The 57,671-nt window shown below is 35.2% G+C and carries 54 protein-coding genes and 1 tRNA gene (1 of these 55 running past the window's edge); 34 read left to right on the top strand and 21 right to left on the bottom strand.

The features are described 5' to 3' along the window. Positions 1 to 161: phage tail-collar fiber domain-containing protein (locus tag KDE13_RS09845; RefSeq protein ID WP_420838381.1), on the bottom strand; the 161-nt coding region annotated here is incomplete at its 3' end. A gap of 151 nt (positions 162 to 312) precedes the next feature. Here KDE13_RS09845 and KDE13_RS07920 point away from each other — a divergent pair. The 6 genes from KDE13_RS07920 to KDE13_RS07945 all read left to right on the top strand — a co-directional run bounded on the left by KDE13_RS07920 (position 313) and on the right by KDE13_RS07945 (position 4,046). After that, a complete protein-coding gene (locus KDE13_RS07920) occupies positions 313 to 672 on the top strand; it encodes a diacylglycerol kinase (RefSeq protein WP_212142388.1) in 360 nt (119 codons plus the stop codon). Next, on the top strand, positions 669 to 914 hold the full coding sequence (locus KDE13_RS07925) for a replication/maintenance protein RepL (protein WP_229204118.1): 246 nt from the start codon (positions 669 to 671) through the stop codon (positions 912 to 914). The genes KDE13_RS07920 and KDE13_RS07925 overlap by 4 nt, the downstream gene beginning before the upstream one ends. Next, positions 911 to 1,312: a tetratricopeptide repeat protein gene (locus KDE13_RS07930; RefSeq protein WP_212142386.1), complete on the top strand. Its 402-nt coding sequence runs from the start codon at positions 911 to 913 to the stop codon at positions 1,310 to 1,312. Before KDE13_RS07925 ends, KDE13_RS07930 begins: the two co-directional genes overlap by 4 nt. 349 nt (positions 1,313 to 1,661) lie before the next feature. After that, positions 1,662 to 2,684 (top strand): ribonucleotide-diphosphate reductase subunit beta, encoded by a 1,023-nt coding sequence (locus KDE13_RS07935; protein WP_212139618.1) that lies wholly within the window; start codon positions 1,662 to 1,664, stop codon positions 2,682 to 2,684. Continuing rightward, a complete protein-coding gene (locus KDE13_RS07940) occupies positions 2,671 to 3,408 on the top strand; it encodes a carbon-nitrogen hydrolase family protein (RefSeq protein WP_212139619.1) in 738 nt (245 codons plus the stop codon). The genes KDE13_RS07935 and KDE13_RS07940 overlap by 14 nt, the downstream gene beginning before the upstream one ends. Before the next feature lie 5 nt (positions 3,409 to 3,413). Continuing rightward, a complete protein-coding gene (locus KDE13_RS07945) occupies positions 3,414 to 4,046 on the top strand; it encodes a protein-L-isoaspartate(D-aspartate) O-methyltransferase (protein ID WP_212139620.1) in 633 nt (210 codons plus the stop codon). A gap of 240 nt (positions 4,047 to 4,286) precedes the next feature. Here the strand turns inward: KDE13_RS07945 and recJ are convergent, their stop codons facing one another. Further along, on the bottom strand, positions 4,287 to 5,864 hold the full coding sequence (gene recJ / locus KDE13_RS07950) for a single-stranded-DNA-specific exonuclease RecJ (protein WP_212142385.1): 1,578 nt from the start codon (positions 5,862 to 5,864) through the stop codon (positions 4,287 to 4,289). Beyond that, positions 5,854 to 7,485 (bottom strand): CTP synthase, encoded by a 1,632-nt coding sequence (locus KDE13_RS07955; RefSeq protein ID WP_212143434.1) that lies wholly within the window; start codon positions 7,483 to 7,485, stop codon positions 5,854 to 5,856. Before KDE13_RS07955 ends, recJ begins: the two co-directional genes overlap by 11 nt. Before the next feature lie 117 nt (positions 7,486 to 7,602). On the opposite strand from KDE13_RS07955, the gene KDE13_RS07960 reads away from it, so the two are divergent. From KDE13_RS07960 to KDE13_RS07975, 4 genes are read left to right on the top strand one after another with little or no spacing between them, the layout of a single operon-like run. Beyond that, positions 7,603 to 7,818: a DUF4492 domain-containing protein gene (locus tag KDE13_RS07960; RefSeq protein ID WP_212139623.1), complete on the top strand. Its 216-nt coding sequence runs from the start codon at positions 7,603 to 7,605 to the stop codon at positions 7,816 to 7,818. A 1-nt stretch (position 7,819) separates the two neighbouring features. Further along, complete coding sequence (locus KDE13_RS07965) at positions 7,820 to 9,337, top strand: cytochrome ubiquinol oxidase subunit I (protein ID WP_212143436.1); 1,518 nt, start codon at positions 7,820 to 7,822, stop codon at positions 9,335 to 9,337. A 3-nt stretch (positions 9,338 to 9,340) separates the two neighbouring features. Then, entirely contained in the window at positions 9,341 to 10,459 is a 1,119-nt protein-coding gene (locus KDE13_RS07970) for a cytochrome d ubiquinol oxidase subunit II (protein WP_212143438.1), read from the top strand. Between the two features lie 9 nt (positions 10,460 to 10,468). Next, on the top strand, positions 10,469 to 10,624 hold the full coding sequence (locus tag KDE13_RS07975) for a hypothetical protein (protein WP_212139626.1): 156 nt from the start codon (positions 10,469 to 10,471) through the stop codon (positions 10,622 to 10,624). Positions 10,625 to 10,867: 243 nt separating this feature from the next. Here KDE13_RS07975 and KDE13_RS07980 read toward each other — a convergent pair whose 3' ends face one another. Beyond that, entirely contained in the window at positions 10,868 to 12,358 is a 1,491-nt protein-coding gene (locus KDE13_RS07980) for a DNA recombination protein RmuC (protein ID WP_229204406.1), read from the bottom strand. 605 nt (positions 12,359 to 12,963) lie between these two features. Next, the gene (ilvD, locus tag KDE13_RS07985) at positions 12,964 to 14,637 is read right to left on the bottom strand and encodes a dihydroxy-acid dehydratase (RefSeq protein ID WP_212143440.1); all 1,674 of its coding nucleotides are present in this window, start codon (positions 14,635 to 14,637) and stop codon (positions 12,964 to 12,966) included. Between the two features lie 143 nt (positions 14,638 to 14,780). On the opposite strand from ilvD, the gene KDE13_RS07990 reads away from it, so the two are divergent. Beyond that, entirely contained in the window at positions 14,781 to 16,151 is a 1,371-nt protein-coding gene (locus KDE13_RS07990; protein WP_212142381.1) for a Na+/H+ antiporter family protein, read from the top strand. 1,133 nt (positions 16,152 to 17,284) lie between these two features. Here the strand turns inward: KDE13_RS07990 and KDE13_RS07995 are convergent. From KDE13_RS07995 to KDE13_RS08015, 5 genes are read right to left on the bottom strand one after another with little or no spacing between them, the layout of a single operon-like run. Then, positions 17,285 to 19,015: an ATP-binding protein gene (locus tag KDE13_RS07995; protein WP_212143442.1), complete on the bottom strand. Its 1,731-nt coding sequence runs from the start codon at positions 19,013 to 19,015 to the stop codon at positions 17,285 to 17,287. After that, entirely contained in the window at positions 19,015 to 20,682 is a 1,668-nt protein-coding gene (locus KDE13_RS08000) for a fatty acid--CoA ligase (protein WP_212139631.1), read from the bottom strand. The genes KDE13_RS07995 and KDE13_RS08000 overlap by 1 nt, the downstream gene beginning before the upstream one ends. An 8-nt stretch (positions 20,683 to 20,690) precedes the next feature. Then, a complete protein-coding gene (locus KDE13_RS08005) occupies positions 20,691 to 21,938 on the bottom strand; it encodes an OmpP1/FadL family transporter (protein ID WP_212139632.1) in 1,248 nt (415 codons plus the stop codon). Continuing rightward, complete coding sequence (gene nfo, locus KDE13_RS08010; RefSeq protein ID WP_212143444.1) at positions 21,935 to 22,783, bottom strand: deoxyribonuclease IV; 849 nt, start codon at positions 22,781 to 22,783, stop codon at positions 21,935 to 21,937. Before nfo ends, KDE13_RS08005 begins: the two co-directional genes overlap by 4 nt. Continuing rightward, on the bottom strand, positions 22,780 to 23,262 hold the full coding sequence (locus KDE13_RS08015) for a hypothetical protein (protein ID WP_229203745.1): 483 nt from the start codon (positions 23,260 to 23,262) through the stop codon (positions 22,780 to 22,782). The genes nfo and KDE13_RS08015 overlap by 4 nt, the downstream gene beginning before the upstream one ends. A 71-nt stretch (positions 23,263 to 23,333) precedes the next feature. Between KDE13_RS08015 and KDE13_RS08020 the strand changes: the two genes are divergently transcribed. Then, positions 23,334 to 23,408, top strand: a tRNA-Glu gene (locus KDE13_RS08020). A gap of 4 nt (positions 23,409 to 23,412) precedes the next feature. Here the strand turns inward: KDE13_RS08020 and KDE13_RS08025 are convergent. The 4 genes from KDE13_RS08025 to KDE13_RS08040 all read right to left on the bottom strand — a co-directional run bounded on the left by KDE13_RS08025 (position 23,413) and on the right by KDE13_RS08040 (position 28,280). Then, positions 23,413 to 25,836 (bottom strand): EAL domain-containing protein, encoded by a 2,424-nt coding sequence (locus KDE13_RS08025; protein ID WP_212143446.1) that lies wholly within the window; start codon positions 25,834 to 25,836, stop codon positions 23,413 to 23,415. Then, the gene (locus tag KDE13_RS08030; RefSeq protein WP_212139635.1) at positions 25,817 to 26,719 is read right to left on the bottom strand and encodes a cytochrome-c peroxidase; all 903 of its coding nucleotides are present in this window, start codon (positions 26,717 to 26,719) and stop codon (positions 25,817 to 25,819) included. The genes KDE13_RS08025 and KDE13_RS08030 overlap by 20 nt, the downstream gene beginning before the upstream one ends. A 33-nt stretch (positions 26,720 to 26,752) precedes the next feature. Further along, positions 26,753 to 27,493, bottom strand: a complete 741-nt coding sequence (locus KDE13_RS08035) for a class I SAM-dependent methyltransferase (protein ID WP_212143448.1) — start codon at positions 27,491 to 27,493, stop codon at positions 26,753 to 26,755. A gap of 427 nt (positions 27,494 to 27,920) precedes the next feature. Next, positions 27,921 to 28,280 carry a Fur family transcriptional regulator gene (locus KDE13_RS08040; protein WP_212139637.1) on the bottom strand — a complete coding sequence of 120 codons (360 nt, stop codon included), beginning with the start codon at positions 28,278 to 28,280 and terminating at the stop codon, positions 27,921 to 27,923. 156 nt (positions 28,281 to 28,436) lie between these two features. Between KDE13_RS08040 and KDE13_RS08045 the strand changes: the two genes are divergently transcribed. The 4 genes from KDE13_RS08045 to KDE13_RS08060 are packed head-to-tail and all read left to right on the top strand — an operon-like array spanning position 28,437 to position 32,535. Further along, positions 28,437 to 29,342, top strand: coding sequence for a metal ABC transporter solute-binding protein, Zn/Mn family (locus tag KDE13_RS08045; protein WP_212143450.1), 906 nt, complete (start codon positions 28,437 to 28,439; stop codon positions 29,340 to 29,342). A gap of 3 nt (positions 29,343 to 29,345) precedes the next feature. Next, positions 29,346 to 30,896 (top strand): HoxN/HupN/NixA family nickel/cobalt transporter, encoded by a 1,551-nt coding sequence (locus KDE13_RS08050; RefSeq protein WP_212143451.1) that lies wholly within the window; start codon positions 29,346 to 29,348, stop codon positions 30,894 to 30,896. Next, positions 30,893 to 31,744 carry a metal ABC transporter ATP-binding protein gene (locus KDE13_RS08055; RefSeq protein WP_212143453.1) on the top strand — a complete coding sequence of 284 codons (852 nt, stop codon included), beginning with the start codon at positions 30,893 to 30,895 and terminating at the stop codon, positions 31,742 to 31,744. Before KDE13_RS08050 ends, KDE13_RS08055 begins: the two co-directional genes overlap by 4 nt. Further along, entirely contained in the window at positions 31,729 to 32,535 is an 807-nt protein-coding gene (locus KDE13_RS08060; RefSeq protein WP_212143455.1) for a metal ABC transporter permease, read from the top strand. The genes KDE13_RS08055 and KDE13_RS08060 overlap by 16 nt, the downstream gene beginning before the upstream one ends. Here KDE13_RS08060 and KDE13_RS08065 read toward each other — a convergent pair. The 4 genes from KDE13_RS08065 to KDE13_RS08080 all read right to left on the bottom strand — a co-directional run bounded on the left by KDE13_RS08065 (position 32,532) and on the right by KDE13_RS08080 (position 35,818). Continuing rightward, positions 32,532 to 33,029 (bottom strand): type II secretion system protein, encoded by a 498-nt coding sequence (locus KDE13_RS08065; RefSeq protein ID WP_212142369.1) that lies wholly within the window; start codon positions 33,027 to 33,029, stop codon positions 32,532 to 32,534. The genes KDE13_RS08060 and KDE13_RS08065 overlap by 4 nt on opposite strands. Before the next feature lie 211 nt (positions 33,030 to 33,240). Continuing rightward, positions 33,241 to 34,119, bottom strand: coding sequence for a DMT family transporter (locus KDE13_RS08070; RefSeq protein WP_212143457.1), 879 nt, complete (start codon positions 34,117 to 34,119; stop codon positions 33,241 to 33,243). A gap of 52 nt (positions 34,120 to 34,171) precedes the next feature. Next, positions 34,172 to 35,056 (bottom strand): DMT family transporter, encoded by an 885-nt coding sequence (locus KDE13_RS08075; RefSeq protein ID WP_212143459.1) that lies wholly within the window; start codon positions 35,054 to 35,056, stop codon positions 34,172 to 34,174. A 9-nt stretch (positions 35,057 to 35,065) separates the two neighbouring features. Beyond that, entirely contained in the window at positions 35,066 to 35,818 is a 753-nt protein-coding gene (locus KDE13_RS08080; protein WP_212143461.1) for a DUF4197 domain-containing protein, read from the bottom strand. 78 nt (positions 35,819 to 35,896) lie between these two features. On the opposite strand from KDE13_RS08080, the gene KDE13_RS08085 reads away from it, so the two are divergent. From KDE13_RS08085 to KDE13_RS08160, 16 genes are all read left to right on the top strand, one after another. Beyond that, positions 35,897 to 36,445, top strand: a complete 549-nt coding sequence (locus KDE13_RS08085; protein ID WP_212139646.1) for a manganese efflux pump MntP — start codon at positions 35,897 to 35,899, stop codon at positions 36,443 to 36,445. Between the two features lie 158 nt (positions 36,446 to 36,603). Further along, positions 36,604 to 37,743 (top strand): GGDEF domain-containing protein, encoded by a 1,140-nt coding sequence (locus tag KDE13_RS08090; RefSeq protein WP_212139647.1) that lies wholly within the window; start codon positions 36,604 to 36,606, stop codon positions 37,741 to 37,743. 657 nt (positions 37,744 to 38,400) lie between these two features. After that, a complete protein-coding gene (locus KDE13_RS08095; protein ID WP_212139648.1) occupies positions 38,401 to 39,096 on the top strand; it encodes a response regulator transcription factor in 696 nt (231 codons plus the stop codon). Beyond that, positions 39,086 to 40,507, top strand: coding sequence for a c-type heme family protein (locus tag KDE13_RS08100; RefSeq protein ID WP_212143463.1), 1,422 nt, complete (start codon positions 39,086 to 39,088; stop codon positions 40,505 to 40,507). The genes KDE13_RS08095 and KDE13_RS08100 overlap by 11 nt, the downstream gene beginning before the upstream one ends. 104 nt (positions 40,508 to 40,611) lie before the next feature. Beyond that, a complete protein-coding gene (locus KDE13_RS08105) occupies positions 40,612 to 42,690 on the top strand; it encodes a cytochrome C (protein WP_212139650.1) in 2,079 nt (692 codons plus the stop codon). 47 nt (positions 42,691 to 42,737) lie between these two features. After that, entirely contained in the window at positions 42,738 to 43,502 is a 765-nt protein-coding gene (locus KDE13_RS08110) for an FKBP-type peptidyl-prolyl cis-trans isomerase N-terminal domain-containing protein (protein WP_212142363.1), read from the top strand. Between the two features lie 29 nt (positions 43,503 to 43,531). After that, entirely contained in the window at positions 43,532 to 44,215 is a 684-nt protein-coding gene (locus tag KDE13_RS08115) for a 4Fe-4S dicluster domain-containing protein (protein ID WP_212143465.1), read from the top strand. Position 44,216: 1 nt separating this feature from the next. After that, positions 44,217 to 45,173 carry an NrfD/PsrC family molybdoenzyme membrane anchor subunit gene (gene nrfD / locus KDE13_RS08120; protein ID WP_212139653.1) on the top strand — a complete coding sequence of 319 codons (957 nt, stop codon included), beginning with the start codon at positions 44,217 to 44,219 and terminating at the stop codon, positions 45,171 to 45,173. Between the two features lie 15 nt (positions 45,174 to 45,188). Next, on the top strand, positions 45,189 to 47,870 hold the full coding sequence (locus KDE13_RS08125) for a cytochrome c biogenesis protein (RefSeq protein WP_212143467.1): 2,682 nt from the start codon (positions 45,189 to 45,191) through the stop codon (positions 47,868 to 47,870). Between the two features lie 17 nt (positions 47,871 to 47,887). Then, a complete protein-coding gene (locus KDE13_RS08130) occupies positions 47,888 to 48,721 on the top strand; it encodes a tetratricopeptide repeat protein (protein WP_212143469.1) in 834 nt (277 codons plus the stop codon). A gap of 8 nt (positions 48,722 to 48,729) precedes the next feature. Then, complete coding sequence (locus tag KDE13_RS08135) at positions 48,730 to 49,770, top strand: nitrous oxide reductase accessory protein NosL (RefSeq protein ID WP_212143471.1); 1,041 nt, start codon at positions 48,730 to 48,732, stop codon at positions 49,768 to 49,770. Then, positions 49,767 to 49,955 (top strand): hypothetical protein, encoded by a 189-nt coding sequence (locus KDE13_RS08140; RefSeq protein WP_212143473.1) that lies wholly within the window; start codon positions 49,767 to 49,769, stop codon positions 49,953 to 49,955. Before KDE13_RS08135 ends, KDE13_RS08140 begins: the two co-directional genes overlap by 4 nt. Next, positions 49,945 to 51,054, top strand: a complete 1,110-nt coding sequence (locus KDE13_RS08145; protein WP_212142359.1) for an ABC transporter permease — start codon at positions 49,945 to 49,947, stop codon at positions 51,052 to 51,054. Before KDE13_RS08140 ends, KDE13_RS08145 begins: the two co-directional genes overlap by 11 nt. Further along, positions 51,051 to 51,719 (top strand): ABC transporter ATP-binding protein, encoded by a 669-nt coding sequence (locus KDE13_RS08150; RefSeq protein WP_212139658.1) that lies wholly within the window; start codon positions 51,051 to 51,053, stop codon positions 51,717 to 51,719. Before KDE13_RS08145 ends, KDE13_RS08150 begins: the two co-directional genes overlap by 4 nt. Further along, the gene (locus KDE13_RS08155; RefSeq protein WP_212139659.1) at positions 51,716 to 52,669 is read left to right on the top strand and encodes a hypothetical protein; all 954 of its coding nucleotides are present in this window, start codon (positions 51,716 to 51,718) and stop codon (positions 52,667 to 52,669) included. The genes KDE13_RS08150 and KDE13_RS08155 overlap by 4 nt, the downstream gene beginning before the upstream one ends. Then, positions 52,666 to 53,181, top strand: a complete 516-nt coding sequence (locus KDE13_RS08160) for a hypothetical protein (protein WP_212139660.1) — start codon at positions 52,666 to 52,668, stop codon at positions 53,179 to 53,181. Before KDE13_RS08155 ends, KDE13_RS08160 begins: the two co-directional genes overlap by 4 nt. 1,263 nt (positions 53,182 to 54,444) lie before the next feature. On the opposite strand, the gene KDE13_RS08165 is transcribed toward KDE13_RS08160, so the two are convergent. After that, entirely contained in the window at positions 54,445 to 54,585 is a 141-nt protein-coding gene (locus KDE13_RS08165; RefSeq protein WP_212143475.1) for a hypothetical protein, read from the bottom strand. Positions 54,586 to 54,857: 272 nt separating this feature from the next. Between KDE13_RS08165 and panD the strand changes: the two genes are divergently transcribed. Beyond that, positions 54,858 to 55,202 (top strand): aspartate 1-decarboxylase, encoded by a 345-nt coding sequence (gene panD, locus KDE13_RS08170; RefSeq protein WP_212139662.1) that lies wholly within the window; start codon positions 54,858 to 54,860, stop codon positions 55,200 to 55,202. A gap of 283 nt (positions 55,203 to 55,485) precedes the next feature. Here the strand turns inward: panD and dsbI are convergent, their stop codons facing one another. Both dsbI and dba read right to left on the bottom strand, forming a co-directional pair. Further along, positions 55,486 to 57,000, bottom strand: coding sequence for a disulfide bond formation protein DsbI (gene dsbI / locus KDE13_RS08175; protein ID WP_212143477.1), 1,515 nt, complete (start codon positions 56,998 to 57,000; stop codon positions 55,486 to 55,488). Between the two features lie 9 nt (positions 57,001 to 57,009). Beyond that, positions 57,010 to 57,177, bottom strand: a complete 168-nt coding sequence (gene dba / locus KDE13_RS08180; protein WP_212143479.1) for a disulfide bond formation protein Dba — start codon at positions 57,175 to 57,177, stop codon at positions 57,010 to 57,012. Between the two features lie 194 nt (positions 57,178 to 57,371). Here dba and KDE13_RS08185 point away from each other — a divergent pair, with 194 nt between their 5' ends. Further along, positions 57,372 to 57,671, top strand: partial view of a YbaB/EbfC family nucleoid-associated protein gene (locus KDE13_RS08185; RefSeq protein ID WP_212139666.1) — the 5' portion only. The gene runs 12 nt beyond the window's last position; only the first 300 of its 312 coding nucleotides appear in the window; it begins with the start codon at positions 57,372 to 57,374; its stop codon lies off the right edge, out of view.

Raw genomic sequence — 57,671 nt, forward strand, 5'->3', positions numbered from 1 at the left:
TTATCAACTTTTAGTGTGATATTTGAGCTATTGCTAACTTGCATTATAAATTTAATAACCAAATCTTTAGCACTACCTTGTGTTAAAAGTGGTTTGTATGTCTTTGGTAGCTTTGCGATAGCAAAAAGGTCATTATTGTCCAAATTTCTTGAACACGCCACGCATAGAATCTACTTTAAAAAGATCGTTTGTTTGGCTAATATACTCATATTTTTATAAAAATAAATTAAATATAAAATATAAACTTAAATTAAAGTATGCTTTTTAAGCATTTAAATGCTATATTTTATGCAAAAATTTAATGGATAAAATATGCGAAATCAACCAAAATATAACTTTTTCAAAAATACTCGCTACGCACTTGAAGGACTTGCTGAAATTTATAAAAACGAAAATGCATTTAAGATAGAGCTTTGTTTAATAGTCATGCTTATAGCAGTGTCATTTGCATTGCCGTTTGAAGCGTTTATGCGACTTAGTACGATTGTATCGCTATTATTTGTGCTATTTGCCGAGTGCATAAATTCTGCTATCGAGCGTGTAGTTGATCTGGTAACAAGTGAGATTTGCCCACTCGCAAAAGTAGCAAAGGATGCTGGAAGTGCAGCGGTGTTTATTAGTATAAGTATAGCCGTTTTAACTTGGCTTTTTGCAATATGGAGCATATTTTGAACGAGCAAGAGACGGCGATACTTGGTGCGATTTTAGGTGAGAAAAAGCTTGACGTTATCACGTTACTTATTAAGCGAGCAAACTCGGATGGGTTTGTAAATTTAAGTGTGTGTGAGATATGTGAGATATTAAATGTCAGCAAACCGACCGCTATCAGTACTATAAAATTGCTAAAGAGTGCAAAAGCCATAAAAAAGATCAAAAATGGCGTTTATAAATTAAATTTTAAGGAGAAAGAGTGAGAAAAATTTTAACTTTTCTAGCCGTTTGTATGGCAGTATTTGGCTCATCAAATGACGATATGCGTGGCTGTATAACTAAAGGTGAAGCAGCATCGTGTGAGAAATTTTTAACAAATTTACAAAAAGAGTGCAACAAAGGCGACCTATTAAAGTGCTATTATTTGGGTGATTATTACGCCAAAGGCTATGACGGATATAAAGATCTTATCAAGGCTTTCGAAGTATTTAACGCCACTTGTGATAAAGGAAGTGCTGAGAGCTGCTACGAAGCGTCGGTATTTTATCTAAAAGGTGAAGGAGCCGAGTTTAGCTTTGAAAAATCTGCTGAAAGACTAAATAAGGCTTGCAAATTTGGCAGCAAACGTGCTTGCAATGTGTTAGAATATGTACCAAGATAGTAAAATAAGGTGCTTAGCATAGTAGATATAATCACTAGTTAAAAGTGCGACAAAAACGCTTATAAAAATAATCACAAACTCAACGAAGCTACTTGCACTGTACTCTTGTCAGCTTGTGTAACTATAAATGAATTTGTCAGTCTGACCGGAAATTCTAAAAACTACTCTATGAAAATCGGTCAAATAGCTTAAATATATCAAAATTTAAGACCCACTCACTTTTTACTTAATTATTTAAATTTACTTTAGGATAATCCTACAAAATCCTTGCTTAATTCTATAAATTTAAATTTAAATTCTTTCTAACAAAACATTAGCTAAAATATTCTAAATTTATAAAGGTAAAAATATGAATAGAAAACGAATTTACAACCCAAGCTCAAACGAGACACTTACCGATAGGCGTGTATTTGGTGGCAATCCACACGGGATTTTAAACTTCACTAAAGCAAAATACCAATGGGCGTTAAAGCTATGGGATCTAATGGAGGCAAACACTTGGTTTCCAAAAGAGGTAGATACCACAGATGATGTCAGAGATTATGCATATAACTTAACAGAGGCTGAAAAACGTATGTATGACCTTGTTTGGTCTCAACTCATCTCAATGGATAGTTTTCAGACGAATAACCTAGCTGATAACATCAATCCATACATAACGGCACCTGAGATAAACGCCTGTTTAGCACGTCAAGCCTACGAAGAGGCAAACCACTCAAAGTCTTACGCTGTTATGGTTGAAGCGATATGTGATAATACTGATCTCATATACGAGATGGAAAAACACGACGAGGTGTTGCGTGAGAAAAACGACTACATCTCAAGTGTATATGAAGAGTTAGCAGGCGAGGTAACAGATGAGAAGCTACTTCTTGCAATGGTAGCAAATCAAATTTTAGAAGGGATTTATTTTTACAGTGGATTTACGGCGATTTATGCCTTAGCAAGGGCTGGGAAAATGCTAGGTTCAGCTCAGATGATACGCTTTATCCAGCGTGATGAAATAACCCACCTTTTGCTTTTTCAAAATATGATAAACTCTGTTCGCAATGAGCGTCCAGACCTTTTTACTCAAGCGACAGAGGCAAAAATTTATGAGATGTTTCAAAAGGCTGGTGCTTTGGAGATAAAATGGGGGCAATATATCACACAAAACCAAATTATGGGTTTTACCGATGACATAATAGAGCAATACATCCACTATCTAATAGACCAACGCCTTGTGGCTATTGGCTTAAAACGTCGCTACAACGTGGCTCATCCTATAAAATGGGTAGATGACTTTGCGAAATTTAACGACCAAAAGTCAAATTTCTTTGAGGCAAAAGTTACAAACTACTCAAAGGGTAGCATAAGCTTTGACGACTTCTGATCTATTTTTATATCCTATCATCGTCAGTGGCAAAAACGCAACGAAGCGACAAGAAAATTTACTCTCCCAAATCGTCGCGGCTCCTGCAAACTCGCTAATATTAGCCAGTGAACTTTGCATTAGTGGATATGACTTTGATAGCGCTTTCACTGGAGTAAATGCCACCATGATGGACGATGCACTCTATAGATTTGATGCGATTTTATTAGAGCAGATAGCAAACACGCTTGAAAGAGATAAATTTTTAGCATTTACACATTTAAATAGCGTAAAAGATGAAAAGAGCTTAACAAAAATGTATAACGAATTTATCCTTATAAGTAAAGCTGGCGTGCTATATTCACAAAGAAAATCAAAGCTATTTTTGCCAAATAAAGAGCAAGAAAAATTTAGTGTAGGCGAAGAAAATAAGATTAATTTTTTTGAGTTTAAGGGCTTAAAACTTGGTGTTTTAATCTGCTTTGAGCTTAGATTTACTGAGCTTTGGGCAAGACTTAAAGGTTGCGATGTCGTGCTTGTCCCTGCTATGTGGGGGCGAGAAAGGGCGGATGCGTATCACTCGCTTTGTAAAGCATTGGCGATCGCAAATAACTGCTACGTGGCATTTTCAAGCTCACTTGATCTAGAAGTTTCGGGTGTTTTTCTACCAAATGGGAAATTAACGCAAAATACAAAATTTGATAGCAAGATGATAAATTTAGTAAAACAGGACTTAGGATTATAAAGTATATGACAGCACTTGAGAGAGAAAAATGTACAAAAATGGCAGATGAGATAGCTGATGTAGTGCAACTTACACCTGCTTTATATAGAGCGTTTTGTGAGACACCACGTGAGATTTATACACCTATTGGAGCTCACGCATATCGTCTAGACGCTCAACCAATCGGTGGCAATCAATGGATAAGCTCACCTTTGACAGTTGCAAAGATGACTTTAGCCTTAGATATTGAAGGTTGCGATAATGCGTTAGAAATCGGCTGTGGTAGTGGATATCAAGCAGCGATTTTAGCAAATTTAGTAAGGCGAGTTTTTAGCGTTGAACGTATAGAAAAACTTGCAATAGAGGCTAAAAAACGCTTTGAAAGCCTTAAAATTCGAAATATTCACGTGAGATTTGACGATGGCAATAACGGATGGAGAAGCTACGCCCCATTTGAACGTATACTACTCTCAGCGGCGGCGGATAGCACACCTGTACATCTTTTTTCTCAGCTTAAAAATGGAGGAGTCTTAGTCGCTCCGATAAAGCAAAACGATAAACAATATATCATTAAATTTAACAAAGATGAAAACGGCAATATAAGCGAAACAAGGCTTGATGAGTGTTTGTTTGTACCACTTTTAAGTGGTCGTGAATAAAAGCAAAAACTAAGTATTGATTAAAAGCTATAACGGCAAAAAATGTAAAGCTAGTAAATTTCTCAAAGAAGCATTAGCCAAATGCAATCTTAAAACGCGACAAATCGCAGAGTTAGAAAAATGGCACATAGCTATAAATTTAAAGTATCTTACAGATACAAAAACTTAATCAAGTTAAATTTGGGGTGAGCTACCCCAAATTTATTGCGTAATTTTATCAAATTTAACCTTCCACTCTGACTATTTAATTATCTCTTTTATCAAAAGTTGTGGCGTTACAAGCCCACGAAATGAGTTTTTAGATACAGAAACTATGATGTCTATATTCTCTCCTATGTGTGGCTGATGCGTGAAGTTAAAAAACAGAGCTTCAAGGCACTTCTCATCCTTTTGCAGTATGAGTTTTAGGTGGTTTTGTTCTCTACCGATAAGCTTTTTGTTTTTGACATTTAAAGCGTTTATGCGAAAAAGTGGACGTGGATTTTTCTGTCCATAAGGCTCAAAATGCTCTAAAATTTCAAGCAATTCGTAATCTATCTCACGTGCTGATATATCGCCCAAAAATTCATCAGAACTAGCAAATTTATGCAGATCCATCAAAAAGCAACTGCGATTTATCTCATCTTTAAATTTTTGCAGATTTTCAGGGTCTATTACAAGTCCAGCCGCACCCTTATGTCCGCCGTAGCTACTTAGTAAGCTCTCATGCTCAGCGATAAGCGAAAGTATATCTAGCTTACCAATGCTTCTAGCACTGCCCTTTGCACGACCTCTATCTATACTAAAGACAATGGCAGGCTTTTTAAAGTGCTTTGCAAGACGGCTTGCTACTATACCGATGACACCCTCGTGCCACTGCTCGCCCCAAGTAACGATAATCTCATCATCATCTTTAACATCTTTTAATGAACACTCAAATAACGCTCTCTCTTCTTCTTTACGTGAGTTATTAAATTCTATTATCATATCAAGGTATTCGTATGCATTGTCTATCGTTTTGGAGCGTAAAAAGTAAAATGAGTTCATCGCATCATCCATACGCCCAGCTGAGTTTATCAGCGGAGCTATTAAAAAGCTGATATCATCGCACTCAAATTTATCCTTGCCATAAAACTCCTTTATCACACGAAATGCCGCCCTGCGTGAGCTATTTAGTTTAGATACACCAAGCTTTACAAGCATTCTATTCATATCACGTAGCTCCATCATATCAGCAATTATCGCTATAGCAAGAAGCTCTAAAAATTTACTCATATCATACTTTAAGCCACACACATCTTTTATGGCACCAACTAGATACCAAGCGACCTCAGCACCGCAAATTTCAATATTTGGGAAGGGACAATCACACTGCTTTGGATTAATAATAGCAAACGCATCGGGCAATATAGCTGGTGGCATATGATGATCTGTGATGATAAGATCTATGCCACGCTCACGACAAAGTCGTGCTGCTTCATTCGCACTTATACCATTATCGACGGTAATTATAAGGCTTACATCACTATCAAGCTCATCAATTATGTCAGGATTTAATCCGTACCCATCCTTAAATCGATTTGGTATTCGTACCTGATAGTTTGACACGCCTAAATCATCAAAAAATTCAGCCAAAATGACACTAGAGACAACCCCATCAACATCATAATCCCCAACGATGACTATATGTTCGTCTTTCTCTATCGCCTCTTTTATTCTAATCGCACCCTTAAAAGTGTCTTTAAGAGCGTTAGGCGTAGGAATTTCAGAAAGCTTTTTATGTATGTCTTTACTAAATCTAAGCTCTAATAAATTCCTAACATTAGCCTTACTTAGCATTTGCTAAACTAGCACGGACAAAACCTAGTATCGTTGGATTTGGCTTTGTCAAGCGTGATGTAAATTCAGGGTGAAACTGCACTCCTATGAAAAATTTATGAGCCTTTAGCTCAACCGCTTCTATCAGTCCATCACTCTCGCCACTTACGATAAGACCATTTTTTTCAAATTCAGCTCGGTATTTTGGATTTGCCTCATATCTATGCCTATGCCGCTCTTTTACACTCTTTGCACCGCCATAAATTTCAGATAATAATGAGCCTTTTTTGATGTCGCACTCATAAGCACCTAGTCTCATAGTCCCACCAAGTGGGCTTTTGTGTGTTCGAATTTGCCTTTTTCCACTTGCGTCAATAAAACTATCTATTAGATAGATTATAGGGTTTTGACAATCCTCTTTAAACTCAACGGAATTTGCGTCAGATAAATTTAAAACATTACGTGCAAACTCAATAAGAGCTAGTTGCATACCAAGACAGATACCAAGATATGGGATATCATTTTCACGAGCGTATTTGATAGCTAAAATTTTACCATTCACACCACGCTCGCCAAAACCACCAGCGACTAATATACCATCAACATCTTTAAGCAACTCCTCTACATTTGTGCTTTCTATCTTTTCGCTATCACACCATTTTAAATTTATTTTAGCATCAAGATTTGCTCCCGCATGGATAATGCTCTCTGTTAGGCTTTTGTAGCTCTCTTTTAGATCTACGTATTTGCCAACAAATGCGATAGTTGTCTCCTTAGTCGGAGCGATTATACGCTTAACTAGACTATCCCATTTTGACATATCTAGTTTTAGCTCACCAAGCTCTAAATTTTCAGCAATCGGCGTTAATATATCTTGCTTTAAAAATGATAGCGGAATTTGATAGATACTCGCACTATCAGCACTTTCAATAACACAGTTTTTCTCCACACCACAACTTAGAGCGATCTTGTCTTTTAGTTCACGGTTTAGTGGTTGTTCGCTTCTGCATATTATCATATCTGGACTTATGCCGATACGACGAAGCTCTCCTACGCTATGCTGGGTAGGCTTAGTTTTAAGCTCTCCTGCGACTTTTATATAAGGTACAAGAGTTAGATGTATAAACATCGCATTTTTCTTGCCAACCTCAGTTCGTAATGCTCTAATGGCTTCTAAAAATGGTAAACCCTCTATATCGCCGACCGTTCCTCCGATCTCAACGATAAGGATATCTTTGCTATCTCCTGCTTTTTTGATGCGATCAACTATCTCGCCCACGATATGCGGTATCACTTGTATCGTTTTACCTAGATAATCTCCCCTTCGCTCTTTTTCTATAACTGCACTATATACTCGTCCTGTCGTGAAGTTATTATCCTGAGATAATCTCTCATCTAAAAAACGCTCATAATGCCCCAGATCAAGGTCGGTCTCAGCACCGTCATCAGTAACAAAGACCTCTCCGTGTTCTAGCGGACTCATCGTGCCAGGATCTACATTTATATATGGATCCGCCTTTAGCATACTGACTTTTAGTCCTACATTTTTAAGCAGTGTAGCGATAGAAGCAGCAGCAATACCCTTGCCAAGAGAGCTTAAAACACCTCCAGTTATGAATATATACTTCGTCTGTTTGGCCATTGACTTTTCCTTTATTTTATATTTTTAATGATACGATTATACAATTAAAATATTTAGTAAGGAATTAAAATTTATGAAATTGAGTTTTAAGTTTCTTTATTATAGACTTATAAAATTATGTTACAAAAATACTTAAAAAATGCATTAATTTTATACATCGACGGCTTTAGAAATATGAATCTAGGCAAAAAACTATGGCTCGTCATAACCATAAAACTTCTAATAATATTTGGTGTGCTTAAAATTTTTCTCTTTGATGAGACGCTAAATACAAAATTTAGTACCGACGAAGAGAAAAGTGAGTTTGTGATAAAAAATTTAATAAAGGAATAAAATGTCAGAATTATCCTCAGTGGATTGGTCTAGGGCTCAGTTTGCATTAACCGCACTATATCACTTTTTATTTGTTCCGCTAACACTCGGGCTTAGCTTTATTATTGCGATAATGGAGAGCATTTATGTTAAAACAGGCTCGCAACAGTGGCTAAGGATAACGAAATTTTGGCTAAAACTATTTGGTATAAATTTTGCTATCGGTGTAGCAACTGGTATTATTATGGAGTTTGAGTTTGGCACAAACTGGGCAAATTATAGCTGGTTTGTGGGCGATATATTCGGTGCCCCACTTGCCATAGAAGGATTACTTGCATTTTTCCTAGAGAGTACATTTTTTGCTATTATGTTCTTTGGCTGGGATAAGGTTAGTAAGAAATTTCACTTATTTTCAACTTGGCTTGTAGCGATAGGCTCAAATTTATCCGCTCTTTGGATACTTATCGCAAACGGCTGGATGCAATATCCAATAGGTATGAAATTTAACCCGGATACCGCTAGAATGGAAATGGAAAATTTCTTTGAAGTTGCTCTTAGTCCAGTTGGAATTATTAAATTTTTACACACCGTTACGAGTGGCTATGTCATCTCAGCATTATTTGTTATAGGAATTTCTGCTTGGTTTATGCTAAAAGGACGTCATCTCATAATGGCAAAGAAAAGCATGATTGTTGCAGCTAGTTTTGGATTGGTTACATCGTTATTTTTATTATTTAGTGGCGATGAGAGTGCATATCAGACTACAAGAGTGCAGCCGATGAAGCTTGCAGTAATGGAGGGACTTTATGAGGGTGATACTAGACAAGGGCTTATCGCTATAGGATTACTTGATCCAAATAAACAACCAGGAGATGGTAAAGATCAATTTTTAATAGATTTTGAGGTGCCATATATGCTCTCATTACTTGGTAAACGCGATATAAACGGCTTTATCGCAGGCATTGATGATCTTTTATATGGTAATGAAAAGCACGGAATAGAGAGCATAGAGAGCAAGATGATAAAGGGTAAAATCGCCATCAATGCACTCAAAGAGTATAAAAATGCACAAAAAATTGGTGATACAGATACAATGGATAAAAATCGCCAACTCATTAATGAAAATATAAATTTTTTAGGTTATGGTCATATCAAAAAGCCTACCGATGCTGTGCCACCGGTAGCTTTAACGTTTTATAGTTTTCACATTATGGTTGCACTCGGCAGCTATTTTATAGTACTATTTTTTATTGTTATCTATCTTTGTATGGCAAATGATATTGAAAATTTCAAAAAGCTACTTTGGGTATGCGTATTTACTATACCGCTTGGCTACATTGCTGCTGAGACTGGCTGGATAGTCGCAGAAGTAGGACGGCAACCGTGGGCTATACAAGATCTTATGACAGTTGGTATGGGTGCTACAAATTTAGCCGATACAAATATTAAAATTTCATTTGCACTATTTGCGATACTTTTTACTACACTTTTAATAGCAGAAGTAAAGATAATGCTAAAACAGATAAAGATAGGATTTTAAGCTATGTTTTTACTTGAGACTTTACAAATTTATTGGTGGATGATTGTTAGTTTACTAGGTGGACTACTTGTATTTATGATGTTCGTTCAAGGCGGTCAGACGCTGTTATTTTCACTAGCTAAAACTGAGTTAGAAAAAGATATGATCATAAATTCTATGGGGCGAAAGTGGGAGCTGACATTTACCACGCTTGTGATGTTTGGTGGTGCGTGTTTCGCGGCATTTCCACTATTTTATGCGACTAGCTTTGGAGGGGCATATTGGGTGTGGTTCGCGATACTTTTTTGCTTTATCGTCCAAGCCGTGAGCTATGAATACCGCAAGAAACCGGATAACTTTTTGGGTTCAAAAACCTATGAAATTTTTCTTTTTATCAACGGCTCATTTGGTGTCATTTTAATCGGTATGGCGGTTAGCACATTTTTTACAGGAAGCAACTTTATATTAAATGATCACAACTTCGTTCAGTGGCAAACTCCTTGGCGTGGGCTTGAAGCATTAGCAAATCCATTCGTCTACCCGCTTGGTATAGCACTATTTTTCTTATCACGTATCGGCGGGGCTTTGTATCTTATAAATAATATACAAGATGATAGTATAAGAGCTAAAGCTAGAAAAGCTGTCCTAAAAAATACAATATACTTTTTACCATTTTTTCTGATATTTTTGAGCTGGATATTTACAAAAGATGGCTTTGGATACGATGAAAACGGCATTGTGAGTATTGTTGAGTATAAGTATTTTATAAATTTAGTCAAAATGCCTATAATTGGACTGATGATTATAGCTGGGTTAGTAGTCATTGTCTATGGTATCGTGCGTGGTGCATTTAGTAAGAGTATATACGGTGTTGTTCCTTATGGGCTTGGCGTGGTACTTGTTGTTACATCGTTATTTTTACTAGCGGGACTAAATAATACAGCTTTTTACCCATCTTTTAGCAACTTACAAAGCTCGCTCACAATAAAAAATGCAAGTTCAAGTCAATATACACTAAACGTTATGGCATATGTTAGCCTTCTTGTGCCAGTAGTTTTAAGCTATATTTTCGTGGTTTGGAGAGCAATTGATAGCAAAAAGATTACGCAAGATGAGATACGTAACGATCATCACTCATACTAAGGAGCAACCATGACATCAGCTATATTTTTCTTCTCACTTTGGATCATCGCTCTTTATGGTGCGTATAAATTTGTACATCTAAATATCAAGCACGTTGAAAAACACGAGCAAAGATACTTTGAAAATTTAAATGAAACAGATGAGACAGAAAAAGTGCAACATTAAATTAAGAATAGTGAAAGCCAACTTAGTCGATTTTTGACTTATAAATTTATAAGCTTTACTTAACTTCTTAAAGAGTGCGATACGCAATAGAATTTGTGTGATTTTTATAAATAATCGCTAAATAGATTACGTTTGCTTTATTGCTATTTTAGTTACAAGTGTAGCTAAGTAAAATCAGTATAATGGCATTTTGCTTAGCTTTATTTGTAGTTACAAGCAAGAGCTTTTAAATTTATCAAACTTTTAAAGCCGTTTATCGCCTAAAGATTTATCATCTGTATTTTTTTCTATTAAATTTTCTAGTTTTTCAGTCTCGAAATGGGTATTTATCTCATTTAATTCAGGCATATTTTGAATAGCTTTATTTGAAATCTGCCGAAATTTCTCCACCCTGCCAACAAGCCCCTGTCGACCAACAAGCGATGTTATGACTTGATTGTAATGATTACTCGCTGTATTTAGTGTGCCGCCTAGTTTTAAAAGAGCTTCGCCAACGGCTATAACTTTGTTATATATATCTGCTGCACGAGTAGCGATCTCTAAGGCTTTGGCATTACCTTGCTCTATCCGCCATAAATTTGCTATCGTTCGTAAAATTGGCATAAGAGTTGTGTGCGAGACCAAAACGACTCTACGTTCGTATCCGTAGTTAAAAAGCGTAGCATCAAATTTCATCGCCTCTATAAAAGCTGGCTCTATTGGCATAAACATCAACACAAAGTCAGGACTTCTACCATCCATAATAGAAGCATAATCCTTGCGTGAAAGCCCATCAATGTGAGCTTTGATTGAATTTATATGCGACTTCATCGCACCTTGTAAGAGAGCTTCACTACCAACATTTGCCGCCTCTATCACCTCGCTATACGCCACAAGTGATACCTTGCTATCTATAATGACGCACTTGTTATCTGGCATAGCTACGACAAAATCAGGCACGAGATACAAACCATTATCGTCCTTAAACCTTTGCTGCGTGAAGTAATGCTCATCTTTTATTAGGCCAGCTGCTTGAAGTGTACGTTCTAGCTGTGCCTCGCCCCAGTTTCCAGCGATCTTGTTGCTACCTTTAAGTGCGGTCGTGAGATTTTTGGCTTCATTTGACATGCTTAACCCCACATTTAAGACGTTTTTTATCTGCTCACTTAGACTAGCACCACTTTTTAAACTTTCACTATGCACCTCATTTACGCGATTTTGAAAGCTAATTATCTGCTCACGAAGTGGCTTTAAAAGGAGTTCTATTGAATTTTGGTTAAATTTATTAAACGCACTCGTTTTCTCATCAAAAATTTTATTTGCCAAATTTTCAAACTGAATGCTTAGGCTTTTTTGTGTTTCAGTAAAGTTTCGCTCTCTTTCTATTTCACTCTTTTGTCTTTCATTCAGTGTGCTTTTTAGTGCCGAAAGCTCTTGCAAAAGTGCGTTTTTATCCGAGTTTAAAGCCCTTATCTCGCTCTCACGTTCATTCAAACTCTCACGCCAAAACTCCCCTTGCTGTGCATATCCTTTAGCTCTTTCATTAGCCACACCAATCTCTTGTCGTAGCTCGCTTATCTCATGTTCTAGCTCACTCTCACGCTTTTTTAAACTTATTAATTCGCCACTTGTTTGTATAAGATCTTTTTGCAACTCAAATTTATCACGCTTGTAAGCAAATATCATAAAAGTTAAAACTATCAAAATCACTACTAAAATGACAACAACAATATAAAACACTATAATCTTATCCAAGATAATCCTTTAAATTTCAAGTAATATTGTTACTAGCACAAAGATAAGAGTTTAAGCCGTAACAATAAGCGATATCGCCTAACATAAACGATACTAAAAGATATTTAAATTTTAAACAAATTCCAGCACATGGTTATGATTAGCGGATTTTGTGTAATCTCTTTTATCGTTTGATATAACAAAATTTATTGCCTAGTAGACACTCACACAAAAATATTTATAAAGATAGCAAGAAATGCCATCAATACAGCCACTATAGCAATACTGCTATCGACTTAGTATAAAATGAGATAAATTTGTGTGGTTCAAATTTAAAAAATATGTTTATCACAATTGACCATTGTACTAAACATTATAAAAATGGCTTTGTTATAGTGCACTTTAAGCCTGGCACTAGCTATCTAAAAAGTCGCATTGATGGCATAAAATGCAATAAACCAACCAGTTAAACTTCTCCTAAAACTCCTCGCTTTTACAAAATATCGGCAAGATAACTACTAAAAGCGTCTGCATAAGCAACTCTTAAATCAACTATATTTTTAATTTTATCACATATAGTGAGTAAATTTAATATTAAATTTATTATAACGCCAAATTTATAAGCTTTACGCCTCTAATATCGCTCCATTACTTGCGTTTGTTACAAGGCGACGATATTGACGTAGCCATCTGCTATTTAGCTCCTTTTCAATCGGCTTAAAATTTGCACGGCGAGATGCAATCTCGTCACTGCTTAAACGCACGTTTATCTCGTATCTATCCACGTCTATATCAATTATATCGCCATCTTGCAAAAGCCCTATCATTCCACCCTCAGCTGCCTCTGGGCTGATATGTCCGATACTTAGTCCACGTGTTGCACCACTAAAACGTCCATCTGTAATTAGTGCCACATCAGCACCAAGTCCACGTCCCATGATAAGACTAGTCGGGCTTAACATCTCTTGCATGCCAGGACCACCCTTTGGTCCCTCGTAACGTATAACAACCACATCACCCTTGCTAACTTTACCAGCAGAAATCCCCTCTATCGCTTCATCTTGACTGTTAAAACAAACCGCTTTACCGCTAAATTTACGCTCTCCTACGATACCGGCTGTCTTTATAACACAACCTTGCTCGGCTAAGTTGCCAAATAAAATCGCTAAACCACCAACTTTTGAATAAGCATTTTCTACTTTGTGTATTATCTTTTCATCTTCTATATCACTCGCACAAACACGCTCACTAAGTGTTTCCCCTGAAACTGTTAAATTTTCTAAGCTTAGCATTCCATTATCATGGCGTGAGATCTCTTTTATAACTGCATTCATGCCACCTGCACGACCGATGTCTTCCATATGCACATTTGGTAGACTTGGGCTGATCTTGGCGATGTGAGCGATGTTTTGACTTATTTTATTTAGCTCACCTACTTCTAGGCTAACCCCAGCTTCACGTGCGATGGCCAGCATATGTAGCACGGTGTTTGAGCTACCGCCCATTGCCATATCCACCACAAGGGCATTTCTTACAGCTTTTTCGTTTAAGATATTGCGGATTTTATACCGATCGTCAAGAGCTATCTCACATATCCTTCTCCCTGCTTTACGCACTAGCTCCTCACGCTCAGGCGTAAGTGCTAGTATCGTGCCGTTGCCACTAAGTGCGATACCCATGGCTTCGCAAAGTGTATTCATAGAGTTTGCGGTAAACATGCCAGAGCAGCTACCGCCACTTGGACAGGCATTACACTCTATATCTTTTAACTCTACTTCATCTATCTCTTTTGTTTCAAATTTACCCACTGCCTCAAATGCAGTCGCCAGATCTATAGGTACACCACTTTTTGTGTAGCCTTTTTTCATTGGGCCACCACTGACAAATACAGTCGGGACATTCACACGTAACGCTCCCATAACCATACCTGGCACGATCTTATCACAGTTTGGCATACACACAAGTGCGTCAAGTGCATGTGCGTTCATCACACTTTCAATAGAATTTGCAATGATCTCACGGCTTGGTAGAGAATAAAGCATACCGCCATGCCCCATTGCTATGCCATCATCAACGCCGATAGTGTTAAACTCAAATGGCACACAGCCATTTTTGCGTATCTCATCTTTTAAAATTTCAGCATACTTGTTTAAGAAAAAGTGCCCTGGGATTATCTCTATAAAGCTATTTGCAATGCCGATAAATGGCTTATTAAAGTCCTCATCTCTTAGTCCGGTTGCTCTTAGTAGCGAGCGGTGCGGTGTGCGTGTGTAGCCCTTTTTAATTATATTGCTTCTCATATTTTGCCCTTTTAAAATTTTAATTTCATAATTGTATCAAATTTTCACTAAACAAAAATTTCTTATCTCATTAAATTTAATATTTTCTAAATTTAAGATAGCAAAATGTATAATAGCACTTTATAAATTTATAAGGAAATGCTATGCTTTTAACTAACCCTGTTGTATTTAGCATACTCGTTATGACTGTGCTTTGTCTTCTTCGCTTTAACATACTTTTATCTATCCTAATCTCCGCACTTGTCGCCGGTATAATGTATAAGCACGGATTTGCAGGGTTTGAATACGGACTTGGTGCTGGACTTACCGGCTTTTTAAAAGCTCTATCAGAGACTACCTCCACCCTCATCACAGGTATGAAAGGGAATCTTGAAACATCACTTAGCTACATATTGCTTGGTGCCTTAGCCACAGCTATCGCACATACAAATTTAACTGCGATTTTGATAAACGCCATCAGTAAAACTCTAAGCTCAAACCGCATAATTTTTATCCTTAGCATAGCTTTCATAGCGTGTTTATCACAAAATCTAATCCCAGTTCATATCGCATTTATCCCTATCCTTATACCGCCACTTTTGGTGCTAATGAATAAAATAGGTATTGACCGTAGGGCAGTTGCGTGTGCCTTGACATTTGGACTAAAAGCCCCTTATGTATCGCTATCTGTTGGCTTTGGCTTGATATTCCACAGCATACTTAAAAAAGAGCTAGAGAACAATGGCATAAATGTAAATATCAGCGATATCGGCAATGTTATGTGGATAGGTGGATTTTCTATGCTTATTGGTTTATTACTTGCTGTTTTTGTATTTTATGCTAAAAAACGTGTCTATAAAGATACTGCTTACGAAGTACAAGAGTTAGATGAGCTAAAACACGTTGCAAATTTAAAGATGACACGTAAGGAATGGGCTGTGCTAGGCGGTGCTATAGTGGCATTTTCAGTTCAAATTTTAACAAGTTCTATGCCGCTTGGTGCTTTACTGGGGCTTGTTGTGATGATAGCTCTTGGTGGCATTGAATATAAAAAGGTAGATAAAATGATGGATGGTGGTCTAGCTATGATGGGCTTTATCGCTTTTATAATGCTTGTGGCAGCTGGATTTGGCTCGGTACTTCGTGAAAGTGGCGGCATAAATGAGCTAGTAACTGCAGCTAGTGCCTTAGCTGGTGGTAAGTTAGGCGGTGCTTTACTTATGTTATTTATCGGACTGCTTATAACAATAGGTATAGGTACGAGCTTTGGGACAATACCTATCATCGCTTCTATCTATGTACCACTATCTGTAAATCTAGGGTTCTCTCCTGCGGCGATCATTCTTTTAGTAGGCATAGCAGCAGCACTCGGTGATGCAGGTAGTCCAGCCAGTGATAGCACACTTGGACCAACATCTGGGCTAAACGCAGACGGACAACACGATCATATCTATGATACTTGTGTGCCGACTTTTGTGTTTTTTAATATACCACTGATAATAGGTGGAGCAATAGGGGCGATACTACTATCATAATAGTTCACTCAACAAACACTTTAACACTTTAAATTAGCTTAACAATTTTAGTGTAGCCTAGTGTAAAGCTTTATAAAAAATCAAACTAACAAATTTACATTACTTTACAAAAGCTTTACACTTTTTCCACTATCTTTTACAACCTTTTAAAAGCCATTTAAACCAAGTCCTTTTCATATGTATAATTAATAATAACTCACTATACTTCATACTATAGCCTTTGATATTTATGATGAATAAGCGTTGTCATACTTAGCCCACTCACTTCCAGATAAAATTTAAAACTCTATCCAATTAATACTCCTACTAGGATTTATAAGCATGAGTGCAAGGCTGTGGGAAATTTATAGGACTGATTAGGGATGTGAAGTTGATTTAAAAAAGATGGTTAGAAAGTGGTTAAAATGAGAGTAAAAAAATGATAAAGTTTTAATCGCTATCATTTTAAATGCAAGATACTCTCATTTTTGATGTGTGGATACAAATAATATAAAAAGATAAATTTTACGTTAGAAATCAAAGCGAAAAACATAGTTTTTTAACTCACTTTGATTAAGCATAAAATGACTCTGATCTCAAAAGTGGTTTGACAGATTTGGGTTAAAAATGAGAAATTTTTTACAAAAAATGCAAGAAAGATTAGTTGGCAAGCACCTGAAATAGCATCGACCGCACTTAACTCAATGTATAATACTTTAATAAATTTAGATAGTCAAGAGGAAAAATTTCATAAAACTTTAAATAAAATGGAGCTAGATGTGCGGTATTTAAAAATAGCACTGAAAAGCTATCGATAAAAGCTAAGTGTGAATGTTATGCTAAATATGCTAATATTTAACTAATAAAAACAAGTTCTGTGCCAAATTATAAGACTTTAAATATCCATATCTCCGGCCAAAGCTTACATCACAAGTTAAGATAACACCCATTACGTGTTTAAGGTTTTGCTTTCTGTGGTCGTGATTACTAATAGCTACCTTGCAAAAAGCTCAAAAAACTAGAATGTTAAATTAAGCGTAAAAAGATAAGCAAGATATCGTGAGATAAATTTGGATATTTTGCAAAATTTTAATATTCTGCCATAAATTTAAATTTTTAAAATCATTCAAAGATACCCACTAGACAAGCCATTTTTATAAAAGCCCTACTTTCTTATCTTCGCCAAATGCCGAACTCAGCTCACGCTCGATCGTCGTTTTAAAATCATCATAAGTAAATATCGCATCATCTCTCACAGCAACTTTTAAAGCTGTGTTTTTAAGAGCTAAGACAATCTGTGCACCACTTAGGTTAAACTCCGCAAGTCTCTCAATACTGAAATTTTCATCAAAACTTGCACTCTCAGGCAAAATTTTACGCCATATAGCAAGGCGTTGTCTAAAGTCGGGTTTTTTAAACTCTATCTTATAATCAAATCTTCGAGAGAACGCACTATCAAGGCTTTGTAAAAAATTTGTAGTCGCTATCAAAACGCCCTCAAACCGCTCAATCTGTTCTAAAAAGATATTTTGCATCTGGTTATGCATCTTATCAGACCCACTGCTGCTTTCAACTCTTGTGCTTAAAAACTGATCGGCTTCATTTAGTAATAGCACTGGCTCACTCTTGCTTTTAGTGCAAATTTCTTTATATGTATCAAAAATTTTGCGAACATTTTGCTCACTCTCACCGACATATTTACTTAAAATTTTAGAGCAGTCAAAGCTTAATATCTGCTTTTTAAGGCTCTTTGCAAGACCCATCGCACTCATAGTTTTGCCAGTCCCGGCCTCACCGTAAAATATGATCTTAGCGTCTATTCCGCGACGAGACTTGATTCCCCAGCTACTTAAGCGAGATAAAACTTTTTTATCAACCTGTTTTAAAATTTGATCTAAAAGCTCCTTTGTATTATCGCTTAAAACAACGTCCTCAAGACTTGCGCTTGGCTCAATCAGCTCAAAAATTTCCTGCTCTTTAACAAGGCTTTCAAGCTTGATTTTTTTGCTCTCCTTTTCACTTTTTGGGTGCATTATGCTTTGCAAAATTTCCTCATTTATGAAAAAATTTCGGCTCACGTTTCCAAATGCATTTAGCACCTCATCGTAATCAATTAAGTTATTTTCAACAAGTCTCGCACCCTCTTCAAGCAGTGAGCGATTTTTAATACGCTCTATCTCATTATCACTAATAAGACTCATAAGGGCGTTTAGGTCTCTACCGCTCTCAAAGTCTCCTGCGTATTCCTCTTTTAAAAGGGCAAGAAATATTAGTTGCTCTTTATCATCTAGCGAGTTATCTTTAAAAATTTGTTCTATTTTTATGGTAATTTTGCTTAAATTCAGACGCTCTTTTATAAAACCTTCAAGCTCATTTATCTGCATTTTTAGACGTTTTTTAGCATCGTTGTTATCTCCTACAAACATAGAAAGCTTCGCGTAAAGCTCAATACGTAAAAACTGATCTTTTAGATACTGCAAGTGATCTTCGTATGGCGTTGGCTCATCAAGTTCAATACGTAAATTACCATCTTCTAAAATTTTAAGAAAAGATGATGAAAGTGCGATCTCTGCGTGAAGAAGTGAAAGTAGATTTATCTGATTTGACTTGCCACTATTGTCGCTACTCTTAAAAAGTCCATAACTTTGTGTAATCCAACCATAATCAAGCAAGGACTTCACATCTTTTAAATGCATCAGATATGCTCTATCTTTTGTACCAAATACTCCACAAAGTAGCTCATATGCACTTACACTTACTACTCCATCAACGTAAATCACACTTAGATGACGTAGGATTTTAGCCTCATCTTCACTACACTTTATAAGCTTATAAATTTTACTATTTTTGACATCGGCACTTAAAAAATCAAGTAAAAACTGCACTACAACGCACCCTTAACCTGCTCTTTAAGCACACGTTTTAGCACCTTACCAGTAGCATTTCGTGGTAATTCTTCGGCAAAATATATACTCTTTGGTAGCTTAAAATTTGCAAGATGCTGCTTTAGATAGCTACGCACATGCTTTTCATCTAAACTCATACCATCTTTAAGCTGGATAAACGCCACTACCTCTTCATCTGCGTGTTCATCTTTTACTCCTATGACTGCAGCAGCTTCTATCTCTTCTAGTCTATAAAGCACCTCTTCTATCTCACGTGGATAGACATTTATGCCTTTTGATATGATGAGGTCTTTTTTGCGATCCACGATATAGATAAATCCCTCGCTATCTACTCTGCCAAGATCGCCTGTTTTTAACCAGCCATTTATAATGGTCTCATCAGTTATACTTTTTAACCCCAAATACCCCTGCATAACGCAATCACCTTTGACAATAATCTCACCAATCTCGCCTAGTGGTAGCTCTATCATTTCATCATCTACTATCTTTACTTCATAGTCTTCAAACGGCTTACCAACGCTTAAAATTTTCTGCTTTTCAAATAAATTTGCCGATACGATCGGAGAGCATTCACTTAACCCATAGCCTTCAACTAGTTTTGCACGTGGAAATTTAACTCTAAAATCATCAATAGTTTGCTGGGCTAAAGGTGCCGCACCGCTGATAAATAGCCGAATACAGTTAAACCAGCGAAAATACCAAGGAATTTTAGCCTTGCCAATAGCAATGTAAATGGCTGGGATTCCTAAAAATATCGTAACTCGCTTTAAAAGTGTCTGTTTTAAGACATTTGAAAATGGAAAGACTGACTTTACGAGCACCATAGATGCACCAACAAACATCGGTAAAAGCACCATCGCCACAAGTGTGAAGCTATGAAACATCGGTAAAAATACGATGAATCTATCCTTTTGTCTAACGTGAAATCTATCATTTGCACCTTGCAAATTTGAAAATATATTTTTATAGCTTATCATCGCACCCTTTGGTTTGCCAGTTGTGCCTGATGTGTAGATAATATGCACTAAATCGTTTATGGTTGGCTGTTTATCGATATTTAATGGATAGTTGTGAGAAAGCATATCTGTAAAATTTATATTTCTATCATCAACGCCATTTAGATCAAAATATCTATTTTCCATTCCGTCTAAATATCCATCACCCAAATAGACACTCTCGCCACCATTATATTGTGAAATTTCATCTTTAGCACCAGTATTTTTTGGACGCAAACTCTGCGGTATTTTGCCTATCCAAATGAGCTTTTTAAGATCCTTAAGCCTATTTAAATCTAAAAGCTCCTTTGCGAGCGAACTTGAAGCGATGAGAACCTGAGCTTTGCTATCGTTTATGATATACTCAATCTCCTCTGATTTTAAAAAAGTATTCATCGGCACAGCGACCGCACCGATAGCGGTTATAGCTAGATATGCAGTTATAAATTCTTGAGAATTTGCCACACACATACCAACGCGATCGCCAAATTTCACGCCAATAGCTTGCAGATATGCAGCGGCTTTATCTACATCGTGCTTTAGCTTGGAATAACGTATCTTATCTTTATCATAAAAGATGGCGACGCTACTTGAATATTTTTGAGATATTTGAGTTAAGAGTTCATAAAGATTTTGGTATGTGTATTGCATTTTCTGACCTAAAATTTATATTTTATGCTTGTTGCTACGATCTGTATCGATGCACGATCAAATTCACCATTCATAGTCTGCACAGACCTAGCATATCCACTTGGCACAGAGGTTGCACGTTTAGCATCTCTTCTTTGATACAAATAACCAAGTGCTATCTCTAAATTTGGTGAAATTTGATAGTTTAAACCAGTAGAATACGCACGTGATTTGGTGTTTGGCAGATCAAGACTAGTGTTATATGAATCGTATGAAGCATCTTCATCGTATGTAAACCCTAGCATCAAGCGAAGTTTATCAGTCACTTCATATGCCAAACCAACACGGTAAGTGCTAGTATCTTGATATTTACGATTCGTTGCTTTATCCATAAATCCTACAAATAAAGGGTTAGTTAATTGAGCATTTGTAGCGTTTGGATAGTCAAAGTCATATCCTTTAAATTTAGACCAGTAAGTTCGCTCATATGCCAAAAGTAGCGTTAAGTCATTAAATTTATAACCCGCAGCAAGGACAAGTTGAGCCGGTAATGGTATCTCTACATTTGCTGCACCACTGTAGTTTGCCCTTGGATCTATAAACGTCCCAGTCGCGTCACCTTTTATACTCAGATCAACTTTTGAACGATAAGTTGCAGCTAGACTTAAATTTTCTATCGGTCGATATGTTAAAGCGACGTTATATCCGTAGTCTATGCTATCACCTTCAAGTTCACGTTTGCCAACTATACCATAGTCATTTGCAACTCTACCTTTACTATAAACAGCTCTTGCACCAGCGGCAATGGCGAAGTTATCGCTTACGCGGTATGCAATAGTCGGGTTTAGCTCTATAACTTTTAGCTTAAATCTATGAGCACTAAATGCTGCTTCTTTATCGTCCCAGCCTATACCAACACCAGCGGGAACAGCAAGAGCGAGACCAAATCGCCAATTTTCATAATACTCTGGAGAGACAAAGCTAAAAGTCGAAGCCAGAGTGTCAAAGTTGTTTGAATTATAGACACTCCCATCATCTTTTTTATACCCAACACTATCTATATGAAACCAACCCAAAGTCCCCTCAACATAGTGCCCACTATGGTCTAAAAACATCATATTAGCTGGGTTGTAATACGCAGCATCTGCCCCAAAACTCATCGCCACATTGCTAGCTAGAAGTGCAACAGAGTCAGCACTTTGTTCAGGCACCTTATATCCACTCGCATTTAGTAGCGAACATACTGTCGCTAAGCCGAGAATAACTTTTTTATTCACCATACTCCTTTTGAAAAATTTCTTAAAATTTCTATCTCGTCTTTCCATATACTCTCATCTATCGTCTCAAGCACAAGGGGTATATCATTTATACGTTCATCTCTCATAATGCACTCAAACGCTCCAAGTCCTAGATACCCCTTGCCAAGGCTCTCATGGCGATCTTTTTTGCAACCGATATCAAATTTACTGTCGTTTAGATGCATAGCACTCAAAAACTCATACCCAACTATCCTATCAAACTCACTCATCGTCTTTTTATACGCATCAGGTCGCAAGTCATATCCTGCGGCAAATGCATGGCAAGTATCGATACAAACGCCAACACGATTCTTATCGCTCACTCGCTCTATCAGATAAGCTAAATGCTCAAATTTATAGCCCAAATTTGAGCCTTGTCCTGCAGTATTTTCTATCACAAGTTTCACACCATTTGTACATTTGATAGCTTCATTCATACACTGAGCTATCAAATCTAGACACTCTTTTTCGCTTATCTCATTTAGATGTGAGCCTGGATGAAAATTTAAAAGTTCAAGACCAAGCTGACTAACGCGTTTTATCTCATCGACAAATGCGTTAAAACTCTGCTCTCTTTTTACATCATCAAAATGCCCTAAATTTATAAGATAACTATCGTGCGGCAAGATATATTTTGGCTCGATACCGACGGCTTTACAGTTTTTCTTAAAGTCTTGTATATTTTTAGCTTCAAGCGGTTTTGCACTCCATTGACGCTGGTTTTTAACAAAAAGTGCAAATGCGTTTGCACCGATATTTGCAGCATTTAACGGAGCGTTCTCCACACCACCACTTGCACTTACGTGTGCACCTATAAATTTCATTTTAGCTCTTTGATTATGATTTTTATATTTTTTGTGGTATCGATAAATTTAATATTATTTCCACAAACTTCGTATTTTATAAAATTTTTACTTATATTTTGCGTAAAACCACAATCACTTTTTGTAAAATTTACTCCATTATAAATTTTGTTACGTGTTAAAATATCTTCAAAAAATGCGTCATAATGCTCGTTTAGAAAGAACTTTTTATTAAATTCTATTTTCTCAAAACAAGCACGATTTATACAAATTTGATCATCGATTTTGATATTTGCGGTATTGATTGCAGAACTATAAATTTGTAAATTTATATTATTTTTATAGTGATGTATAAAGCCAACATCATTTATCTTTATCATTGGAGATATGATAGTAATAGCAAAAGTTTGCGATGAAATCGGTGGTTGCTTTTCAAAACAGCCACTAAAAATAATTGTAAAAATAGTAAATAACAAAAAATTTATAATTTTTTTTATCAAAAATATCCTTTTTTATATTTTTTTAAGTAAATCAAAGGTATAATCCAGAACTTCTTTAATTTAAACAAAGTGGCCCATTCGTCTAGCGGTTAGGACATCGCCCTTTCACGGCGGTAACACGAGTTCGAGTCTCGTATGGGTCACCAAATACTATTTTAAATTCATCGCCTTAGGCTTACCTAGTAAAAATCCTTGTGCAAACTGAATATCAAATTTTCTAATCTGTTCTAAAATTTCATCTGAACTAACAAATTCCGCGACAATCTTATAACCTTGCTTTTTAGCAAAATTTACTATTGTTTCGACTAAAACGCGTGTGTTTTGATCGTATGGTAGCTTTTTGATGATTGAGCCATCGATCTTGATATTATCTATATCAAGCTCTAAAATTCGGTAATAGTTTGAATATCCTGAACCAAAATCATCAATAGAGATTTTACATCCATAGCCTTTTACATATTTGATAAAGGAATTTATAATCTCATAATTACTCATCTCTTCACTCTCAAGCATCTCAAAACATATATGTTCTGGCTTAGAGCAAAGCGTTAGTTTCTCTTCTAAAAGCTTACGCACTGAGATGTCTGCAATGTCTGAGCTAGATAAATTTATAGAAAATGTATAGTCTGGATAACGCTCGACCAAGTTAAATGCGTGAGATATAACCTTTTTAGTTATCTGTACGTAAAGCTGCGTTCTCATAGCAACATCGAGAAATTCCCCAGGATAATGTATCTTACCGCTTTGATCGATGATACGCACCAAAATTTCATAAAATTTAGCCTCTTTTTCACGACTAGCCATATCAAATATTCCTTGACATTCGACTACAACGCGATCATTTTCTAAGGCATATTCAATGAGCTGAGTTATCATCTGGTTTTTGTGATACTGCATTTCAATGGCATCGTTTTCTTGATAGTAATAAATTTCTTTATTGCTATCATAAGCTTGCTGATTTGCCAAAACTGATTGCATTAATCTATTTGTCTGTATCGTATCATTAGGTAAAGAAACCCCTATGACGATCTTTGGTGCAGGCAAACTCTCGACCTTATCATCGACATATATTTCTATCTCGTTGAAATTAAAATACTCCTTTATATATACTATATCACGCACGATATTATCTCCGTGATACCATATGTAAAATGCATCATCTTGAAATCTAAAAAGCTCAGCATTGATCTCTGATGTATCTACGCAAAGTTTTAAAGTATTTGAAAATGACTTTATCATCGCATCAATAATCTTTGTCTTATAAAAAAATCTTAATGTGCGGAAGTTTTTAATACTTATACAAATAAGCATTCCGTCTTTGTGCTGCTCAAGCCTCTCTGTCAAAGCAAAGTAGTTACCAAAGCCGGTTAGTTTATCTATAAGCGATTGTGCTTTTATCTGATCGTTTTTTATAGCTAGTTCGTTTAGCATATTTGTCTCAAGCGTCCTATCAAGCTTTGTCGAAACAAATCCTTGTAGCTTATCTCCATAAAAAAATGGTAAAAATTTTACTTTTTCGTGGATATAACTGCCGTCCTTTGCTCTGCTAATTAGATTATCGCACTCCCAGCTTGTTTCGTTTGCTATTGCATTTCGTATGCCGTTATAAAAATCTTCTGAATGAATATATGATTTTAAAATATGCGGATTTTTACCTACGATCTCATAAAATTTATATCCAGATATTCGCTCAAAAGTTTTATTTACGTAAGTTATCCTGTTTTTTGCATTTGATATTACGATAGAGCTATGATCGTTATCTATAACGGTCTTAAACATATTTACATCACGCAATAACGCTACGCCTTTTTTGGTCTGATAAAATATAAATGCTATAAGCATACAAAGCAATACAAATGACAATACTTGCATAAGCTTAAATCTAATTAACACATCTTGGTATTGCTTAAAATACACATGCTTAATATCATCGATAACTTTCCCAGCGTTTAAAGCATTATTTTGCTGATATATGTTGTTAAGTGCTATTAAAGAATTAGTCGCATAGCTTACTTTTTTAAGTATATTTATCTCATTGGTGCCACTTATATTAGCTGATAAATTTTGTATATCGTACTCGATATCGTTTATAATATCTATATTAAAAGATCTAATATTTTTTAATTTTAACAAAATCACTTGAAATTTTTTCAGCTTTGGGTCAGTTTTTAGCTCATATTCGCTTGATAATATAAATGAAGATATCCCAGCATTGATAGAGTTTGACATATCAACAAGATTACGTTTTTGATCATAAATTTTAGCCAAAGCATTTATCTTATCGGCATTTCCATATAGATTATCTATCGAGCCATCTTTGTCCATTATGGAAAGTTTTGTTAAATTTTTATCAAAATTTGCTAAATCATAATTTAAAATATCATAATTTGACGTCATAATACTATTTTGCATATTAAAATTTATAGTGTCGTTTAGCAGTCTTAGATCAACGATAGTGTTAACTATATCATTATTTATATCAACAACCCTGTTTATCTTATAAATAAAAAACGCACAGATAGTAAAAGCCACAGATAGTATAAATGATAAAAATTTAATCTTTTTGAGATCCATTGATTATCCTTGGCGGTTCACCATTTAAAGAGCCTAAAAAGTTATAAAGCAACTCAATCTCCTTATCGCTTAGCTTATGCATAAGCTGACTTTCAGATATATCAAGCAAAGCATCTTTTAATGAAGCCACACTACCGTCGTTTAAGTATGGGGCAGTTCTTAAAATATTTCTAAGAGATTGAGCACGACGAAGTTTGCTTTTGTTAAAATATCCTTCGCTATCAATGCCCGATAAAATGTCTTTTGAAAAAGTTAGAGTTTGCATTAGATTAGCACCCAAATTTTTACCATTATGACAAGCGATGCAACCAAGCTCATTAAATAGCTCATATCCAGCTTTTTGATCACTATCAAGGGCATTTTCATCACCGAGTAAATACCTATCAAATGGCGAATTTACGGTAGCTATTGCCTTTTCAAACTGCACAAATGCATCAACGATATTTTTATAGCTTACTCCATCATCGTAAGCTTTTTTAAATAAAATTTTATACTCTTCTATGCTACTAATTATAGCGACGATTTTGGACTCATCTGAGTTTAGCTCTTTTTGCGATCTTATCGACTCTTCTACTTGATCGTAAATATCTCTTATGTGTCCATCTGAATAAAATATGTAATTTAAAGCCGCATTAAGCACACTTGGCGGATTTAAAGTGTTGGTGCTGTTAAGTTTTTTATTTGTTCCGCTAAAATCCCAGTAAAGACTATGACAAGTTTCACACGAATAATTCGCATTTTTACTTAATCGTTTATCAAAAAATAACTTCTTGCCTATAAGTGCTCTTTGCTCATTATATTCAACTGCCACAACTGGCGTAAATGACGAATTTACAGCAAAAGTAGCAATAGCAAAAATAGTTAAAAACACAAGTGCTCTCATACGCTCTCCATAATTTCAAACTCTTATTATACCTTAAAATACCAAAAGGCTCATTAAAGAGTTAATTTTCTCATCTACAAAGCCGTCTTTACAAAGTGGTTTTAGCATATTAGCAATCTCTTTTTTGTCAAATTTTAAGCCATTTATCTCTAAATGCCAACAGATATTTTCTAGTGCTTCATCGTAGCTACGTCTGGCTTTACGTATTTCACTCATATATTTTAGCTCAAATTTCACACCCCTTTTTTCCAGCCACATTTGCAAACTATCCGATACCATAAAATCACCCGCACGTCTGCCAAATTTAATAAAAAATGGCTCAAGCAGATCACTCGTGCGTGGCTCTCTCCATCCAAGATAAATTTTAACTTTTGCCAAAGTATCAAATCGCTCAAAATCTGCTACACTCTGTATCGCTGGGCTCATCGTAGTTATGGCTATATCATAAGTTTGTGTCTGTCTAAACTCACTCCAGGCAGCGTTTTGTATAGTATAGTTTTTAATACTAAATTTATTCGCATCTTTACATAAAATTTCAAGCATACCGATTGAGCTATCCACTCCTGTGATATGGTTGCATTTTTGAGCGATATTTAGTGTATAAACACCTGTTCCACAGCCTATATCTATGACATTTTTACCATTAAAATCTACACCAAATTCATCTAAACTTTTAAAAAAATCTCGTTGAAATCTGCTCGTTGTGCCATCAAATCTCTGATACTTATCTGCCTTTTTATCCCAGATATTTTGCTTACTTTTATGCCACTGCACACTTGCTCCTTAAGTTTTAGCATAATTTTAGCAAAAAAGAATATAAATTTGAAAGATTTTAGTTACAAAACCAAAGCCTCACCTCAAGCTATCGATACACACGGACATATGAATAACATATATTATTTTATATTTATGTAAGAGCCCCATTTTAAACACTTAGCTAGTGTCGATAATATTTTAGATAAAAGTTTAAACACAATGAAAGTTGGTTAATATGCACCAATGAAGTCCGCTATATCAACCCTATAAAGTTTGGTTATGAGATAGAAATTTATACCTATATAGGCTGAAAGCAAGACAATATCGCTTAAATTTTTTGAGATTGAAAAGATAATAAAATTTTTGCTCGTGATAGTACAAATTTTATATATTTTGATCCGATTTCACAATGTTTCAAAGCGATACTTGATTAGATTTTAGCTCTTTATGAGTGATCGCACTCTTCACAAATTCCCTTTATCACGGCACTTTTGACGATCTTTGCTTGTGGTAATATCGGCACTTCGATATTTGTTATCTTATGGCACACATCACAGATAAAATATGCTTTAGCTCCATCGGCAAACTCATAATAGCTTTTATGATTATTTTCTGTTCTTACGATCAATCCTTGCTCTTCTAGTAGCTCCATCGTGCGATATATCGTAGTTTTGTTAGCCTTTAAGCTTTGTAAAATTTCATCGTAGCTAAGTGGGATTTGGCTTTCATTTAGAGCCTTTACTATCTGGACTCTAAGCGTCGTAGGCCTGATATTGTGCTCACTTAAGAAATTTTGTATATCCACATTTTGCTCCTTTGATTTTTGCTATATTACGCTAAAAATTTTAAAAATAATTTAAAATTTTGAAATTTTTTGATACAATTTAAAAATTTATCAGCCTTTAAGTTGCAACTTAGTTGCTTTTTGCTAAACTTTGCGGATTATCTACAAGGAGTAAAAATGAGAAAGATTTTCACTTTGTTAGTTTTAGGTACAGCATTAGCATTTGCTAAACCTATCGTAACCGCAAGTATTTTGCCTACAAAATATTTCATCGAACAAATCGCTGGTAACACACTCGAAGTTAATGTAATGGTTGGTACCGGTGCAGATCCGCACACATACGAGCCAAAGCCAAAACAGATGAAAGATCTGGAGGTTAGTAAGCTTTATTTTGCCGTTGGTATCGAATTTGAAGATACTTGGTTAGAGCGTTTTAGTAAAGCTTATAAAAATTTAAAGATTATCAAAACTGATGACGGTATCGAAAAGATCGCAATGAGCGATGAGCATGATCACGAGCACCACGATCATAAAGGCGATATACACCACGACCACGATGAAGAAGGGCACGATCACGGACATCATCACCATCATCACGGCGGGCTTGATCCACATATCTGGCTTGATCCTATACTAGTTAAAACTCAAGCACAAAATATCGCAAATGCACTTATAGCCGAGTTTCCTCAAAATGCTAAAATTTACGAGCAAAATTTAGTTAAATTTAATGCAAAGCTTGATGAGCTAGATAAATTTATAGCCGATAAACTAGCAAATGTGAAAAGTCGTGAATTTATCGTATATCACCCATCTTGGGGCTACTTCTCAAAACGATATAACTTAGAACAAATCGCCATCGAAGTAGAGGGTAAAGAGCCTAAACCAGCTCAAATCGCCGAACTCATCGAAGAGGCAAAAGAGCATAACGTAAAAGTTATCTTTGTAGCTCCGCAATTCTCACAAAAATCCGCTAAACTTATCGCAGCTCAAGCTGGAGCAAAAGTTAGTGAGCTTGATCAGTTGCCACTTGATTGGTATAACGAGATGAAAAAAACGGCTGAGATATTAGCCCAAAGTCTTTAATATATGCCTATGCGTGTCCTTTTGTTCTTGGCTTTTTCGCTTAGTGCATTTGGATGCGCTCTTTGTAGCCTTTATAGCCCAACTGCACACGTAAATACCGAGTTTATCACTCAAAATGACAAGATCAAAACGATAAAGTTTACTTGGAGTTTTTCTGAAAATTTCTCAAATTTAATGAGACAAAATTTTGACATAAACTCCGATGGTTCAATGGAAAAAAATGAGCTTCGCGAGATTAGGTTAAATCTACTTAACTATCTTGTTCCACGCCACTATCTAACGCAAATCGAGCACTTTTACAAAGATGAGAATACGACTAAAATTGAGCTAAATCTCGATCATTATAAGCTCTATTTTGATAACGAAAGGCTAAAATTTGATGTAGCATTTGATGCAGATATAGCCGTGCGAGATGGCGAAGTGATATCGATTGAAATATATGATGAGGGGCAATATTTTCATTTTAAGTTTGAAAACGAAAAGGCTTTAAAGCTAAATGATAAAATTTATGCCGTACCAAATGTAAATTCAAATATTATTTTTTACACGATGGCAGATACAAAAACCGCAAAAGAATACGACAAAAAGCCACGTCTTAGCGACATTGCTAAACAAGATAGACAAACACAATCGTCGCATGAATATTCAGAGATAGACCGCATAGATGAGATGAAATTTGACTCTATTTCAAATGCAAGTGCTTTGTCTTTATATCGTTTAAAAGAAATTTTAAAGCAAAACTTGGCTGAATTTGACGGTGTTTCGTTTGTATTTTTGCTTATCATCTCTTTTATCTACGGCTTTTTACACGCAGCTGGAGCCGGACATGGTAAGGCTTTAACAGCCGCATATTTTGCATCTACTGGTGGTAGCTACACAAAGGCTGCGTTTTTTTCACTTAAGATTGGTTTTATGCATGTTATAGGTGCATTTTTGTTTGTTTGTATTATGTTTTTTACACTCTCGCAAGTAAGTGCAAATTTTACCAAAAATGCTACACAAATAACAACTACAATATCAGCTTTTATCATTATCATCATTTGCATTTATCTAACTTACAATAAATTTAAACTCTATCATAAACTTGCAAAATCGTCGCAAAAATCACATATGAATTTAAATAGTTTAAAATTTCAAGTAGCTTTGCAAAACACTCACAAAAGCGTTATTTTTGCCACTAACCATCATATCAAAGATTGCACTTGCTCTGCTTGTGTGGCTATAGAAAATTTAAGCAAACCTAAAAAAAGCTACGCCGAGTGGCTCATCGCAGCCTGCGTAGCACTCATCCCCTGTCCTGGCACGATACTAATTTTCGTTCTAGCTCACGAGGTTGGAAGCTATTTTGCTGGATTTTTAAGTGGAATTTTTATGGCATTTGGTATGAGTGCGGTGATATTTATCGCAGCAATATTTGGTGCAAAGATTAATCAAAATGGTTTTTCGAGACTAAATAAATTTAAAATTTATGCTGAATTTATGGCATTGTTTGTTATGTTTATAGTTGGCATTTTTATGATATATATTAGCACGACGCAGGTGAGTGTATTTTGAAACATACGATAGAAATAACCGATGTCAACTTTGGTTATGACAAACAGTTGGCATTAGAAAATATAAATTTGACATATGATAGCAAAGACTTTTTAGCCATCATCGGTCCAAATGGCGGTGGTAAAAGCACACTTTTAAAGCTCATGCTTGGACTTTTAACACCGCAAAGTGGCGATATAAGGTTATTTGGCAAAAAACCACAAGATGTGAGTAAATTTATCGGTTACGTGCCACAAAACTGCTTGGCAAATCAAAGCTTTCCTATGCGTGTTATCGAAGTCGTTTTAATGGGACTAATAGATAAAAAAATGTTTGGCTTTTACTCAAAGGCCGAGTGTGAGATCGCGATGAGATCGCTTGAAAAGGTCGGTATGGCTCATCTTAGCAATCAGCGTATCGGTGAGCTAAGTGGCGGCCAAAGACAACGCGTATATATCGCTAGAGCTCTTTGTGCGAATGCAAAAATTTTAATGCTCGATGAACCAACTGCAAGTATAGACGCAAGAGGTCAGGCTGAAATTTATACCATACTAAAACAGATAAATGCCCAAGGTATCGGCATAGTGCTAATAAGTCACGATATAAATATAGCGTTAAATTTTGCGACAAAAGTAGCTTATGTAAGTAAAAATTTGCACTTTCACGATATATCGCCACAGACAACAAAGCAAGATTTTATAATGCATTTAGCACATAGACATAGCCATTTTTGTGATGTTGAGATAGCACTTGGTGAGTGTGAGTGCAACAACAAAAATGTGGAACAAGCACAAGCAGATAGGCTTTTAACGATATATGGCACAAAAGATAAAAGAGATTTAAAAGAGACTATATGGTGGAGATCTTAAACTTAAATTTTATGCAAAATGCCCTTCTTGCTGGGCTATTAGTTAGTATCGTATGCGGACTTATCGGTTCGCTAGTGGTGATAAATCGCATGACATTTATCGCTGGCGGTATAGCACACGGAGCATATGGTGGCATCGGACTTGCCTTTTTTCTTTCCCTTGACCCACTTTTGGGAGCTGGGCTATTTTCACTATTTTTAGCTATTCTCATCGCGACAATCACACTAAATGACAAGACAAAGATCGATTCTGTTATAGGTGCCATTTGGGCTTTTGGTATGGCGATCGGTATCATATTTATCGACCTTACGCCCGGATATAGAGCGGATCTTATGAGCTATCTTTTTGGTTCGATTTTAGCCGTTAGTGATGCAGATCTTGTTTTTATTGGTATTATAGATGTAATATTTTTGCTTATAATATCTCTATTTTATCGTCAGTTTGTAGCGATTAGCTTTGACAGTGAATTTGCAAAGCTTAGAAGTGTCAATACTACTCTTTTTTACTACATTTTAGTCTGTATGATGGCACTTTGTGTGGTTGCGACGATCCGCGTCGTAGGGCTTATACTTGTTATTGCTTTGCTGACGATACCGCCATATATAGCACAAATCTTTGCAAAAAGACTAGGCTCGATGATGGCTATATCAACGATATTTTCAGTTATTTTTTGTATCGCTGGTCTGACACTTAGTTTTTGTTTCAATCTAACAAGCGGTGCGAGTATCATACTCATCGCATCGCTTTGTTTTTTTGGATTTTGTTTTAAATTTAAGAGTTTAAGAAGTTAAAATTTAACCGATATGCCACCGATAGCGATCTCGCCTTCGCCACTTTCACCACTGCTACCACTAGCATTTGTGTATTGGAATTTTGACTTTATTATACGATCTACGCTACTAGTGGAAAGGACTTTTACGCATATAGTATCACCGCTATTATCTCCGCCACTGACCTTTAAAAATGCTGGTTTATTTGTCGAAACATCAAAGTCTTTTAGCTCAATCTTTATGCATTTTTTACCGGCTGAAGCTATTACGCCTGACTTACCATCACTTGAACTATCGACTAGCTGAACATTTGTCATCTGCTCAAGTTTGCCAAGCTGCCCCTGAGATGTATAATAAACTCCGACATCGCCAATGAGTGTTGTTAAATTTGTAGCTGCTTTTGCCACTTCTGCATCATCTCTAGTTGCGGCTAACCGAGGTATAGCAACAGTTGCTAATATACCTAATATAACAATCACAAAAATAAGCTCTATCATCGTAAAGCCTTTTCTCATACAAACTCCTTGGGTTAATTTTTAGGCGATTATAATAAATATGAAATAAATTTAAGATTATTTTATGTTTGCTCGATCTTAATTTAATAATTTATTTTTATTAAAAGTTACAATCTTACTCATAAATATGCTTACTATATTAAAAGTATAATGTTAAATTTACACCTTAACTATCTTGGTTTTGTTTAGTATTTGAGCTAAAACATCGAGACTATATTTTATTGTGTAAATACGACCCTATCTCACTGACCAAAACTCCTGCCATTATCGCCACTGCACCAAAAATTTGAAGTCCGCTTAGATGCTCTCCACCTACAAAATACCCAAGTATACCAGCACTAACTGGCTCAAGCGTAAAGATCAAGGCTGCCTTTATCGGAGTAGTGTGATAAAGCATCAAATGTTGCATAATAAAACCAAAAAGTGTAGCAAAAACTACCGATACAACCATCGCTTTATAAAACGCAAAGTCTAAATTTGGTACAATACCGCCATCAAAAATATAGGCAAAAGATAGTGAAAGGACACTCATTACGGCAAACTGCGTTGTTATGAGCATAAAAATCTCACACCTTTTTACAAAGCGATTTGTAAAAATAATATGCATAGCCCACGCAAAAGCACATATAACGCTAAGACTCTCACCAAGTCCCACGCCAAGCTGGGCATTTGAGAGAAGATAAAGTCCCACAACACCCAGCAAAATTCCTATAAATGCACTCGTATAAAGCCTTTGGGCAAAAAATATATACATCAAAAATGGCACGACAACGACATTTAGTCCGGATATAAACGCCACGCTTGAACTAAATGTAAATTTAAAAGCAAACGTTTGAACGCTAAAACCGCAAAATAAAATAAGTCCTAAAATAAAACCATACTTAATAGAGTTAAAATCTATATCTTTAAATTTTAAAACAAATACAAACATAAGCAAAAAAGAGATAAAAAATCGCCAAAAAAGTATCGTAAATACACCATTTGTGGCAGTTGCACCAGCCATAGGAAGAAATGTAGCACCCCAAACTAAAGCGACAAAGATCAGTGGTATATCAGCATGAAATTCTTTTATCTTTCTTATTTTTAACATAAAAACTCCAATAAAAATAAGATTAAATTATAGCTTTTAAATATAATTTAATCTAAATTTGACATCTCTTTATGATATACGAGCCAATCTCGCTTATCAAAATACCGATTATAATGATACCAGCTCCACCAAGCTGAAGTGAGCTAAATCGCTCTCCACCCACAAAATACCCAAGAACTCCAGCACTAATAGGCTCAAATGTAAGGATAAGAGCTGTTTTAACCGGCGTTGTGTAGCGTTGCATTAAATTTTGAACGAAGAAGCAAAAGACGCTCGCAAAGATTGATGTAACAATGATCGCAAAGTAAAAATCGTAATTTAAATTTGGCACAATACCGCCCTCAAAAATATATGCAAACACGAGTGAGAACACCGCGGTAGTAGCAAATTCTGCACACATAAATATAAAAATTTCACAACGATTTACAAAACGTGCAGCATAGATGATCTCTAGTGCGTAAGCGATCGCACATATCAAGCTTAGCTTCTCACCAAGCCCAAAGCCAAGCTCACCAGATGTTAAAAAATAAAGTCCAATCGCACTTAAAATCGCACCAACAATAGCATAAATACTAACTCTAGCTTTAAACAAGATAAAGCTTATAAATGGGACAAAAACAACCACAAGTCCAGTGATAAAAGCAACCGATGAACTTAATGCATATTTAAGCGCAAATGTCTGAAAGGCAAACCCAGAAAATAAAAATACGCCCACGATACTGCCGTATTTAATGGAATTACGATCGATGCTATCTATAAATTTAAAACTTATTATAGTCATTAGCATAAATGCTATCAAAAACCTCCAAAAAAGTATCGTAAATACACCATTTGTATGCAATGCTTTTGACATCGGCAAAAATGTAATACCCCATACAATCGCGACTATAAATATCGCAAAATCGGCACCAAATTCTCTAAATTTTTTAGCTACCAAAGTCTAATCCTACTTTAAAACTTTATTTAATATACCATTTCCTTTGCCGACTATGCCACTTTTTAATCCACTCTCCTTTTCACTCATAACGTTAAAAAGCCCATCTAAAGTTTTACGTGTGATGTAGTCGTTTAAATCCTCGCCACTGTCTGGGACATACTCGCTCATACCTAAATTTGAAGCTAGGTTTTTAACCGATTTTATCGTATCACTACTTGTTACTGAACTATTTGCGATAAATGAATTTAGTCCGTTGTATGCAGTGGCAAATTTATTATCACTCATCATATTTTTAATAATCGGTTTAAAAACTTTTTGTAGTTTATCGCCTGATCTATCTTGTAAAAATTTAGTAAAGCTATCTTTACCACCGCTCATTACAGACTTGATCTCATCGTTATTCATATTTTTAATCGTATCGCTAAATATGCTCGCAGCCTCTGGTACAGCGGTGCTAGCGGCGTTATTTATTGATATTATAAGCTCATTTGCCCACTTCTCTCCACCTACCTTTTTAGCTAAATTTGCAGCCCCTTGCAGTCCATTTGGAAGTGGGATCTTAGCTACTGCACTATTTAAATATCCACTATTTGATAGCTCTTTAACGGCTAAATTTAAAGCGTTTGAAACTATGGCTTTATAATCCTTACTAACACTTAAGCTACTAGCTACCTTTAAGCCTGAGCTTATCGCATCACTCAAATTTGCATTTGTATCAATCGCCAAGCAACAAAGTAGTAAAAATGTTACAAATTTTCTCATTTTTATCCTTTTTTAGTTTTATTATATATAAATATCTTTTAAGCTACAATTATCATTTTAAAAATTTAAAGGATATTTATGCAGATTTTACTCATCGCCTTTGCCTTAGCTATGGATAGCGTTGCTCTTGCGATGGCAAATGGTGCAAAGTGTCAAAATATCAATATAAAACAAATTTTAAAACTTGCATTTACATTTGGTGCATTTCAAGCTATTATGCCATTTTTAGGTTATATTTTAGGGCTTAGCTTTATAAGTTTTATAGCCTCTATCGATCACTTCATTGCATTTTTTATACTAATTTTTCTAGGAATTAAAATGATACACGAGGCCTATGAGAGCAAAGATGATAATTGTGTATTAAATCTTTCAAACAAAGAGCTCATCCTTGGTGCGATCGCTACAAGTATCGATGCACTCGCTGTTGGTATAACTTTTGGCTTTGCTGATATTAAAATAGTTAACGCTTGTGTAATCATAGGCGTGACCTGTTTTATACTCTGTTTTATCGCCTGTTATATCGGTAAAATCGTAGGCGAAATTTTAGAGCACAAAGCTCTTGTTTTAGGCGGTTTAATACTTGTTTTTATTGGATTTAAAATTTTAATAGAACACTTAAATGCATAATATTTTAATTATATATTTATATAATTAAAATATTCTTGTAAAAAAATATTACATTTTTTTATTTAAAATATTATCATAAAATTTGTGCTAAATTTAGCTTACTTAAAATTTACAATAAGCTATTATACAAGATAAATTTAACTTTTTGGAGTATAAGATTGCTATTAAAACAAGTATTTGTATGGAATAAAGACTTCGAAACAACATACGAAAGTATCGATACTGAACATAAATATCTAGTTGATTTACTAAATTCTCTAGGTGATAAAATATCTGATAAATCAACAAAAATACAAGATTTAAAGCATATATTTGATGAGCTTATTGACTATACAGGTTATCATTTTAACAACGAAGAACAACTATCAAAGATGATTGGTGTAGATACGCGACACCGCAATGAACACGTTGCAGCACATAAGAGATTTGTTAAGCGTGTTTTAGAACTTAGAAATAACGTAGAAAGTAGTGTTGATTTTAGAGTGGAAGGTAAAGAAACTCTTGACTTTTTAGTTAGTTGGCTTACATTTCATATACTTGGTATGGATAAGCTTTTAACTCTACAAATGCGGATGATAGAGCAAGGCAAAAGTCCAGCTGATGCATATGAAATCGTCATCAACTCAGGCGATAATAGACAAATAAATGCTCTTGTAAATTCGTTTAATAGCGTGTTTGGCTCCCTTGTGAAATACAATGAAGAGCTTTTGGCTATGAAAAGAGCTCTTGAGTCGGAAGTGTCAAAACGTACAATAGAACTAGAGATAGCAAATAAAAAATTGCAATTTATCGCGATGTCTGACCATCTGACTGGACTTTCAAATCGACGAATGGCAATTAGTACAATACAAGAGTGCATAACCACGCTACAAACAAAGGGTAAAATTTTTTCTGTTATTATGTTAGATCTTGACCGTTTTAAGTCCATAAATGACAAATATGGACACGACGCTGGGGATAGGGTACTTTGTGAGTTTTCAAAGGTGTTAAAATTTGAAAGTCGCACTGATGATGTAGTGTGCCGTCTCGGTGGCGATGAGTTTTTGATCATATGTCCTGATACTAATACTAATGGTGTTATAAATTTAGCACTAAAACTACTAAAAGCAATAAATAAAATTTGTATCAAATTTGATGACGGTGGTGAATGGTCCGGCTCTTCAAGCATTGGTATAGCTACAGCAAATAGCGAGACAAAAACAACAGAACATATCATCAAATCCGCAGATATAGCAGTCTATAAAGCAAAAGAATTAGGCAGAAACTGCGTCTGCAACGCCTATGGTAAAATAAGCTAAATTTATAAACTCCTTGGCTATATCTTTAAATTTTTGCCAAATTTGGATTAAATTTAAACTAACAAAACTGATAAATTTAAAGAGTATTATGCAAAACTACAAAATGATACTACGCAATGAATGCTCGTAAAAGTATTTTAATTTCAAAGCTATAACGTTAAAAATGTTCTAGAGCTAGTAGAGCAAAACTCGTGCTAGTTAATTTATGAGATATTATGTCTTTATAGGCTTAAGCAAGATAGCGACAAGAGTGATAAAAAATAGCTTTAAAGCTTGGCTATTTCACAATATAATCACAATAGTGACAACTACCCTAAATATCTTCTAAGAAATACTAAAGCACAAATAGATAAGCAAAATGGACATTTTGAGTTGAGTAAAGGCAGGAAATTGACATACTAAAGATTAAAAACTATGACGAATACAGTGGTTTTAAGGGCTGATAGCGGAGTGTCTGTTGTAGTTTGTACTGTAGCAAATATAAAACCTGAGTTAGTATAGAAAATGCGTGATTGGTTATTAAATTTATATCAATGTGAGTTGGATTAGCCCATTTATGCCTATTTTGTGAAATATATTTATTAAAATTTAAATTAAATCAAATTTTTAAGCTTATATATGCTAATATAATTAAATATTATAATCAAAAGAGGCTTTATGAGCGAGATTAATTATAGTGTATTGGATATTTTGTCAAACAAGAAAGCTCTTTGCCTTGAAGATGAGCCTAAAATTTTAAAAAATTTAACTGAGTCTTTAGAGCTTTTCTTTAGTGATGTTGTTGGAGTGAGAGATGGTAAAGAAGCTCTTGATGAAGCCTTAAGCGGACTTTATGATGTATTAATTTTAGATATCAGCGTCCCACATATAGATGGCATAGAGATCGCAAGGTGTGTGCGTGAAAAAAATCACAAAATCCCGATAATAATCATAACAAGCCACACCGAACAAGAGTATCTTTGGCGTGTAGTAGAGCTTAAAATAACAAGATATATACCAAAGCCATTCGATAAAGAAACTATCATAACCGCTTTAAAAGATGTCGCACTAGATTTGACAGATCATCAGCCAATCATAAAGCTAAAAGATGGCGTTAGATATGATCCAGCCAAAAAAATCATCTACACAAATAATGAAATTTTTCACATTTCAAAGAGTGAAAGTCGACTGTTAGAGTATTTTTTAAGACACAAAAATAAAAATATTACTTATGAAGAGCTGTTTGATTATCTGTGGGAGTTTGACCAGCCAAGCAAAGAGGCGATAAAAACTATTGTCAAAGAGCTACGCAAAAAGATAGGCAAAGATGTGATTAAAAATTTATATGGCGTGGGGTATCTGTGTGAAATATAGATTTGCGATAATTATATTTATGTTTATAATGCTTTACTCTATAATAATAGGCTTATTTTTCAACTTCTATAAAGAATTATCCATAAAAGACGCTAAGATAGAGGCTTTTCACGTACTTGAAACTATGAATGCAGTCAGAGACTATGTTGCAAATATCCAGCGTCCGCTTATAGATGAGCTAAAACAAAATGGCACAATGTCACCTGAATTTTTCGATGCTAGATTGCTCTCATCATCTTATATATCAAATGAAATTTATAAGATCCAAGCATCCAAAAAAAACATACACTACACTTACAGACTAGTCGCTACTGATCCATTAAATCCAGCACATGAGGGCACGGAGTTTGAAAATGAAATTTTAGAAGGATTTAAACAAAAAAAATATGAATTTTACTCAAAAATTATCAGCGAAAATAACCAGCGTTATATATTTGTCGGACTACCTATTAAAAATTCTCAAGCCTCCTGTGTAACGTGCCATAACATAAACTCAGCACCAAAAAGCATGAAAGAAAGTTATAAAAACATAGATAGTTTTGAGGGTAAAGTTGGCGATACGATAGCGATGATGTCTCTTAAAGTCCCAGTAAAAAGTGTGCTAAACAATCATAAAGATGAATTTATGTTTAGTGGAGTTTTGATATTTATTGTATTTTTGATGTTGATGTTTTTTGTATTTAAAATACATGAAAAAGTCGCTAAGATCAAGGCACAAAATGAACTTTTGATGATAAATCAAAGTCGCCTTGCCTCAATGGGCGAGATGATACGAAATATCTCGCACCAGTGGAAGCAACCACTTGCACAAATAAGCTCAACACTTGTAAATTTAGAGCTTTATAACGAACGTGGAAAGCTAACAAAACAGATGCTTGAAGAGAAGATTAAAGAGACTGACGAGCAAGTTAAATTTATGTCTGATACGATCGATGACTTTAAAAATTTCTTTAACCCAAATATGCCAAAGAGCGAATTTACAAGCGAACAAGCCATAACACAGACATGCAAGTTACTAAATGCGGCACTTAAAAAATATATAATACATATAAATATAGATATAAAAGAAAATTTTATCTGTTTTGGAAATATTAACGAAATTATACAAATTTTAATCAATATTATAAACAACGCAAAAGAGGCTTTTAGTACATCACATGTAAAAGATAGATATATCAATATCTCTTCATTTGTCGATAAAAACAAAAAAACAATCACTATCGAAAATAATGCTGGAAATATCGACAAAAACGTAATAAACAAGATCTTTAATCCAAATTTTAGTACTAAAAAAACTGGAAGTGGGCTAGGACTTTATATGAGTAAAATGATAATAAAAAAATACAACGGAGAGATCGAAGTTGATAATATAAATGATGGCGTAAAATTCACAATTAATATTTTTTGTTGATAATTCATTAAAATTCCCCCTTTTCCACCCCCATTTTTTAGTAATATTCTCAATACGAAGTCTTTTTGATTTTAGATTAAAACTTTTTGCAGGAAGGAGAACACATGAAAAAGTTGGATAAAGTGTTACTCGGACTTGTTGCTGGCGTTAGCATCTTTGCGGCAGGAGCCTGTGCCGCCCAAGCTGATGCTCACGTTCATATGCAACAAACCGAGATGGCACGAAGTATTATGGCAAACCCTAAAGGGACGCTAAAAGAAAGAGGTGTTATATCCTTGCAAGACTACATTGTAGAAGAGCAAGAGATGTATAACTGGCTTTTTAAAAACCACCCAATTTTTACAAAATATGGTGGTAAAGTAGATGGTAAGCTCAACGTCGTGGATCGCGGTCATGAGTGGATAGAAGAGGGACACGGAAAGGATCTATCAAAGGTAACTAAGCGTGATAATGGAAAAGGCTATAGTTCTATGATGTATAGAATCCCAGCCACTTCAACTCTTATGTTTCCTAACAAATTTGTAGGTCCAGAAAAGTGTGGCGAATGTCACCCAGCACAGTATGAAGCTTGGAGCAGATCAAGACACTCGACAACCATTCGTTTCCCTGGTGAACACCCAGAGGTAAATAATAACTTAACAGATCCAGTATTTGCAGCAGATACTGCACCTATTTTGCCACAAGGTATCACACCTGATGTTGTATATGCAACAATTGGACACCTTAGAACAAAAATGGGCTTTATCGACCAATGGTTGCTACGCGGAACATACCACGTAGTAGGCGGTCTATTAAGAGATGGTACAGGAACGATAACACCAGGATCAAACCAATGGCAAAGAACTTGGGCGTTAAATTTAACTCCTGAAACTGTTAAAAAGATCAAAAAATGGATCCCTGAGTTCCCTGAAACTCTTGAAGAGTATGGCTTAAATACTGGCTATGTAAGAGGTCTTGCATCTTATGCTGCTAAGTATAAACACACTATGAATTTCCAAGCAAACAGCTCATACTGCGAAGTATGCCACCCATTCAAATTTGATTTTAAATCAAGCGAAGAGTTTTATGCAGCACTTGGTAACGCTAAAGAGCTACAAAAACACACTGTCTCAAAAGGTGTATCCTGTGAGGAGTGCCACGGAGCTGGTGGACACCTTGATGGTGCTACAAATTTTAGAATATCTAACTGCGAACGTTGCCACCAAAGATTTAACTGGGATCCAGACACTTATAAGGCACATCCGCTTGCAAAAGTTGCTCCAGATTTAGCACTTAACTCTAAATTTAAATCAATGGGACCAGGATGCGGATCTGAAGGATCACAGTCATTCTTTACAGCCCACTATTCAAAAGGTATGAGATGTGCTACTTGCCACGATCCACACGACACTACAGGTCTTGTAACTGGTGATAAGAACATCAAAGGACTAAACTATAACTCAGAGCAAGGATACCTAAGCTCACTTTATAGTAAACCAAAACTTAAAAAAGAGTGTGCTGATTGTCACAAAGAGCAAGCTTATATAGCAGCTAAGGCAGAGACTCACAAAACTAACTCTTGTGCATCTTGCCATATGCCGTTTATGATGAGTTGCGAGAACTTCTATGCTATTCAATTCCAAGACAATGCTGGTTTTGATACTCAAAGAAGATCACATATTTGGAAGATAGATGTTAGTCCAGATCGCAAGTCTCTTGTAGCTGGCTCAACTTCAAAAGATGCTAGAGATGGTAAAGATTGGCACTTCCAAAGAAATGAAGACGGTAGAAACTTTATTGATCTAATGTGGGCTTGCGCTAGAACATCTTGGGCTGATCTTGATATGGTTGAAAACAAAGGTTGTCATAGTCCTGTTCTCTCAGAATTAAAAGAGACATTACACTTCAAATCACAAAAACAAGCTTATGATGAAGTTATGGGATGGCAAACTCCTATCAAGAATGAATTTACTGCAGTTAAGATTGGTATAGAGGGAATGTTTAAAATTCTTGAAACAACTAAACTTGATCCAAGTGCTAAGACAAGAGTCTATGAGTTGATTGAAAAAGCACAAGACACCGTTGATCTAATCCAAAAAGATGGATCTTGGGGTATGCATGCATTCAAATACACTAAACAAAGACTTGACGCTGCTAAAGGATACGTAGAAGAAGCTCAAAGAATTTTGAATAGTAAAATGTAATCAAACAATGGGAGCCGCCTTTGGCTCCCTATCTAAAAGGGCAAAATATGCAAAAACAAATTTTAAAAAGCTTCATCTCGGTCTTATTTTTAACAAGTTGTGCTTTTAGCGTTGAGCTTAACACTGATACTCAAAAAGAGTCTTACAGTATCGGAGCATCTACTGGTGGGCATATAGCAAACCAAATTTTAGGACACAAAAAACTTGGAGTTTTAACTGACGTAGATGCATTAGTGCAAGGCTTTATCGATGGTCTTAAAAAACAAAACAAGCTTTCAGACGATGAGATATTAAATTCGTTAAACAAAAGAGCTGACGCACTAAATAAGGCAAATGAAGCTATCAAAAAAGCAGAGCTTGATAAAAATAAAAAAGCATCAAAAGATTTTATGAACAAAAACGCAAAAAATAAAAATGTAAAAACTACAGCTTCAGGCTTACAATATGAAATTTTAAAAGCAGGGAAAGGTGAAAAGCCAAAGCCTGAAAGCATAGTTTTAGTTAATTATAGAGCGTATTTACCAAACGGCGAAGTTTTTGAGGATAGTTATAAAGCTAAAACATCCGTAACACTATCACTAATAACTGTTATAGAGGGTCTAAAAGAAGGTTTGGTATTAATGAATACCGGATCAACATATAAATTTGTCATACCGAGCGAACTTGCTTACGGAGATGAAGATGTTGATGTGATTCCTGCTGGCTCTGCCGTAGTTTTTGAAGTTGAGCTTTTGCAAGTTGGTAAACCAGGGACAACATTTAATAAAACAGATAAAAATAGCGAAGATAACAAGTCTAGTGCTAAGCAGTAATTCCTTTCTGCTAAAAATGGAGGAGAAATATGGACACTAAAAACAACAGAAGAGCGTTTATGAAGTATGTCGCTCTTGGCTCTGCTGCGATTGGTATGACAGCTTATGCTGTGGCAGATCCACAAACAAACTCAGAAAAAGAAGAGACAAAAAAACCACATTTTGGTATGATTTTTGATCAAAACAAATGTGTTGGTTGCACCGAGTGTGAGTTAGCCTGTGTGAAAACTAACTTGGTGCCAAAAGGACAGATGAGACTTTTTGTAGAGGATAAAACAGATCAAAATAACCGCTTAGAGCGTAGATTTGTTAGAATTTCTTGTCAACAATGTCAAGATGCACCTTGTGTTAACGTATGTCCTACAAACGCTTGTTGTAGAGATGAAAAAACTGGCATCGTTACTATGAATACCGATGACTGCATCGCCTGTAAATACTGCATTGTAGCCTGCCCTTATGATGTAAGGTTTATAAATCACGAAACAAAAGCAGCTGAAAGCTGTAACTTCTGTATAGATACAAAACTAGCTAAAGGCGAAGAGCCAGCTTGTGTATCTTCTTGCAGATACGATGCACTTGTATTTGGTGATTTAAACGATAAAAATTCTCATATAAGTAAGCTTTTAGCCATAAAAGATAGCTTAAGAATGCGTCCAGAATGTGGCACAAGCCCTAGTTTAAGATATATACCAGCCGTAAAGATGGGGGTGTGATATGAATGGTGCTATAAATTTTACACAAACTTTCTCGCACGGAGCTGTTATTTGGCATTGGCCTATCGCTGTGTATTTATTACTTGCTGGTATGAGTGGTGGGGCACTTATAGTAGCTATTATGATAAAGTATTACAAAAAACAAACTGGCATCACGCCACTTTTTAAAGCTGCTAGTTCGCTCGCACTTGTAACTATACTTCTTGGTATGGTTTGTCTTGTTGGTGATCTTGATAGACCACTTTTATTTTGGAAAATTTTAATCAACTATAACTTCAAATCAGTTATGTCTATCGGTGTTGCAGCACTTTGTATCTATATACCACTATGTTTTGTTATGTGTATTTATGCGTTTGAAGAAGAGCTTAAAAAGACACCTTTAAAAAGACTTGTAGAAATTTTAATGGCTATTTTAAATCCACTTCGAAAACCATTATATACTCTTGCACTAATATTTGCAATTGCAGTTTGTGCCTATACTGGCTTTCTTATCTCTGTATTGGTTAGATTTCCTATACTTAACACAGCTGTTTTACCGGCACTTTTTGTCGCTTCTGGTCTTTCTGCCGGTATCGCTGGTTCAAGCCTTATCGCAACAGCTTGTTTTAAAGAAGAGACTCACAGTAGCGATATGAAGATACTTCATACGATAGAATGGCCTGTATTAGTAGCTGAAATTTTACTAATTACAATGCTTTTTGTATCACTTATAATCGGTAGCGAAGTACAAAAAATTGCAAGCACAGCATTCCTTGATGGTTTTTATGCTAAAATGTTTTGGATAGGCGTAGTTGGCATAGGTTTTGTCGCTCCTATCGTGATAAACTTCTGTCTTGGTAAAAAATTTGCCTCAACGCATTTTGCATTTTATCTAAGTGCTATTGCTAGTATTATTGGTGTTTTGATGCTACGTATGTTTATACTATACGCAGGGCAGACTTATAGCATTTTGATTTAACTATATGGAGGTAAAATGGGAACAAAAATGACAAAGATACTTTTTTCTTATAAATTTGTTCTCATTCTTCTTGCTATCTTAGCCATAGGTGCTGGGATAGCGACTTTTTTAGAGAGTATTTACGATACTGCAACAGCTCAAATTTATGTCTATGAGGCACTTTGGTATGAAGCCTTAATGCTTTTAATTAGCATTTCGTTACTTGGTATTATCATTAAGAGCAAAATGTATCGACGCTTTGGTGCATTTGCTATACATATAGCTTTTATTATCATTATCTTTGGTGCATTTATGACAAGATTTTTTGGCGAAGAAGGTGTTTTGCACGTGCGTGAAGGCGAGAGTTCAAGCGAAATGATAAGCGTCAAGCCATACTTGCAAATTCGTATTGACGATGACATATATGAATACTACACAAAGCTATCACAGATAGGCAAAAACGACTTTACTATCATACAACCAATAGATGGCAAAGATTTTATTATCAAATTTCAAAGTTATGAGCCATCTATCAAAGGCAGACGATCAAATTTAAACGTATTAGCTGGTTTTAATGATAATCTTGAAGCCATTAGGCTAAACGGTGGTATTGGTTGGCTAGGTGAGCCAAAAGTAGTGGAGCAAGATGGCAAACAAATAATGCTATCTTGGGGATCAAAGCTAACGCAACTGCCGTTTTCTATAAAGCTTTTAAATTTTAAACTCCAGCGTTATCCCGGCTCACAAAGTCCATCATCATATGCAAGCGATATTGAAGTTTTTAAGGGCGAGAAAAAGGTGCTTGAGTATGAAATATTTATGAATAATCCACTGGTATTTGATGGGTATAAGTTCTTTCAGTCATCATATGATAAAGATGAACATGGAACGATCTTAGAGATAAATCGCGATCCAGGAAAGATTCCAACCTACATTGGATATTTCTTACTTTGCGTTGGATTCATAGGGAATTTTTTCACACCAAAAAGTAGATTTGCTCACCTTAGTAAATTTATAAAAAATAGTCAAATTTTACTGATCTTTGTTTTGATATTTTTTATAAATTTTAACCTTCAAGCAGCAGATGAAGGTGCTTTAGAACATTTTAAACAAAACACCAAAGCTCACGCAAACGGCGAATTTGCTACACTTTTAGTGCAAGACTTTATGGGTCGGACAAAACCTATTAGTACACAAGCATTTGAAGTACTTAGCAAGATGAGTATGAGTGAGAGCCTTTTTGGACTTAGCCCAGAACAAGTCGTGCTAGGTATGAGTACTAACCCAACTTTGTGGCAAGATCTTAAAACCATTAGAGTTAAAAACAGTGAGATAAAAAAGCTTTTAAATTTAAATAGCAATGAGAAATTCGTAAGCTTTAACTTTATGTTTGACGAACAAGGTATGTATAAACTAGCTAAAGAGGTCGATAATGCTAATGCTAAACCTGCATCAAAACGCTCAAAATTAGATAACGATCTTATAAAATTTGATGAGCGAATAAATATTGCTTATCTTACGCTAAAAGGGGTGTTTTTTAGATTTGTTCCAGTAAAAGGTGACGCAGATGATAAGTGGCTCTCTCCAAACGACGCATTTATGGCGTATGGGCTCGATAAAGAGGCAAAAGTCATCTTAAATGATTATCTGGTTGGGCTAGAAAGTGGTGTCGCGATAAATCAATGGGATAAGGCAAACGAAGCACTTCATAAACTAAAACAATACCAAAGAGTCGCTTCAAGCCATGCTTTACCGAGTGATACGCAGATCAAAGCTGAGGTCTTTTATAACAAATTTATGATTTTTAAAAAGCTTGTCTATTTTTATATGATACTTGGATTTGTCGCACTTGGACTTGGATTTGTCAGTGTGTTTCGCACAAAGAAATTTAAAACATCAAAAAGTATAATATTTTGGCTATTTGTGTTTGGCTTTATCGCTCACACATTTGGACTGATAATACGTGCCTACATCTCAGGACATGCACCTTGGAGCGATAGCTATGAGAGCATGATCTACATTGGCTGGTCGGCAGTTTTAGCGGGTATTGTATTTTTTAGAAGCTCACTTTTAAGTATTGCGGCGTCAGCGATTTTAGCAAGTATCGTTATGCTTGTTGCACATATGAGCTTTGTAAATCCACAGATAACTAACCTTGTGCCTGTTTTAAAGTCATACTGGCTAAGCATTCATGTCTCAGTTATCACCGCAAGTTATGGATTCTTAGGACTTAGCTGTTTGCTCGGGCTTTTGGGACTTATCCTAATGAGTCTAAAAAATTTCAAAAACCAGCCACATATAAACGAACAAATTCGTTACATTACAGCTATAAACGAGATAAGTTTGATAGTAGGGCTTTCTATGCTTACAGTTGGTAACTTTTTTGGTGGCGTGTGGGCTAATGAGAGCTGGGGGCGATACTGGGGCTGGGATAGCAAGGAGACCTGGTCGTTTGTCTCTATCATAGTATATGCGATCGTGCTTCATTTAAGATTTGTACCAAAGCTAAACTCTATCTATGTCTTTTGTGTAGCTAGTATGTTTGCATATAGCTCGATCATAATGACATATTTTGGTGTAAATTTTTACCTTACAGGTATGCACTCATACGCAGCAGGTGAAGCACCTGGTGTGCCTAATACGCTCTATTGCATCATTGCGATTTTGATTGCACTTAGTGTATTTGCATATCGCGGGAAAAATATCAAAAATATATAAAATTTCAAGGAGAAAAAGTGAAAAAGTTAATACTAGCGTTGGCTATTGCAGTTATTGCAAATGCCGGATTTATAAAAGATGGTATAGACGCACAACAAAGCGGAGACCATAATAAATTAGTTGAAATTTACGAACAAGCGTGCAATAAAGATAAGAAAGCATCAGGATGCTATAACCTAGCCGTGGTTTATGACGAAGGCACTGGTGGCGTGGCGAAGGATTACGATAAAGCAAGAGAGTATTACAAAAAAGCATGTGAAGCAAACTTTGCATCAGGTTGTAATAACCTAGCTCATATGTATGAAAGCGGACGCGGTATAGATCAAAATTTTACAATGGCAAGTATAATTTATGAAAAAGCTTGCAAGGACAACGAAGGTTGTACATCTTTAGGGCTTTTATATGCAAATGGTGCAGGTGTAGCAAAAGACGCAAAAAAGGCAAACGAACTTTACAAAAAAGCATGTGAATATGGCGATATGTGGGGGTGCAATAACCTAGGATATGCCTATATGCAAGGTAGTGGTACAGAAAAAGACTTTGAAAAAGCAAAACAATACATAGAGTTAGCTTGTAACGGTGGCGTTGGCATAGGATGCAATAACTTAGCATTTTTATATGCAAACGGCAAAGGCGTAAAGCTTGATATGCCAAAAGCAAAAGAGTATTTTGAGAGAGCTTGCAACATGGGCTATAATAGAGGATGTAATGAGCTTGGCATACTCTATGCTGATGGCAAGGGCATTGAAGCTGACGCAAAAAAGGCGAGAGAGTATTTTAAGAAAAGTTGCGATGATGGCTTAGTTGAAGCGTGTGATAATATGAAACTACTTGACAAGATAACAAAATAGGAGTGAAAATGCTAAAAATTTTATTTGCAAGTACAATTTTAATAATAAGTTTAAACGCACAGATGTTCCAAAGCGTAGAACCTAGTCAAGCTACACTAATACAAAGTGGCAAAGGACGTGAATACTGCCCAAATTGCGGTATGAATTTAGTTAAATTTTATAAGACAAATCACGCACTCAATGGCAAACAATACTCATCTCTTCACTGTCTTTTTGAAGCGACAAATGGGCAAATCCCAACTGGTGCAATGGTAGTTGATACTAAAAATTTAAATTTTATAGATACAGCAAAAGCCTTTTATGTAGTCGGTAGCAAGATCAAAGGAACAATGACACAAAATAGCAAATATGCCTTCTCTACTGAAGCTGATGCTAAGGAATTTCAAGCAGAAAATGGCGGTGAAATAATGGACTTTAAAGCTGCTTACAAAGTTGCCGGTGCTGATTTTAACAAAGACAATGAGATGATAAAGGCTAAGCGTGAGGGTGGTGTATATAAAAAAGGTAGAGAGTTTTATGAGCAAAACTGCCCAAGAGTTAGCAAACGTGGCTTTGAAAATATCGCTGAACTTAAAGCAAAGTTAAAAAGTGTATGTAAAAATAGCGATGATGCAGCACTTCAAGCAGCTGCACTTTACATCTGGGATAACCCAAAACTAACAACAAAGCAGGCTGAACGCATAAAGATTCCTGATGATGCAAAATGTCCAGTATGTGGTATGCTAGTAGCTAAAAATCCAAATTGGGCGACAATGATACAAGATAAGGACAAGAGCTTTTACTTTGATGGTGTTAAAGACTTGATGAAGTATTATTTTCAAAACGATAAGAAATTTGATAAAATTTTTGTTAGCGATTATTATAAACTTCACAAAATAGAAGCAAAAAAAGCATTTTACGTTATCGGCTCAAACGTCTTTGGTCCTATGGGTGATGAACTAGTGCCATTTGAAAAGGAGAGCGATGCGAGAGAATTTGCAAAAGACCATCTCGGTAAAGCAGTACTTAAATTTGATGAGATAGACGAGAAGGTAATAAGAGAATTATGAGAGCGATAGTGGCGGTATTTAGCTTTTTTGTAGTGATTTATACACTTATTTTTATTCACTATATTAGCTTTGATACAGACACTAAAGATACACAAATAGCTAAAATTTCAGCCAAGATAAAAGATGTGCGTCCATCATTTAGCTTTATAAGTGATGAATATAAAGGCTTTGTCTATGCTAAGTAAAGTTTTTATTGATTATGCAGTACTTTTACTGCGTAAAGATAGAGCCGACCATACCTTTAGTTTTTTGATATTTTGCTTTATCGTTTTTATCTTAAGCTCTGTGCTTTTCATATCAAGTTCAATCCAGCAAGACATCATAAAAAGTGTGAAATCACATCCTGATATCGTGGTAGAGGCTCTACGTGCTGGTAAGCGAGATACCATGCACGATGGCTATATCTATGATGCCAAACAGATAAGTGGCGTTAGTGATGTGGTTGGCGTGGTTGATGGGTATTATTACTTTGCACAAAAACGCACATGGTTTCACATCATAGGTGACAACTCACTTAATGAAGATGAGATGATTATCGGTGAAGGCGTAAAAAGAGCGATGAAAGAGCTATACTACGAAGATGTTTTTAATTTCTTGACAGAAGAGAATTTAATACCTATAAAAATAAATAAAACCAGCCCACACTCTACAAATATCATCTCAAATAACGTTATATATATGCACGAAGATAACGCAAGAGAGGTCTTAAGCCTTGATGACAATGAATACACAAAGATGTATGTCAGCGTTCCAAACTCAAATGAGATAAGTGAAGTCGCACTTAAATTTATGAACCTATATCCAAACACTTTTGCCAAAACCGCAGAAGATAGGATAGCTGAGGTAAAACATATCTATTATTACAAAGGCGGCATTTTTATGGTGCTTTATATCGTAGCGATGATCTCATTTTTCATACTGCTTAAAAATCAAATTTCATTAGCATATGGACAGAAGAAAAAGGAGATAGCAATCCTACGAAGCATAGGATATAGCATAAAAGATATCATAGCTTTAAAATTTATACAAAATTTTATAGTCGCCGTAAGTGCCTTTTTGCTTGGATGTGCATTAGCGTATATTTACGTCTTTGTGTTACACGCACCACTTTTACGTGAGATATTTTTAGGCGGTGAGATTGATAACTCTATCACTTTTACGCCGATATTTGACTTTGATACGCTATTTTTACTATTTTTATTTAGCGTAGTGCCATTTCTTGCATTTGTCATCATACCTTCATGGCGTGTAGCTATAAGTGATATGAGCGAGGCGGTAAAATGATAGAGATAAAAAATCTTTTTAAAATTTACAACGAAGCAAAACCGAATGAATTTAAGGCATTAAAAGATATAAATTTAAGCATAAATGACGGTGAGATCGTGATAATAAAAGGCGTTAGCGGCAGTGGTAAAAGCACTCTACTCTCACTAATCGCAGGATTTAGTATGCCAAGCAGTGGCGAGATCTTAATAAATTCGCAAAATATCTCAAAGCTACCTGACATAATGGGCTCAAACATCCGCCATACACAAATAGGCTTTATATTTCAGTCATTTAACCTACTTGATGGACTAAACGTAGAGCAAAACGTTCAAGCACCACTAAGTCTGACAAAGCTTAAAAAAGATGAGCTTAAAAGCATGACAGAAGAGGCGATGAATATCGCAAACATAGCTCATAAAAAATGGCAGAATATCTCAAGTCTAAGCGGTGGCGAGAAGCAAAGATGTGCGATAGCAAGGGCTTTAGTAATGCAACCAAACATTATCTTAGCAGATGAACCAACTGCGAATTTAGACAAAGAAAACTCACTTATATTTATAGATATGATTAAAAAATTTAAAGAGCTTAATAAAACGCTCATCATAGCTACTCACGACTTGCTATTTGATGAGCTTAGCTTTGTAGATCGCATAATACATATGCAAAATGGCGAAATTTTATGAGTATATTTCTTTCAAACGCACTCATCGTATTTTTAGCCATTGAGCTTGTCATCATCGCACTTTTGACTATCTCACAGTTTAATGTAATACAAATCATACGTAGCTGGGACTTTGGAGCTACCACAAATTTGCAATACTCATTAGAAAAGCGAAACTACCTTGTAAATACTATTTTATTTTTCACAGTTGTGTGCAAGATGGTCTTATTTATATTTTTTGCAGTAGTGCTAAATGAGTTAGCAAATATCGTCCCAGGTGCTATGTGCTCGGCCGGTGTAGTTGGTGCAAACAAATACGGCAATATGCTTTTGCTACTTAAAATTTTACTTATTTTTGGACTTGGGCTATGGCTGATTATCAATAAGCTTGATTTAAAGGCTATAAATTTTCCATTTTTAAAGCGTAAATATATCATTTTCACCGCACTTTTTGCATTTATCTTAGTTGAGTTTGTGCTTGAACTACTATTTTTTACAAATATCCCACTTAAAGTGCCAGTATTTTGCTGCTCGGTAGTATTTCAAGCTCCAAAGCTACCTTTTGGCTATACTCAAGCGATGCTTGCTAGCTTTTTTTATATGATTTTAGTAGTGATTTTAGTGCTAAATTTCTTAAAACAAACTATGAGTAGCTTTGCTTTAAATTTATTATTTTTATTTGTAGCATATTATGCTATTACCTATTTTTTCGGGCTTTATGTATACGAACAACCTAACCATAAATGCCCTTATTGTATGCTCTTGAGTAATTATTACTATATAGGATATTTCATCTGGGGGTCGCTATTTTTGGGGATTTTCTTTGGGATAGTGCCATTTTTAGTTGAGTTAATCACTAAAAACTCATACACTCACTATCTTAAATACTCATCCATTTGGCTGATCGTAAATGCATTAATATGTAGTTTTTATGTTATAAAATACTACTTGCAAAATGGGGTGCTACTGTGATAAAACGGCTCTTTGCAAGTATACTTATACTTGGTGTTTTAACACTTTTAGTAATATCGGCTGACATCAGCACAAACCGCATAGACATCGTGCATAATAACACCGCAAAACAACCCATAGATATTGAGCTAAATAGATATATCTGCACTGAGAGCCGTATGCTCATAACCGATCTTTACAACTCAGCCCAAGCCATAATGCCAAATGGTGATACATACTTTTTTAATGACATAGGCAACGCCTTTATCTGGCTAATGCGTCAAAAAAACAAAGATGAGATCATACTTTATGTCTATGCAACCGACTCGAAGCACTACATCTTAGCTAAAAATGCGTGGTATTCACGCGATGAGGCGACACCAATGGGATATGGCTTTGGTGCGTATGAGTTTCATATGTATGGTACGTGTGATTATTATTATGATGAGGTTTTACTATGTGCAGCACGTGGTGAAACGCTAATAAATCCATTCATTTACACACTTTTACAAAAGGGTAAGCAACTTCTTTAATAATCTAAAGAAGTTGCTTGACTAGCCGCTCTTAGCATGCGATTTGATTTACCACTTTTTAGCTTTTTATCAAGCGTAACTGAAGAAGCATACTTTATAGGATCGGATCTGTATTGCAAGTACAACTCCTGCCCTCATCTAAAATATCAATTATACAGCGTATTTCATATAATCTTAAGTCTTGTCCGCATTCATTTTTACACTCAGGACGAATGTGAAGTATGTCGTGCTTATCACCTGCAATAATTGTGGCTTCTATCTTTATATCTAATGCCTTTTCACTCTTTTTTAATAATATTGTAGCTTAGTCTATCAAGTGCAAATGCATTAATGAGAAGCTTTTTAAATTTTTATTTATTCTTAAAATTCTCAAAACAATAAAATTAAGATAGAAAACAAAAATAGCTTTTTATCTACTCCTAATATTTCGCCGTTGTTAAAAAAGAACATTCAAAATAGACCATTTTTCCCATTATTTAACAAGATTGATAGCCTTAATGCAAAACTAGACAAACTAGAAATTTCAGACAAAGCACCTATGCTTTATGATGCGTATCATAGGCTATCTTTTATAAAGTCTTTTGATAAAAAGCTCGTTTTTTGAGCTTTTTGCTCTATATTTTAAAATGGCGTCAATGAACTTTTAAAGGAGATACTTTTATGGATAAAAATTCTAGAAAATTTTGGATAAATTAAAGCTAGAACTCGACATAAACCGATAAAAAACTCCGTGAAAAACTTGATATAAAGCGACCTGCAATGGATAAATGGATTAATAGAAATTCTATGGATGATAGATTTTTTGTTCCACTTGATTTTTAAAAACTATTATAAAAAATGATAAACTTCGCATGGCTTAAGTTGGCGACTATTTTATGGTGCCTATGTTGCAGGGTTATTTTTGAAAGAACAAAAGAATTTAAAGGCAATGGGCTATATTTTACAAAAAATTCCACGCGGTAATGTATATCAAAAGCAATAATAAAGATTATGAAAGCTTTGAGCTAGACAAGGACACTCAAAATTGTTGCTATATAGTTGACAAAGTCATTAAATATATTATTAAAAAGCTTAAAATGATGATTAATCAAATAATGATAATTTTTAAGCTTCAGTGAATATCTATAGCTATTTTTCTAATGATTAATCGCCTAAATTTCAAAGCTATATTTTTATAATTTGGCAAAAAACTTTGCTATTTTTCTAAATTTTTCGCCATTTTTTCAGTGTTTAAAATGCTTTTAAATAAGTATTGTTTTTCCGCTACTTTGAGATAAAATGGACAATTTGGATTATATGGATTTTCTTGCTGTAAATTTCTTGCATTACGACTGAGAGTAAAGCAACTTTAACGCCTATTTTAGCCACTTTAGTAAAATCATTTCTAAAATTTTCCACTCTCATTTTCTTTACTCTCCCCTCTTTTCACAAAATAGTTTGTTTTTTGAGTATTTTTAAATTAGTTTTTAATTTTTTCACTGCGACATATTATATGTCTAGTCTTGTAGAGTGTAATTCTAGTCCATTGTTTATTAATAAAATAAAGTATAAACAAAAGAAAATTTATAAACTAGTAAGGCAAAGTAGCCAAAACAACCCCTTATTGAGCGAGTAAATATTTTAAAACGTCACAAAGTGCGATATAATAATGCGATAAAAACATCAAAGGTTAAAAAATGAAAATAGAAATGCTTTTTAGCAAGATCCACCGTGCAAAGGTAACAGATGCAAATTTAAACTACGTCGGTTCTATCAGCATAGATGAAGAGTTAATAAAGGCAGCAAATTTAGTAGTAAATCAAAAGGTTGAGATACTAGATATAAATAACGGCGAACGTTTCTCAACTTACATTATAAAAGGCAAAAAAGGCGAGATCTGCTTAAACGGAGCAGCAGCTCGCAAAGTTTGCGTGGGCGATATTGTCATCATCGTAGCTTACGCTTCAATGAGTGTAAAAAAAGCTAAAAAATTCTCTCCAACTATCGTTCATGTAAATGAAGAAAATGAAATAGTAAAGTAAACTATTTCATTTTTAATAATTCGTAAATATCGTATTGAAGAAAATAGATCTTTAATGCTATATTTATACTTATTTTTATTGTTTAATTAAGACTTTTTTGCTCTTTTTAATTCAACTAAATTCAAGTATATCTTAAAGATTATAGCAAATTCTGAGCTTGGAGATATGGATGTTGATTTACTTAGTTCAAATTTAAGTAGCAATGTGGTGTTAAACTCAGAGTTTTGTATAGATATAAGAGATGATATAAAAGCAAGAGAGTCTATCTCTTGCTTTTAAGTTGCTACTCTAGTTCAAAAACAATGTTCTTGCCATCTTGATAAGACAATATATAGGTTTTATCGTTATTAAAGTATAGACTTCTAGCATTTTTTATATCACTTGGAAATGAGATGGTTTTTACGATCTCTTCACTCTTTGTATCGATTGCAACAATGACATTGTGGTTTTTGCTAAGTGCGTATAAAAGCCCATCTTTAAAGATCATTGATGTTATATATAAATCCCTAAGTGTTTTGCCATCTTTTAAATTCGCCTTTGGTGTAAATTCGCCAGATAATGTGCGATCTGCAACTAAAATTTTAGATATGATAAATTTTTCCTGATCTTTGTTATTTGGAACGGTTGCTGTATAGATATATCTTTCATCACTTGCTACACTTGCGATATGGTGAAATTTTGCCCTGACTGTATCTATCCTAGCACGCCCAAGATGTTTGCCCTGACCTTCAAATTTATCAGCACCACGCACAAAGTCAGCGTATTGTAATGCTTCGTCTGCATTGCTATTTTTACCAAATCTAAGTAGCGTTTTATTTGAGCCCATAAGGATAAATTTATCTTGCATAAATGGTATCACGCCTACTATAGGATCGATAGTTGCTGAGAAATATGGGTCTATTTCAAAGTCTGATTTTACACTAAAATTTTCATCCATAAAAAACACTTCCCACTTTGAACTAGCTACAAATTCGCCGTTTATTAGGCTTAAAGAGTTTAAAGGCTTATTAAATTCTAGCTCTTTTTTTGCTGTTATGTTTATACTTTGATCTATATTTAGTGGAGCATTGTTTGCGTCATTATCAAATTTAATACCTAGCTTTTGACTAGCTGGTGCAAATGCGTAATCTGGTGCCTTGACATCTCTTTTGCCTAAAAATGAGATGTTTTTATATAATTCGCTATTTCCACTTGCACTCCAAATGATATATTTTGGATTAAGTGTAAAACGCACTGGATCGCCTTGTCCTGAGTAAGGAGGGATACCTGTACTGACAAACGCTTGAAATACATTTGAAGCAATGATAAATGCAACTATGCAAAATGCCCAAAATGTTGGTTTATTAAATTCCCTTACCTTTTTACCATTATTCTCTTCGTCAAATGCACTAAATTTAGGTGCAAAGAAAAATATAACACCAAGTAGTATAATAACCGCCCAAAATACAACTTCTGCCCAAAAATAAGTATGTATGCCAAATACAGCAAGGCCAAACCCCTGATCTAAATCACGATGAGCATGGTTACCAAAGTGTGCCAACGATTGCCACAAGCCAACGCCAGTCATTATTAAAAGCATAGCGATATATTTTGCTTTCATTCCGTACCTTACGATAAAAAGTGCCACAACACCAATAAATATCATAGCTTCTCTTTGTCCCCAGCAAAGTGTGCAAGGGCTATCTTTTAGCACGTAGCCAAAGAAAAAATTTGCGATGCCAACAGGAAGAAGGATTATCAAAAATCCAGCAAGAGCCATTAGGCTATAAAATAGTTTTGCCTTTTTTATATCGTTCATTGTTTGTCCTTATAAATTCATATTTGTTAGTAAATTTGTTGATTTATGACCGATATATAAGCATATCATAAATATCCAAGCCACAACTACGAGAGTGAATGCCAATCGCTCTTTCTCTGGTTTTGCTATGATAACAATAATTGCTATCAAAACTAATAAAAGTTGTAAAAACTCCATTAATACTCCTTATTTTTTGTTGTCTACTAAAAAGTAGATATAAATTATTTCAAAATAAAACTTAAAGTATTATTTATCATAAAGAATTAATATTCTAAAACTATTGAAATTTAATTTATAAAACGACAAAAATACTTAAAAATTTTACCTTAAAAATAAATTTGCTATAATCAGCAAAAATTAAAGGTGAAGTTATGTTTGAGGGACTTGATTTTTCTAAAATGGGCGAGGTGTTTGCTAAGGCAAAAGAACAGGCACAGCAGTTTGAGGAGGAGAGCTTTCGTAAAGAATTTAGTGCTAAAAGCGGTGGCGGACTAGTCAGCGTGAGAGCTAACGGCAAGGGCGAAGTACTTGATATTACGATAGATGATAGTTTGCTTGATGATAAAGAGAGTTTACAAATTTTACTCATCAGTGCCGTAAATGACACTTTAAAGATGGTAGAAGATGACAAAAAAGCGATGGCGACTAAGATGCTAGGTGGCTTTGGTGGA

Origin of the sequence: Campylobacter anatolicus (assembly GCF_018145655.1) — a bacterium.
Taxonomy (GTDB): Bacteria; Campylobacterota; Campylobacteria; order Campylobacterales; family Campylobacteraceae; genus Campylobacter_A; species Campylobacter_A anatolicus.

Excerpts from the sequence above, each read along its gene's own strand:
- KDE13_RS07920 (WP_212142388.1), top strand. The coding sequence starts at position 313 with ATGCGAAATCAACCAAAATATAACTTTTTCAAAAATACTCGCTACGCA.
- KDE13_RS07935 (WP_212139618.1), top strand. The coding sequence starts at position 1,662 with ATGAATAGAAAACGAATTTACAACCCAAGCTCAAACGAGACACTTACC.
- KDE13_RS07945 (WP_212139620.1), top strand. The coding sequence starts at position 3,414 with ATGACAGCACTTGAGAGAGAAAAATGTACAAAAATGGCAGATGAGATA.
- recJ (WP_212142385.1), bottom strand. The coding sequence starts at position 5,864 with ATGCTAAGTAAGGCTAATGTTAGGAATTTATTAGAGCTTAGATTTAGT.
- KDE13_RS07955 (WP_212143434.1), bottom strand. The coding sequence starts at position 7,485 with ATGGCCAAACAGACGAAGTATATATTCATAACTGGAGGTGTTTTAAGC.
- KDE13_RS07960 (WP_212139623.1), top strand. The coding sequence starts at position 7,603 with ATGTTACAAAAATACTTAAAAAATGCATTAATTTTATACATCGACGGC.
- KDE13_RS07965 (WP_212143436.1), top strand. The coding sequence starts at position 7,820 with ATGTCAGAATTATCCTCAGTGGATTGGTCTAGGGCTCAGTTTGCATTA.
- KDE13_RS07970 (WP_212143438.1), top strand. The coding sequence starts at position 9,341 with ATGTTTTTACTTGAGACTTTACAAATTTATTGGTGGATGATTGTTAGT.
- KDE13_RS07975 (WP_212139626.1), top strand. The coding sequence starts at position 10,469 with ATGACATCAGCTATATTTTTCTTCTCACTTTGGATCATCGCTCTTTAT.
- ilvD (WP_212143440.1), bottom strand. The coding sequence starts at position 14,637 with ATGAGAAGCAATATAATTAAAAAGGGCTACACACGCACACCGCACCGC.
- KDE13_RS07990 (WP_212142381.1), top strand. The coding sequence starts at position 14,781 with ATGCTTTTAACTAACCCTGTTGTATTTAGCATACTCGTTATGACTGTG.
- KDE13_RS08000 (WP_212139631.1), bottom strand. The coding sequence starts at position 20,682 with ATGCAATACACATACCAAAATCTTTATGAACTCTTAACTCAAATATCT.
- nfo (WP_212143444.1), bottom strand. The coding sequence starts at position 22,783 with ATGAAATTTATAGGTGCACACGTAAGTGCAAGTGGTGGTGTGGAGAAC.
- KDE13_RS08025 (WP_212143446.1), bottom strand. The coding sequence starts at position 25,836 with ATGGATCTCAAAAAGATTAAATTTTTATCATTTATACTATCTGTGGCT.
- KDE13_RS08030 (WP_212139635.1), bottom strand. The coding sequence starts at position 26,719 with ATGAGAGCACTTGTGTTTTTAACTATTTTTGCTATTGCTACTTTTGCT.
- KDE13_RS08045 (WP_212143450.1), top strand. The coding sequence starts at position 28,437 with ATGAGAAAGATTTTCACTTTGTTAGTTTTAGGTACAGCATTAGCATTT.
- KDE13_RS08050 (WP_212143451.1), top strand. The coding sequence starts at position 29,346 with ATGCCTATGCGTGTCCTTTTGTTCTTGGCTTTTTCGCTTAGTGCATTT.
- KDE13_RS08060 (WP_212143455.1), top strand. The coding sequence starts at position 31,729 with ATGGTGGAGATCTTAAACTTAAATTTTATGCAAAATGCCCTTCTTGCT.
- KDE13_RS08065 (WP_212142369.1), bottom strand. The coding sequence starts at position 33,029 with ATGAGAAAAGGCTTTACGATGATAGAGCTTATTTTTGTGATTGTTATA.
- KDE13_RS08070 (WP_212143457.1), bottom strand. The coding sequence starts at position 34,119 with ATGTTAAAAATAAGAAAGATAAAAGAATTTCATGCTGATATACCACTG.
- KDE13_RS08080 (WP_212143461.1), bottom strand. The coding sequence starts at position 35,818 with ATGAGAAAATTTGTAACATTTTTACTACTTTGTTGCTTGGCGATTGAT.
- KDE13_RS08085 (WP_212139646.1), top strand. The coding sequence starts at position 35,897 with ATGCAGATTTTACTCATCGCCTTTGCCTTAGCTATGGATAGCGTTGCT.
- KDE13_RS08095 (WP_212139648.1), top strand. The coding sequence starts at position 38,401 with ATGAGCGAGATTAATTATAGTGTATTGGATATTTTGTCAAACAAGAAA.
- KDE13_RS08105 (WP_212139650.1), top strand. The coding sequence starts at position 40,612 with ATGAAAAAGTTGGATAAAGTGTTACTCGGACTTGTTGCTGGCGTTAGC.
- KDE13_RS08110 (WP_212142363.1), top strand. The coding sequence starts at position 42,738 with ATGCAAAAACAAATTTTAAAAAGCTTCATCTCGGTCTTATTTTTAACA.
- KDE13_RS08115 (WP_212143465.1), top strand. The coding sequence starts at position 43,532 with ATGGACACTAAAAACAACAGAAGAGCGTTTATGAAGTATGTCGCTCTT.
- nrfD (WP_212139653.1), top strand. The coding sequence starts at position 44,217 with ATGAATGGTGCTATAAATTTTACACAAACTTTCTCGCACGGAGCTGTT.
- KDE13_RS08125 (WP_212143467.1), top strand. The coding sequence starts at position 45,189 with ATGGGAACAAAAATGACAAAGATACTTTTTTCTTATAAATTTGTTCTC.
- KDE13_RS08135 (WP_212143471.1), top strand. The coding sequence starts at position 48,730 with ATGCTAAAAATTTTATTTGCAAGTACAATTTTAATAATAAGTTTAAAC.
- KDE13_RS08140 (WP_212143473.1), top strand. The coding sequence starts at position 49,767 with ATGAGAGCGATAGTGGCGGTATTTAGCTTTTTTGTAGTGATTTATACA.
- KDE13_RS08145 (WP_212142359.1), top strand. The coding sequence starts at position 49,945 with ATGCTAAGTAAAGTTTTTATTGATTATGCAGTACTTTTACTGCGTAAA.
- KDE13_RS08150 (WP_212139658.1), top strand. The coding sequence starts at position 51,051 with ATGATAGAGATAAAAAATCTTTTTAAAATTTACAACGAAGCAAAACCG.
- KDE13_RS08155 (WP_212139659.1), top strand. The coding sequence starts at position 51,716 with ATGAGTATATTTCTTTCAAACGCACTCATCGTATTTTTAGCCATTGAG.
- KDE13_RS08165 (WP_212143475.1), bottom strand. The coding sequence starts at position 54,585 with ATGAGAGTGGAAAATTTTAGAAATGATTTTACTAAAGTGGCTAAAATA.
- panD (WP_212139662.1), top strand. The coding sequence starts at position 54,858 with ATGAAAATAGAAATGCTTTTTAGCAAGATCCACCGTGCAAAGGTAACA.
- dsbI (WP_212143477.1), bottom strand. The coding sequence starts at position 57,000 with ATGAACGATATAAAAAAGGCAAAACTATTTTATAGCCTAATGGCTCTT.
- dba (WP_212143479.1), bottom strand. The coding sequence starts at position 57,177 with ATGGAGTTTTTACAACTTTTATTAGTTTTGATAGCAATTATTGTTATC.